General features: G+C 67.9%; 55 protein-coding genes and 4 tRNA genes (1 of these 59 running past the window's edge). 25 read left to right on the forward strand and 34 right to left on the reverse strand.

Translation table 11 applies throughout. From position 1 onward, the window contains the following. From AB4083_RS12225 to AB4083_RS12290, 14 genes are all read right to left on the reverse strand, one after another. A partial coding sequence (locus tag AB4083_RS12225; RefSeq protein ID WP_236585397.1) for a GTP-binding protein occupies positions 1-173 on the reverse strand: 173 nt, incomplete at its 3' end. 67 nt (positions 174-240) lie between these two features. Then, positions 241-316, reverse strand: a tRNA-Thr gene (locus AB4083_RS12230). A 44-nt stretch (positions 317-360) separates the two neighbouring features. Continuing rightward, a tRNA-Gly gene (locus AB4083_RS12235) sits at positions 361-434 on the reverse strand. Between the two features lie 17 nt (positions 435-451). Then, positions 452-537, reverse strand: a tRNA-Tyr gene (locus AB4083_RS12240). A 105-nt stretch (positions 538-642) separates the two neighbouring features. Beyond that, positions 643-1,131, reverse strand: a complete 489-nt coding sequence (locus AB4083_RS12245) for an acyl-CoA thioesterase (RefSeq protein ID WP_441608088.1) — start codon at positions 1,129-1,131, stop codon at positions 643-645. A gap of 29 nt (positions 1,132-1,160) precedes the next feature. Further along, on the reverse strand, positions 1,161-1,670 hold the full coding sequence (locus AB4083_RS12250; RefSeq protein WP_441608089.1) for a GNAT family N-acetyltransferase: 510 nt from the start codon (positions 1,668-1,670) through the stop codon (positions 1,161-1,163). Between the two features lie 105 nt (positions 1,671-1,775). Next, positions 1,776-2,867, reverse strand: coding sequence for a redox-regulated ATPase YchF (ychF, locus tag AB4083_RS12255; RefSeq protein ID WP_441608090.1), 1,092 nt, complete (start codon positions 2,865-2,867; stop codon positions 1,776-1,778). Between the two features lie 70 nt (positions 2,868-2,937). Beyond that, positions 2,938-3,519: an aminoacyl-tRNA hydrolase gene (gene pth / locus AB4083_RS12260; protein WP_441608091.1), complete on the reverse strand. Its 582-nt coding sequence runs from the start codon at positions 3,517-3,519 to the stop codon at positions 2,938-2,940. Positions 3,520-3,579: 60 nt separating this feature from the next. Then, positions 3,580-4,233, reverse strand: coding sequence for a 50S ribosomal protein L25/general stress protein Ctc (locus tag AB4083_RS12265; RefSeq protein ID WP_441608092.1), 654 nt, complete (start codon positions 4,231-4,233; stop codon positions 3,580-3,582). 87 nt (positions 4,234-4,320) lie between these two features. Further along, positions 4,321-5,259, reverse strand: a complete 939-nt coding sequence (locus tag AB4083_RS12270) for a ribose-phosphate diphosphokinase (RefSeq protein WP_441608400.1) — start codon at positions 5,257-5,259, stop codon at positions 4,321-4,323. A gap of 83 nt (positions 5,260-5,342) precedes the next feature. After that, positions 5,343-5,419, reverse strand: a tRNA-Gln gene (locus AB4083_RS12275). A gap of 58 nt (positions 5,420-5,477) precedes the next feature. Then, positions 5,478-6,860, reverse strand: a complete 1,383-nt coding sequence (gene ispE / locus AB4083_RS12280; protein WP_441608093.1) for a 4-(cytidine 5'-diphospho)-2-C-methyl-D-erythritol kinase — start codon at positions 6,858-6,860, stop codon at positions 5,478-5,480. Between the two features lie 60 nt (positions 6,861-6,920). Further along, positions 6,921-7,529, reverse strand: a complete 609-nt coding sequence (lolB, locus tag AB4083_RS12285) for a lipoprotein insertase outer membrane protein LolB (RefSeq protein ID WP_441608094.1) — start codon at positions 7,527-7,529, stop codon at positions 6,921-6,923. Continuing rightward, a complete protein-coding gene (locus AB4083_RS12290; protein ID WP_441608095.1) occupies positions 7,526-9,265 on the reverse strand; it encodes a tetratricopeptide repeat protein in 1,740 nt (579 codons plus the stop codon). The genes lolB and AB4083_RS12290 overlap by 4 nt, the downstream gene beginning before the upstream one ends. Before the next feature lie 121 nt (positions 9,266-9,386). Between AB4083_RS12290 and hemA the strand changes: the two genes are divergently transcribed. From hemA to ppk2, 10 genes are all read left to right on the forward strand, one after another. Continuing rightward, positions 9,387-10,664, forward strand: a complete 1,278-nt coding sequence (hemA, locus tag AB4083_RS12295; protein ID WP_441608096.1) for a glutamyl-tRNA reductase — start codon at positions 9,387-9,389, stop codon at positions 10,662-10,664. 71 nt (positions 10,665-10,735) lie between these two features. Beyond that, positions 10,736-11,809 (forward strand): peptide chain release factor 1, encoded by a 1,074-nt coding sequence (gene prfA, locus AB4083_RS12300; RefSeq protein WP_441608097.1) that lies wholly within the window; start codon positions 10,736-10,738, stop codon positions 11,807-11,809. A gap of 155 nt (positions 11,810-11,964) precedes the next feature. Further along, positions 11,965-12,864 (forward strand): sugar transferase, encoded by a 900-nt coding sequence (locus tag AB4083_RS12305; RefSeq protein WP_441608098.1) that lies wholly within the window; start codon positions 11,965-11,967, stop codon positions 12,862-12,864. Beyond that, positions 12,797-14,284 (forward strand): polysaccharide biosynthesis tyrosine autokinase, encoded by a 1,488-nt coding sequence (locus AB4083_RS12310; RefSeq protein WP_441608099.1) that lies wholly within the window; start codon positions 12,797-12,799, stop codon positions 14,282-14,284. Before AB4083_RS12305 ends, AB4083_RS12310 begins: the two co-directional genes overlap by 68 nt. Further along, a complete protein-coding gene (locus AB4083_RS12315) occupies positions 14,281-14,715 on the forward strand; it encodes an adenylyltransferase/cytidyltransferase family protein (RefSeq protein WP_441608100.1) in 435 nt (144 codons plus the stop codon). Before AB4083_RS12310 ends, AB4083_RS12315 begins: the two co-directional genes overlap by 4 nt. A 6-nt stretch (positions 14,716-14,721) precedes the next feature. After that, complete coding sequence (locus AB4083_RS12320; protein ID WP_441608101.1) at positions 14,722-18,351, forward strand: CDP-glycerol glycerophosphotransferase family protein; 3,630 nt, start codon at positions 14,722-14,724, stop codon at positions 18,349-18,351. Continuing rightward, entirely contained in the window at positions 18,341-19,411 is a 1,071-nt protein-coding gene (locus AB4083_RS12325; RefSeq protein WP_441608102.1) for a hypothetical protein, read from the forward strand. The genes AB4083_RS12320 and AB4083_RS12325 overlap by 11 nt, the downstream gene beginning before the upstream one ends. Then, entirely contained in the window at positions 19,408-20,415 is a 1,008-nt protein-coding gene (locus AB4083_RS12330) for a cellulase family glycosylhydrolase (RefSeq protein ID WP_441608103.1), read from the forward strand. The genes AB4083_RS12325 and AB4083_RS12330 overlap by 4 nt, the downstream gene beginning before the upstream one ends. Positions 20,416-20,535: 120 nt before the next feature. Further along, positions 20,536-22,653, forward strand: coding sequence for an O-linked N-acetylglucosamine transferase, SPINDLY family protein (locus AB4083_RS12335; protein ID WP_441608104.1), 2,118 nt, complete (start codon positions 20,536-20,538; stop codon positions 22,651-22,653). A 71-nt stretch (positions 22,654-22,724) separates the two neighbouring features. Next, entirely contained in the window at positions 22,725-23,525 is an 801-nt protein-coding gene (ppk2, locus tag AB4083_RS12340) for a polyphosphate kinase 2 (RefSeq protein WP_441608105.1), read from the forward strand. Between the two features lie 13 nt (positions 23,526-23,538). Here the strand turns inward: ppk2 and AB4083_RS12345 are convergent, their stop codons facing one another. Genes AB4083_RS12345 through AB4083_RS12355 form a run of 3 tightly spaced genes read right to left on the reverse strand, consistent with a single transcriptional unit; the run spans position 23,539 to position 25,557 of the window. Next, positions 23,539-23,805, reverse strand: a complete 267-nt coding sequence (locus AB4083_RS12345) for an acylphosphatase (protein ID WP_441608106.1) — start codon at positions 23,803-23,805, stop codon at positions 23,539-23,541. A 4-nt stretch (positions 23,806-23,809) separates the two neighbouring features. After that, the gene (locus AB4083_RS12350) at positions 23,810-24,298 is read right to left on the reverse strand and encodes a TlpA family protein disulfide reductase (RefSeq protein ID WP_441608107.1); all 489 of its coding nucleotides are present in this window, start codon (positions 24,296-24,298) and stop codon (positions 23,810-23,812) included. After that, entirely contained in the window at positions 24,295-25,557 is a 1,263-nt protein-coding gene (locus tag AB4083_RS12355) for a YihY family inner membrane protein (protein ID WP_441608108.1), read from the reverse strand. Before AB4083_RS12355 ends, AB4083_RS12350 begins: the two co-directional genes overlap by 4 nt. Positions 25,558-25,672: 115 nt before the next feature. Here AB4083_RS12355 and wrbA point away from each other — a divergent pair, with 115 nt between their 5' ends. The 4 genes from wrbA to AB4083_RS12375 all read left to right on the forward strand — a co-directional run bounded on the left by wrbA (position 25,673) and on the right by AB4083_RS12375 (position 28,893). Next, positions 25,673-26,278, forward strand: coding sequence for an NAD(P)H:quinone oxidoreductase (gene wrbA / locus AB4083_RS12360; protein ID WP_441608109.1), 606 nt, complete (start codon positions 25,673-25,675; stop codon positions 26,276-26,278). Next, on the forward strand, positions 26,275-26,625 hold the full coding sequence (locus AB4083_RS12365) for a DUF2069 domain-containing protein (protein WP_441608110.1): 351 nt from the start codon (positions 26,275-26,277) through the stop codon (positions 26,623-26,625). Before wrbA ends, AB4083_RS12365 begins: the two co-directional genes overlap by 4 nt. 69 nt (positions 26,626-26,694) lie before the next feature. Then, the gene (locus tag AB4083_RS12370; RefSeq protein WP_441608111.1) at positions 26,695-28,335 is read left to right on the forward strand and encodes an acyl-CoA dehydrogenase family protein; all 1,641 of its coding nucleotides are present in this window, start codon (positions 26,695-26,697) and stop codon (positions 28,333-28,335) included. Positions 28,336-28,401: 66 nt separating this feature from the next. Then, on the forward strand, positions 28,402-28,893 hold the full coding sequence (locus AB4083_RS12375; protein ID WP_441608112.1) for an asparaginase domain-containing protein: 492 nt from the start codon (positions 28,402-28,404) through the stop codon (positions 28,891-28,893). A 220-nt stretch (positions 28,894-29,113) separates the two neighbouring features. Here AB4083_RS12375 and AB4083_RS12380 read toward each other — a convergent pair whose 3' ends face one another. Further along, entirely contained in the window at positions 29,114-31,744 is a 2,631-nt protein-coding gene (locus AB4083_RS12380; protein ID WP_441608113.1) for a protease pro-enzyme activation domain-containing protein, read from the reverse strand. Positions 31,745-32,399: 655 nt separating this feature from the next. Next, a complete protein-coding gene (sufT, locus tag AB4083_RS12385; protein WP_441608114.1) occupies positions 32,400-32,954 on the reverse strand; it encodes a putative Fe-S cluster assembly protein SufT in 555 nt (184 codons plus the stop codon). Positions 32,955-33,150: 196 nt separating this feature from the next. On the opposite strand from sufT, the gene AB4083_RS12390 reads away from it, so the two are divergent. Next, a complete protein-coding gene (locus AB4083_RS12390) occupies positions 33,151-33,582 on the forward strand; it encodes a hypothetical protein (RefSeq protein ID WP_441608115.1) in 432 nt (143 codons plus the stop codon). Positions 33,583-33,603: 21 nt separating this feature from the next. Here AB4083_RS12390 and AB4083_RS12395 read toward each other — a convergent pair whose 3' ends face one another. Together AB4083_RS12395 and AB4083_RS12400 are read right to left on the reverse strand one after the other, a co-directional pair. Next, positions 33,604-35,031: an NAD(P)(+) transhydrogenase (Re/Si-specific) subunit beta gene (locus AB4083_RS12395; protein ID WP_441608116.1), complete on the reverse strand. Its 1,428-nt coding sequence runs from the start codon at positions 35,029-35,031 to the stop codon at positions 33,604-33,606. Beyond that, positions 35,031-35,336, reverse strand: a complete 306-nt coding sequence (locus tag AB4083_RS12400; protein WP_441608117.1) for an NAD(P) transhydrogenase subunit alpha — start codon at positions 35,334-35,336, stop codon at positions 35,031-35,033. The genes AB4083_RS12395 and AB4083_RS12400 overlap by 1 nt, the downstream gene beginning before the upstream one ends. Positions 35,337-35,429: 93 nt before the next feature. Between AB4083_RS12400 and AB4083_RS12405 the strand changes: the two genes are divergently transcribed. From AB4083_RS12405 to AB4083_RS12415, 3 genes are read left to right on the forward strand one after another with little or no spacing between them, the layout of a single operon-like run. Further along, positions 35,430-36,062 (forward strand): RNA polymerase sigma factor, encoded by a 633-nt coding sequence (locus tag AB4083_RS12405; RefSeq protein ID WP_441608118.1) that lies wholly within the window; start codon positions 35,430-35,432, stop codon positions 36,060-36,062. After that, positions 36,059-36,433: a hypothetical protein gene (locus AB4083_RS12410; RefSeq protein WP_441608119.1), complete on the forward strand. Its 375-nt coding sequence runs from the start codon at positions 36,059-36,061 to the stop codon at positions 36,431-36,433. The genes AB4083_RS12405 and AB4083_RS12410 overlap by 4 nt, the downstream gene beginning before the upstream one ends. Before the next feature lie 3 nt (positions 36,434-36,436). After that, positions 36,437-36,964: a DUF3106 domain-containing protein gene (locus AB4083_RS12415; protein WP_441608120.1), complete on the forward strand. Its 528-nt coding sequence runs from the start codon at positions 36,437-36,439 to the stop codon at positions 36,962-36,964. A 44-nt stretch (positions 36,965-37,008) separates the two neighbouring features. On the opposite strand, the gene AB4083_RS12420 is transcribed toward AB4083_RS12415, so the two are convergent. Further along, on the reverse strand, positions 37,009-38,109 hold the full coding sequence (locus AB4083_RS12420) for an NAD(P) transhydrogenase subunit alpha (protein WP_441608121.1): 1,101 nt from the start codon (positions 38,107-38,109) through the stop codon (positions 37,009-37,011). Positions 38,110-38,275: 166 nt separating this feature from the next. Between AB4083_RS12420 and cdd the strand changes: the two genes are divergently transcribed. The 3 genes from cdd (at position 38,276) to AB4083_RS12435 (ending at position 40,210) form a co-directional block, all read left to right on the forward strand. Continuing rightward, positions 38,276-38,689 carry a cytidine deaminase gene (cdd, locus tag AB4083_RS12425; protein ID WP_441608122.1) on the forward strand — a complete coding sequence of 138 codons (414 nt, stop codon included), beginning with the start codon at positions 38,276-38,278 and terminating at the stop codon, positions 38,687-38,689. A 67-nt stretch (positions 38,690-38,756) separates the two neighbouring features. Continuing rightward, the gene (locus AB4083_RS12430; protein ID WP_441608123.1) at positions 38,757-39,326 is read left to right on the forward strand and encodes a nitroreductase family protein; all 570 of its coding nucleotides are present in this window, start codon (positions 38,757-38,759) and stop codon (positions 39,324-39,326) included. Next, on the forward strand, positions 39,323-40,210 hold the full coding sequence (locus tag AB4083_RS12435; protein ID WP_441608124.1) for a 5'-3' exonuclease: 888 nt from the start codon (positions 39,323-39,325) through the stop codon (positions 40,208-40,210). Before AB4083_RS12430 ends, AB4083_RS12435 begins: the two co-directional genes overlap by 4 nt. Before the next feature lie 89 nt (positions 40,211-40,299). Here the strand turns inward: AB4083_RS12435 and AB4083_RS12440 are convergent, their stop codons facing one another. Beyond that, entirely contained in the window at positions 40,300-40,896 is a 597-nt protein-coding gene (locus AB4083_RS12440) for an ankyrin repeat domain-containing protein (protein WP_441608125.1), read from the reverse strand. 92 nt (positions 40,897-40,988) lie between these two features. Further along, complete coding sequence (locus AB4083_RS12445; RefSeq protein WP_441608402.1) at positions 40,989-42,497, reverse strand: catalase; 1,509 nt, start codon at positions 42,495-42,497, stop codon at positions 40,989-40,991. Between the two features lie 180 nt (positions 42,498-42,677). On the opposite strand from AB4083_RS12445, the gene AB4083_RS12450 reads away from it, so the two are divergent. The 4 genes from AB4083_RS12450 (at position 42,678) to AB4083_RS12465 (ending at position 45,721) form a co-directional block, all read left to right on the forward strand. Then, positions 42,678-43,502 carry an AraC family ligand binding domain-containing protein gene (locus AB4083_RS12450; RefSeq protein WP_441608126.1) on the forward strand — a complete coding sequence of 275 codons (825 nt, stop codon included), beginning with the start codon at positions 42,678-42,680 and terminating at the stop codon, positions 43,500-43,502. Between the two features lie 46 nt (positions 43,503-43,548). Beyond that, positions 43,549-44,520 carry a DMT family transporter gene (locus AB4083_RS12455; protein ID WP_441608127.1) on the forward strand — a complete coding sequence of 324 codons (972 nt, stop codon included), beginning with the start codon at positions 43,549-43,551 and terminating at the stop codon, positions 44,518-44,520. A gap of 52 nt (positions 44,521-44,572) precedes the next feature. Then, positions 44,573-45,139 (forward strand): NUDIX hydrolase, encoded by a 567-nt coding sequence (locus tag AB4083_RS12460; RefSeq protein WP_441608128.1) that lies wholly within the window; start codon positions 44,573-44,575, stop codon positions 45,137-45,139. 222 nt (positions 45,140-45,361) lie between these two features. Beyond that, the gene (locus AB4083_RS12465) at positions 45,362-45,721 is read left to right on the forward strand and encodes a hypothetical protein (RefSeq protein ID WP_441608129.1); all 360 of its coding nucleotides are present in this window, start codon (positions 45,362-45,364) and stop codon (positions 45,719-45,721) included. Between the two features lie 142 nt (positions 45,722-45,863). On the opposite strand, the gene AB4083_RS12470 is transcribed toward AB4083_RS12465, so the two are convergent. From AB4083_RS12470 to AB4083_RS12515, 10 genes are all read right to left on the reverse strand, one after another. Beyond that, the gene (locus AB4083_RS12470) at positions 45,864-46,166 is read right to left on the reverse strand and encodes an STAS domain-containing protein (protein WP_441608130.1); all 303 of its coding nucleotides are present in this window, start codon (positions 46,164-46,166) and stop codon (positions 45,864-45,866) included. A gap of 31 nt (positions 46,167-46,197) precedes the next feature. Then, positions 46,198-47,379 (reverse strand): methyl-accepting chemotaxis protein, encoded by a 1,182-nt coding sequence (locus tag AB4083_RS12475; protein ID WP_441608131.1) that lies wholly within the window; start codon positions 47,377-47,379, stop codon positions 46,198-46,200. A 13-nt stretch (positions 47,380-47,392) separates the two neighbouring features. Next, positions 47,393-48,493, reverse strand: a complete 1,101-nt coding sequence (locus AB4083_RS12480) for a protein-glutamate methylesterase/protein-glutamine glutaminase (RefSeq protein WP_441608132.1) — start codon at positions 48,491-48,493, stop codon at positions 47,393-47,395. 171 nt (positions 48,494-48,664) lie between these two features. Further along, positions 48,665-49,303: a chemoreceptor glutamine deamidase CheD gene (cheD, locus tag AB4083_RS12485; protein ID WP_441608133.1), complete on the reverse strand. Its 639-nt coding sequence runs from the start codon at positions 49,301-49,303 to the stop codon at positions 48,665-48,667. Then, the gene (locus AB4083_RS12490) at positions 49,300-50,175 is read right to left on the reverse strand and encodes a CheR family methyltransferase (protein ID WP_441608134.1); all 876 of its coding nucleotides are present in this window, start codon (positions 50,173-50,175) and stop codon (positions 49,300-49,302) included. Before AB4083_RS12490 ends, cheD begins: the two co-directional genes overlap by 4 nt. Positions 50,176-50,416: 241 nt before the next feature. Then, positions 50,417-52,141 (reverse strand): methyl-accepting chemotaxis protein, encoded by a 1,725-nt coding sequence (locus AB4083_RS12495; protein WP_441608135.1) that lies wholly within the window; start codon positions 52,139-52,141, stop codon positions 50,417-50,419. Positions 52,142-52,150: 9 nt separating this feature from the next. Then, positions 52,151-52,663 carry a chemotaxis protein CheW gene (locus tag AB4083_RS12500; protein WP_441608136.1) on the reverse strand — a complete coding sequence of 171 codons (513 nt, stop codon included), beginning with the start codon at positions 52,661-52,663 and terminating at the stop codon, positions 52,151-52,153. A 228-nt stretch (positions 52,664-52,891) separates the two neighbouring features. Next, positions 52,892-54,868 (reverse strand): chemotaxis protein CheA, encoded by a 1,977-nt coding sequence (locus tag AB4083_RS12505; protein ID WP_441608137.1) that lies wholly within the window; start codon positions 54,866-54,868, stop codon positions 52,892-52,894. 10 nt (positions 54,869-54,878) lie between these two features. Next, on the reverse strand, positions 54,879-55,241 hold the full coding sequence (locus AB4083_RS12510) for a response regulator (RefSeq protein WP_441608138.1): 363 nt from the start codon (positions 55,239-55,241) through the stop codon (positions 54,879-54,881). An 11-nt stretch (positions 55,242-55,252) separates the two neighbouring features. Next, positions 55,253-55,280, reverse strand: the end of a protein-coding gene (locus AB4083_RS12515) for an STAS domain-containing protein (protein WP_441608139.1). Its footprint extends 281 nt past the window's final position; only the last 28 of its 309 coding nucleotides appear in the window; the start codon falls outside the window, past its right edge; it ends in the stop codon at positions 55,253-55,255.

Genomic DNA, 55,280 nt, shown 5'->3' on the forward strand with positions numbered 1-55,280 from the left:
GCCTTCTCTTCCGGCGCCGCGTCGATCGCGTCATAAGCCTTGAATTCGCCGCCAAAACGCTCAGCGCCCACCTTCGTCAGCGCCGCCGTCAGCGTCGTCTTGCCGTGGTCCACGTGACCGATCGTGCCGACGTTGACGTGCGGCTTGGTGCGTTCGAACTTACCCTTTGCCATGCGCGCTAAACCCCGATGGAGTCAGATAACGAAAAAGTGGAGAGTGATACCGCGAAGACCAACTAAGTGGTGCTCATGACTGGAATCGAACCAGCGACCTCTTCCTTACCAAGGAAGTGCTCTACCGACTGAGCTACATGAGCACGAAAACTGCCAGAACAAGTTCTATCCAAGGGAGCAGGATCAATGGAGCGGGAGACGGGAATCGAACCCGCACCATCAGCTTGGAAGGCTGAGGTTCTACCGTTGAACTACTCCCGCCCTACGCGGAACTCGTCTGGTGGAGGGAGGTGGATTCGAACCACCGAAGGCGTAAGCCAGCAGATTTACAGTCTGCCCCCGTTGGCCGCTTGGGTATCCCTCCAACAAAGAACGGCTATTGTGTGGATCGAGCCGGGTTCTGTCAACACCCGATCACGCAAAAAATACCGGTGGAACACCTGCGGACGATCGTTTGCGCATGCTGCGCTCAGACGTCTGAAAGCGCCTTCGCATCGATCAGCTGCTCCATCTCCTTGGACAGATCCATCAGCCGTTTCGCCTGCGCCTGCAGCTGCCGCTCGGCATCGTCGCGCGGCTCCCATGCCGGCACCGGCGTGGGCTTGCCATCGGGGCTGTCGAGCGCCACGAACACCATCACGCAGCTGGTCGCCAGGCGGTGCTCGTCCTTGCGCAGATCGCGCGCCAGCACATCCACCGCCATGTGCATGCTGGAGCGCCCGGTGTGGATCAGGCGCGCACGCACGGTCACCAGGTCGCCGATCAGGATCGGCGCCACGAACTGGATGCCGCTCACCGACGCGGTGACGCAATACGCCCCGCTCCAGGCCACCGCACAGGCGTAGCCGGCCTGGTCGATCCATTTCATCGCCATGCCGCCGTGCACCTTGCCGCCGAAATTCACGTCGGTCGGCTGGGCGAGAAAACGGAAACTGACTTCGTGCTGCGTGCCCGACATGGAGGCTCCGGCTGGTGGAAAGGCGCCTATTATGCCGCCGGCTTGCGCGCGCCGGCGCGGCGCAAGGACAGCGCCATCGGCGTGCTGACCACGCCCTTGGGCGAGCGCCCCTCCGGCCCCGTCGGCACGAAGCCCAGGCGCAGGTACACCGGCACCGCGCAGCGCGAGGCATTCAGGGTGAAGCGGCGGGTGCCCGCGCGCCGCACGGCGTCGTGCATGGTCCGCCGCCACAGCTTTCCGGCGATGCCGCGCCCCTGGTAGCGGGTGCCGACGAAGAGCTGTACCAGGTGACTGTCGTCGCGCATCCCCGCCACGCCGACCAGCACCGGCCCCAGGAAGGCCAGGTGGAAGCGCTGCCCCGCCAGCATCCGCTCGCGGAAGCCGCGGGCGCCGAAACGCGCCAGCATCGCCTCGCCCACCCGCCTGGGCTGGTCCGGCAGCACCCAGCGGCGCGCCACCCGGCGCACCAGCAGGCCGATCGCCCGGGCATCCTCGGGACGCCCCAGACGCAGGCGCAATGAATGAACTTCGCCGGACATCGCAATCCCCCACCGCTACCCGCACAGTCTGCCAGCGCAGGCGCCAGAACGAAAAAGCGGCGGACACCGCGAGGTGCCGCCGCCTTTAGCTTCGGGCGATGCAGGTCAGACGTTGAACAGGAAGTGCAGCACGTCGCCGTCCTTCACCACGTAGTCCTTGCCTTCCTTGCGCAGGCGGCCGGCCGAAGCGGCGCCGGTCTCGCCCTTGAACTGGATGAAATCGTCGTACGACACCGTCTCGGCACGGATGAAGCCGCGCTCGAAATCGGTGTGGATCACGCCGGCCGCCTGCGGCGCGGTGAAGCCGCGCTTGATCGTCCAGGCGCGCACTTCCTTTACGCCGGCGGTGAAATAGGTCTGCAGCTTGAGCAGGGTGTAGCCAGCGCGGATCACCCGGTTAAGGCCCGGCTCTTCCAGGCCCAGATCCTTCAGGAATTCGTCGCGGTCGGCGTCTTCGAGCTGCGACAGTTCTTCCTCGATCGCCGCGCACACCGGCACCACTTCGGCGCCTTCTTCCACGGCGCGCGCACGCACGACGTCCAGATGCGGGTTGTTCTCGAAGCCGTCCTCGCGCACGTTGGCGATGTACATCAGCGGCTTGAGCGTGAGCAGGAACAGGTCGCGCACCAGCGCCTTCTCGTCCTCGTCCAGGCCCAGGCTGCGCGCGCTCTTGCCTTCGTTGAGGCCAGTGGCGAGCTTCTGCAGCACCGGCTTCCTGGCCATGGCTTCCTTGTCGTTGGCCTTGGCCGCGCGCTCGGCGCGGTTCAGCGCCTTCTCGACGGAATCCAGGTCGGCCAGCGCCAGCTCGGTGTCGATCGTTTCGATGTCAGCGATCGGGTCGACCTTGCCGGCCACGTGAATGATGTCGGTGTGCTCGAAGCAGCGCACCACGTGTGCGATCGCATCCACCTCGCGGATATGCGCCAGGAACTTGTTGCCCAGGCCCTCGCCCTTCGAGGCGCCGGCGACCAGGCCCGCGATGTCGACGAATTCGACCGCGGTGGGGATCACCTTCTGCGGATTGACGATGTCCGACAGCGCCTGCAGGCGCGCATCCGGCACCGGCACCACGCCGACGTTCGGCTCGATCGTGCAGAACGGGAAGTTGGCGGCGGCGATGCCGGCCTTGGTCAGCGCGTTGAACAGGGTGGACTTGCCGACGTTAGGCAGGCCGACGATGCCGCATTTGATGCCCATGGAGAGATCCGCGAATTGGAGATGGGGAAAACGGTGAATTGTAAGGCCAGGGCAGGCGCCCTGCCCGGCCTCAACCGGCCGGGGTGTGCAACTGCTGCATCGCCTTGTCGAACTGTCCGTCCACGGCCAGCGGCAGCACGTTCAGCGCGCGCGCGATGCCGTCGAGGATGGCGTCCTCGTCCTTGACGGAGGGACGGCCCAGCACCCACGGCGTGACCTGGTCCCGGTGGCCCGGATGGCCGATGCCCACGCGCAGGCGATGGAACTTGGCGTGGCCGAGGTGGGCGATGATGTCGCGCAGGCCATTCTGGCCGCCGTGGCCGCCGTCGAACTTCAGGCGCACGGTGCCGGCGTCCAGGTCCAGCTCGTCATGAGCGACCAGGCATTGCGCCGGCTCGATCTTGTAATAGCGCAGCGCCGCCGATACGGCGAGGCCGCTCTTGTTCATGAAGGTGGCCGGCTTGAGCAGCCATACCGGCTCGCCGCCGAGGCGCAGCTTGCAGGTCTCGCCGTGCAGCTTGCCGTCGAAGCCCCAGCGCTCGCCCTGCCCCGCCGCGAGGGCGTCAACAAACCAGAACCCGGCGTTATGCCGGGTTCGGAGATATTCGGCACCGGGATTACCCAGCCCGACGATGAGGCGCAAACCCGCCATGGATAGCCGGCAAGCACGCGGCGTTCGCCCGCGCCGGAACGGCGCGGGCGAACGTGCGACTTACTTCTTGGCGTCCTTGCTGGCGTCGGCCGGAGCGGCGGCTTCGCCTTCGGCCGGGGCCGCTTCGACTTCTTCCTTCACCGTGTTCGCGGTGACCACGGCGATGTCGTGATCGGCGCCCAGGTGCAGGGCCGGGATCTCCACGCCCTTCGGCAGCGACAGCTGCGACAGGTGGATGATCTCGCCCGGCTTCAGGTCGGCCAGGTCGAGTTCGATGAACTCCGGCAGATCCTTCGGCAGGCAGGACACTTCCACTTCGGTCAGGTTGTGCGAGATCACCACGCCGGAGGTCTTGCCGGCCTGGGACTTTTCCTGGTTCAGGAAGTGCAGCGGCACATTCACGCGAACGGCTTCGTTCTCGTTGATGCGCAGGAAGTCCATGTGCAGCATCTGCTGCTTGAACGGGTGCTTCTGCCAGTCACGCACCAGCACCTTCTGCACCTTGCCGTCGACGTTCAGGTCGAGCACCGAGGAGAAGAACCACTCGTTCTTGGCGGCGAGCAGGATGGTGTTGTGGAAGATCTGGATGCTTTCCGGGGGCTGGCCCGCACCGTAGACGACGGCCGGCACGAACTCCGCGCGACGCAGGCGGCGGCTCGCACCTTTCCCCTCGTCCTTGCGGCTTTCGGCCTTGATTTCATGAATCTTTGCCATGTTGGCATTTCCTACTTCAGGTTGTGATCCGCCTCGCGGCGGCTGGGGTGACTCCCTCGCGACCAAGGGAGCCGGAAACTGGGGGTATCAATCCACGTAAAGCGAGCTGACCGATTCGCCGAACGCGATGCGGCGGATCGTCTCCGCCAGCAGCTCGGCCACCGACAACTGGCGGATCTTGGCGCAGGCCTGGGCGTCCGCGCGCAGCGGCAAGGTGTTGGTCACCACCAGCTGGTCGAGCTGGGAGTTCTCTACATTGCTGATCGCCGCGCCGGACAGCACCGGATGCACGCAGTACGCCACCACTTTGCGGGCGCCGCGCTCCTTCAGGGCAGCAGCGGCCGCGCACAGGGTGCCGGCGGTGTCGACGATGTCGTCGACCAGCACGCAGGTCTTGCCGTCGACGTCGCCGATGATGTTCATGACCGTGGCCACGTTCGCCTTCGGGCGGCGCTTGTCGATGATCGCCAGGTCGGCGTCGTCCAGGCGCTTGGCCAGGGCACGGGCGCGCACCACGCCGCCGACGTCCGGGCTGACCACGATCAGGTTGTCCATCGAGTGGTTGCGCCAGATGTCCGCCAGCAGCAGCGGCGAGGCATAGACGTTGTCCACCGGGATGTCGAAGAAGCCCTGGATCTGGTCCGCGTGCAGGTCCACCGTGAGCACGCGGTCCACGCCGACGGTGCCGATGATCTTGGCCACCATCTTGGCCGTGATCGGCACGCGCGCCGAGCGCGGGCGGCGATCCTGGCGGGCGTAGCCGAAGTACGGCATCACCGCGGTCACGCTGGCCGCCGAGGCGCGCTTGAGCGCGTCCACCAGGGCCATCAGCTCGAACAGGTTCTCCGCGCTGGGCGCGCCCGTCGGCTGGATCACGAACACTTCCTGCCGGCGCACGTTCTCTTCGATCTCGATCTGCGTCTCGCCGTCGCTGAAGCGGCCGACCAGCGCCTTGCCGAGCGGCACGCCGAGCCGCACGGCGACATCTTCGGCCAGGCTGCGGTGGGCGTTGCCGGTGAAGAGCATCGGGGTGGACGTGTCCACGGTCATTGCGGTGCGCCTTTGGCCATCTCGACTTCAATGGCAGGTTTTGAATGGCTGGTCTTAAATGGCTGGGGCGGCAGGATTCGAACCTGCGCATGCGGGAATCAAAATCCCGTGCCTTAACCAGCTTGGCGACGCCCCAGTGAATTTTTTTTGGCCCCGCCCCGCCTTGCGGCGGAACGGGGCCCGATCTCTCTGGCTCAGGCGGCGCCGCGATGGCGCGCCAGTGCCTCCAGCAACGGGGAGCGCTCCACGCCGACGGCCACATGGGCCGAGCATGAAGCCGGGCATTTCTGGGCGACGAATTCCGCCCGCTCCTGCGACTTCGTCTCGATGAACACGCAACCGCCGCTGCCGGAAAGCCTTGCCCAGCCGAATTTGTTCAGCCAGCCCAGCGCCGCAGCCACCCGGGGATGGCGCGCGCGTACGACCGGCTCGAAGGCGTTCTCGGCTGTTTCGCCCGAAGCAAAGGATGAAATTGTGGCTGGCTGAGCATTTCGTGTCAATTCAGACGCTTGAAAAAGCTCGGCAGTGGGCACGTATTCGCCCGGATCGACCACCACATACCAGCGCTGCGGCAGCGTGATCGGCTGCAGCCGGTCGCCCACGCCCTCGGCCCAGGCTGAACGTCCGCGCACGAAGACCGGCACGTCGGCGCCGAGCTGGCGCCCCAGTCCGGCCAACTCGTCCTCGCTCAGGCCCGTGCCCCAGAGATGGTTGAGCGCGACCAGCACCGTCGCCGCGTCCGAACTGCCGCCACCCAGCCCGCCGCCGATGGGAATGCGCTTCTCCACCTCGATATCCACGCCGGCACCGGCCGGCGCATGCGGCTGCAACAAGCGGCCGGCGCGGACCACCAGGTCCTGCTCTTCCGGCACGCCGGGGACCTCGGTGAGGCGCCGCACCACGCCGTCGCGACGGGGGCGCAGGCGGATCTCGTCGCCCCAATCCAGCAGCCGGAACACCGTCTGCAGCTCGTGGTATCCGTCGGGACGCCGCCCGGTGATGCGCAGGAACAGGTTCAGCTTGGCCGGCGCCGGCCACACGGTCCAATCCTCCGGCCCTGGCACCTCGAAGCTGCGGCTCATGAACACGCGCAGGTCGTCCGGGAAGCCGTTCTCCAGGTCGCGCTCACGCGCGAAGGCGAATGCCGGATCGCGCTTGTCGACCTCGACAAAGCCATGCTTGGCGTAGAACGGCGCGTTCCACGGCACGTCGGCCAGGGTGCCCAGGGTGATCCGCCGATAGCCGGCGGCACGGGCCCAGGCACAGGCATGCTCCAGCAGCGCCGCGCCGATGCCCCGGCCGCCCCAGTCCGGCAGCACGTCGATCTCGGCCAGGCCGATGCCGGCCTCGTCCTCGGTGTCCAGCCAGACGAAGCCCACCGGCGCGCCACTCTCGTTGCTCAGCGCCACCCACACCAGGCCGCGCTCGATCGCCAGCAGCAGCAGCTCGGGCGGCATGGTCACGGGTGCGTAGAAGCGCCAGGCGCGATGGCCGCGGAACAGTTCCATGGCCTCGCGTTCGATGGCGCACAGCGCCTCCATCTGCTCCGGCAGCGCGCGCTTGATGCTATAGCTCATGACGATTCCGGCAGACGGCGCCCGGGCCGCGGGGGCGCCAAGCCTAACCGCGCAGCGGTCTTACTGGAACGTCCAGGATTCGATCGACAGCCGCACCCGGTACGGCGGCTTCTCGGCGAACACCTTCCTGGGCAGCGCCGGCTGCCGGGTGGCGTCCCATTCGCGGTAGTCGACGCTCCAGCCGTCCTGCTGCAGCAGCGACGGCAGGCGATCGGTGCCGAAGCTGAGCTCGGCCGGGCCGCCGTCGGCGCGCAGGCCAAGCACCCAGGCGCGCAGCTCGCGCAGCGGCACGTCCCAGCCCAGCGCCTTGAGCATCAGCGATTCGGCGTCCGGCCCGCGCAGCGGGCCACCATCCACGCCTTCCAGCAGCGCGCCGTCGGGGCCGCCGCTCAGGCGGAAGCTCTTGCCGACGATCGGCGAGCGCACGGTGAACTCGTAGTGCTCGCCGTCCTGCGACCAGTTCAAAGTGCCGCTGCCGCCGTCCTTGCCGTCGGAGATGCCCAGCTTGCCCTGCAGCACCCAGTGGTCGGTGCCGGCCAGGCTGCGCTCGCGTGCCTCCTGCTCGTTGAGCAGGGCGGCGTCACCCTTCACCCGCACGGCGGGCGCCGGCACGCAGGCGGCCAGCAGCAGCGGCAGCGCCGCCGCCGTGATGCGCAGAAAAGCCCTCATGGATTCAGTCGCTTGAGCGTGTCGTTGAGCGTGCTGCTCTTGGGGTCGATGCGGTGCACTTCGTCGAATACGCGCCGCGCATCGGCCTGCCGCCCCTGCTTCCACAGCACCTCGCCCAGGTGCACACCGACGTCGGCGTCCTTGCGCGCCTGCCAGGCGGTGCGCAGGGTCTGCTCGGCCTGCTCCAGGTGGCCCAGGCGGTACTGCAGCCAGCCCCAGGAATCGGCGATGGCCGGATCGTTCGGCTTGGCGCTGCGCGCGACCTGGATCAGCTGTTCGGCCTCGGACAGGTCGCGGTTGGCGTCGGCCAGCGTGTAGCCCAGCGCATTGGTGGCGTCGATATCGTCCGGCTTGAGCTGCAGCAGACGGCGGAAATCGGCCACCGCCTTGTCGGTGTCGCCCGTCTCGGCATAGGCCAGGCCGCGGCCGTAGAGCAGCTCCGGGTCGTCCGGCACCACCTGCAGCGCACGGCTGAAGGCGGCCTCGGCCTGGGCGAATTTCTGGTCGGCCATGTACAGGCTGGCGTCCGCCTCGTAGGCGCGGCGCAACTGGGCCGGCTGGTCGAGGTAGTCGGTCTGCATCTGGGTCAGCAGCTGGTGGGATTCCGCCGCGCGGCCCAGCTTGTGCAGCAGGATCGCGCTGCGCAGGTCGGCCTCGAAGGCGTGGTCGTCCTCGTCCGGCACCTGGTTGTACCAGTCGAGCGCGTCCTCGTTCTTGTCCAGCATTTCGGCCAGGGTGCCGAGCAGGAAGAAGTTGTTGCCGTCGCTCGGATCGCGCGGCGCGCGCTGCAGCTGGGCGTAGAGGCGGGCGATCGCCTTGCTGTCGTTGGCGCGCGCGGCCATGGTCGCGCGCAGCGTGTAGGTGTCGGCATTCTGCGGGCCGTTGTCGAGCACCTTGGCCGCCCCGGCGTAGTCGCCCGCCTGGCCCAGCAAGGTGGCGTAGGCCAGGCGCAGGCCGACGTTCTTCGGCTCGCGGCCCAGCGCCTTCTGGAACATGGCCTGCGCGCCGGCGCGGTCGCCGTTGCGGTACTTGAGCTGGGCCGCCCAGGCGTAGGTTTCAGCGGTGTTGAAGCGCTTGATCGCGGCGTCGGCCAATTGCTGCGCATAGGCATGCCGGCCCAGCTTGTCGCCCAGCTCGCTCATCGCCAGCCACGCCTGCGAGTCGGGCGGCAGCCGCTGCGGGGTCGCCAGCGCCTCCAGCAGGCGCGCGGACACCGCGGTGTCGCGGCTGCCCAGGATCACGCGGCCGAACTGGCGCCAGGCATCCGGATCGCCGCTGGAGATCAGCGTGTCCAGCTGCTTGCGGGCCTCTTCGGTGTCGCCCCGGTCCAGCGCCAGCTGGGCGCGCACCGTGGCCAGGTCGGACGGCTTGGCGCCCAGCTGCTGCCAGCGCTCCAGGGCGCGGCCGGCCAGCACCGGGTCGTGGGTGGCGGTGGCCAGCTCGGTCGCCTGCTGGGCCACGCGCGGGTCGTTGCTCAGGCCCATCGCCTTGCCGTAGGCCTCGGTCGCCGCCTTGAGGTCGGTGCGGACGATCGCCATTTCGCCGGCCAGCAACTGGGCCGTGAGGTCATGGTCGGCATCCGGGGTGACCACCGCCAGGTGATCCAGCGGCTGCCGGGACGCCGGCTTCGCGGCCTGCTGGCCGGGTACCGTGGCGCAGCCGGCCAGCATGGCCAGTCCGATCACGCCGATCGCAAAATGCCGCAGTTGCTTGAACTTGGCCGACCTGCTCAGCACACTATTCTCCGTTGATCCGTCATAACACCCCCACTCAAGAGCGCTGCCGCCGCTGGGGAACGGCCGGTACCACGGCTTAGTTTACGCCGCGGATGCCTGCCGCTCCCAAACGATCCTCACCATGCCGCTGATCGCCCTCGGGCTCAATCACCTCACCGCGCCGGTCCAGTTGCGCGAGCAAGTAGCGTTCGACGAGTCGAACGCCGGCCCCGCATTGCTGGAGCTGACCCGTGAGCCCGGCGTGGAAGAGGCGATGATCCTCTCCACCTGCAACCGCACCGAGCTGTACGTCAGCGTCGCCGCCGGCGCCGAAGCCGTGCCGGAGGCATGGCTCAGCCGGCACCATCAGCTGACTCCGGGCAAGCTCGACGAGTTCCTCTACCGCCACGACGAAGACGACGCCGTCCGCCATATGTTCCGCGTGGCCACCGGCCTGGACTCGATGGTGCTGGGCGAACCGCAGATCCTCGGCCAGGTGAAGGACGCCTACCAGGCCGCGCGCGAGGCGCAGACCCTGCGCGCGCCGATGGACCGCCTGCTGCAGCACACCTTCGCGGTGGCCAAGCGCGTGCGCACCGACACCCGCATCGGCGCGCACACCGTGTCGGTGGCGTTCACCGCGGTGCGCCTGGCCGAGCAGGTGTTCACCGACCTCAAGCAGGCCTGCGTGCTGCTGATCGGCGCCGGCGACACCATCGAGCTGGCCGCGCGCCACCTGGCCGACAAGCACGTGCGCCGCCTGATCGTGGCCAACCGCACGCTGGAGAACGCGCAGGAACTGGCCAGCCGCCACGGCGGCTATGCCATCGGCCTGCACGACCTGCCGCAACATCTTGCCGAAGCCGACATCGTGATTTCCTCCACCGCCGCACGCCAGCCGATCGTCACGCGGCCGATGGTGCAGAAGGCCATCGGCGTGCGCCGCCGCAAGCCGATGTTCATGGTGGACATCGCCGTGCCGCGCGATATCGAGCCGGCGGTGGGCGAACTGGAAGACGTGTTCCTCTACGGCATCGACGACCTGCGCCAGGTGATCGACGACAACCGCCGCTCGCGCGAGGCCGCCGCCCGCGAGGCGGACGCCATCATCGACCTGCAGGTCGAGCGCTACATGGCCTGGCGCCGCGCGCTCACCCTGCGCAATCCGGCGGTGGACATGCGCCAGCACGCCGAAGTCCATCGCGACGAAGTGCTGGAGAAGGCGCGCGCCATGCTCGCCCGCGGCAAGTCGCCGGACGAGGCGCTGGCCTTCCTCGCCAACACGCTCACCAACAAGCTGCTGCACCACCCCAGCGCCCGCCTGCGCGAAGCCGCGCTGGCCGGCGACATGGACCTGCTGCATGCGGCCGGACGCCTGTACGGGCTGGATGAGAAGAACGAGCCGGACGCCGAAAGCTAGCGGGCCTGTCTTGCTGTGCTCCCGCTGATGGCCCGCATGGCCGCGTCCCTCCCCTTCTCATTGCCCCGCCCATGACGCCTTCGATCCGCCGCAAACTCGAATCCCTCGCCGAACGCCACGAAGAAGTAGCCCTGCTGCTGGCCCAGCCCGAGGTGCTCGCCGACGGCGGCCGCTTCCGCGATCTGTCGCGCGAATACGCGCAGCTCGAACCGGTGGTCGGCGCGCTGCGCGAGCACGACCACGCCCAGCGCGAACTCGACGCATCGCGCGCCATGCTGGCCGATCCGGACCTGCGCGAACTGGCCGCCGACGATGTGGCGCGCCTCGAAGCGCAATTGACCGCACTGGACGGCACGCTGCAGATCCTGCTGCTGCCGCAGGACCCGCGCGACGAGGCCAACCTGTTCCTGGAAGTGCGCGCCGGCGCGGGCGGCGACGAGGCGGCGATCTTCGCCGGTGACGTATTCCGCATGTATGCGCGCTACGCCGAGCGCCTGGGCTGGCGCGTGGAGATCCTCAGCGAGCATGCCGGCGAGCACGGCGGCTACAAGGAGATCGTCGCGCGGGTGGAAGGCCAGGGTGCGTTCTCGCGACTGAAGTTCGAATCCGGCGTGCATTGCGTGAAGCGCGTGCCGGCCACCGAAGCGCAGGGCCGCGTGCATACCTCCACCGCCACCGTGGCGGTGCTGCCCGAGCTGGACGACATCGAGGAAATCCAGATCGCGCCGGCGGACCTCAAGGTCGATACCTTCCGCGCGTCCGGCGCCGGCGGCCAGCACGTCAACAAGACCGACTCGGCGATCCGCATCACCCATCTGCCCAGCGGTATCGTGGTCGAGTGCCAGGACGAACGCAGCCAGCACAAGAACCGCGCCCGCGCCATGAGCCTGTTGAAGGCGCGGCTGCTCGACGAGGCGCAGTCCAAGCAGACCGCCGAACAGGCGCAGTCGCGGCGCCTGCAGGTGGGCAGCGGCGACCGCAGCCAGCGCATCCGCACTTATCGCTACAAGGACAACCTGGTCACCGACCACCGCATCGGCCTGGATCTGTACCGCCTGCCCGAGATCATGCAGGGCGACCTGGACGAACTGATTTCCACGCTGCTGCGCGAGCACCAGGCGGACCAGCTCAAGACGTTGGCTTGAGAGCGCTGATCGGCGCACGAAGCATTCGCCCTGGAATAATCGAGTAAAGCAATCACACCGGAATATTCCGGTTAATGGCGCGCGATTCGCAAGCAATCCTGTCGAGCTAAGAGGACTCCGGTGTCCTCAGCTTGCGCGCTACAGGATCGCCCGTCGTGCTTCCATCAACCCTTTTCTGGATGCTGGCTGTTGCCAGCGAATCGATCACGTGGCCCCCCGCGGCATATGCCACGGCGCCATCTTACGCAAAAGAACTCGTGCTGCTCCTGGGCGCATCCTCGCTGGCCGTGGCCGGGACCACGCTGCCACACAGGCTCAAGCGCTCGCGTTCGCGTTCCCAGCCGGTGCGGCGTGTCGTCATCGCAGGGGATCCCGCACGCCTGTCGCGCTGGTCGGACCAGCATCAACAGCTGCTCAAGATCTATCGACTGACGGCGGTGATCGGCATCGGTGCAGGCCGCGAACACTGCCATGAGCTGCGCGATGTTCCGCTCATTCCTGACCTCAAGACTTTGCAGGAACTGGCGGCGTCCCGGCAGTTCGACGAACTGTGGCTCGCCCTGCCCATCGCCGCCAATGAAGCTGTGCGCGATTACATCAAGGCAATGCAGCACTACTTCGTCAATGTGCGCCTGCTGATCGATGCGCAGGATATCCCGCTGTTCAATCCCAACGGCACCACGCTGGGCGACTGCGCCTTCATCGATCTGGTGGCGTCGCCGAAGCGTAGTGCGATGCGCCGGCTCAAACCGGTCTTCGACCGAGTTTTCGCGTTTACCGTATTGACCCTGCTGCTGCCGCTGATGGCCTTGCTTGCCTTGGCAGTCAAGATTTCCTCGCCCGGCCCTGCACTGTTCAAGCAGCGGCGCCTTGGCCTGGATGGCCGCGAGTTCACGATCCTGAAATTCCGTTCCATGCGATCCCACGCCGGCACGAACGGGCATCCAGGAGCGCATCGGCATCGTATCCAAAGCCAAGGACGCCGGCGTGATCTCAGTGACGCTGGACGATACGGATCCAGCCCGTACCGCGCAGTACCTGAATGCCCTCGGTGATGCATACGTGCGCCTCAACAGCGCGCAGAAGGCGGAGCAGGCACAGAAGTCACTGGACTTCCTCCAGCAGCAGCTGCCCGCACTCAAGCAGGAACTGGAAACTTCCGAAGACGCCCTGTTGAGCTTCCGCAACAAGAACACCGTAATCGACCTGGACGAAAGCGCGAAACTGCAACTCGGTCAGGCGGTGGCGCTGCAAACGCGCATCAGCCTGCTGCAGCAGGAGCGCCGCGCCAGGCTGCAGGATCTGCAGCCTGGCCACGAAGCCATCCAGGCCATCGACAGCCAGATCAACGGTCTCGCGCGCGAGTTGCAGGCCATCGAGAAGCAACTGAAGACGCTGCCGGATAGCGAGCAGGCCCTGGTGCGCCTGACCCGCGAGGTGCGGGTCGGCACCGAACTCTATACAGCCATGCTCAACAGCACGCAGCAGTTGCGTCTGTTAAAGGCGGGGAAGATCGGCAACATACACGTCGTCGACTCCGCGGATGTGGAAGAACGGCCGGTCCGGCCGCGCCGTCTTCTGGTCGCACTGGGATCCTTGCTGCTGGGCCTGGTGGCGGGCATCGCGGCCGCGCTGGCGCGCGCGCTGTGGCGCGGCCCGGTCACCGACCCGCGCGAACTAGAACGCCGCACCGGCATCCCGGTCGTGTCCCTGGTGCCGCTGCGCAAGCAGCCCAGGCGCCGGCTGGGTTTTCGGGCCAGGAGTAGATGGCTTGAGCGACCACTCGCTGTCACGCATGCACAGGACCCGGTCATCGAAAGCCTCCGCGGCCTGTCCATCGAGCTGCAACTCAAGTTGCTGGAGGCGCGCAACAACATCGTGGTCTTGACGGGCGCCACGGCAGGTGTCGGCAAATCCTTCGTTTCTTCGAACCTCGCCATCCTGCTTGCTCGTGCGGGCAAGCGTGTCCTGTTGTTGGACGGCGACCTGCGCCGAGGCACGCTGGCCGGCATGTTCGACCTCGATCGGCGGATCGGTTTCACCCAGCTGCTGCGCGGCGACCTGGTGCTTCCCACGGCAATGATCCGGCAAAGCGGCATCGACGGCCTGGACGTGATCGGCGCGGGCGCAACCGCGGCCAATCCGACCGAACTGCTCCACCGCCCTCGTCTGCGGCAATGGCTCACTGCCACCGCCGACAGCTACGACATCGTGCTGATCGACACCGCGCCGGTCCTTCCCATCGCCGACACCGTACTGCTGGGGCGCGAGGCCGGTCTTGTCTACGCCGTGGCGCGCTACGGCGTGACGAACGATGCCGAACTCGACGAAATGCAGGCGCGCCTGGACCGCGCCGGTGCGTCCCTGCAAGGTATCGTCCTCAACGGAGTCCAGCCCGATCTGCGCAATTCGACCTACGGCGGCTACCGCTACGGCTATGACAATCAGCCTGCCGCCGGGAACTCGACGCCATGATACCCGCGCGCATTGAACCGTGCCGTGACGCCACCGGCTATCGACGCGTCATTACCTTCGGCACGTTCGACGTGTTGCATGTCGGGCATCTTCACCTGCTGAAACGAGCCCGCCAGCTCGGCGCGACGCTGATCGTCGGTGTTTCCTCGGATGCGTTGAGCTTCTGCAAGAAAGGACGCCGCCCGATCTACGACCAGCAAGACAGGATGCGGATCGTCGCCAGCCTGCGCTGCGTCGATGGCGTATTCATCGAAGAAGCGCTCGAACGCAAACGCGACTATATCCGCGAGCATCGCGCCGACCTGATGGTCATGGGCGACGACTGGCTCGATCGCTTCAACGATTGCGCCGATCTGTGCGACGTGCGGTACCTGAAGCGCACGCCCTCGATTTCCACCACGGAAATCATCGAAATCATCCGACACGGGTGACCTGTCATGAAACCCCGTTTCTTCCAGTGCCGCCACGGCGCCCAGGCCGTGATCGGCGCAGTGGATCAGGCTGTCCTGGCCACCACCCATTTCGTGCTCGGCGTCATCATCGCAAGGCTGGGCGGGAGCATCGCGCTCGGCGACTTCGCGTTCGCCTATTCTCTGATCGTGCTGCTCAGCATGTTGCACTCGGCGCTGATCGCCGAAGTAGTCAGCATCGACGCGATTGTGTTGCCGGACGCGGGGCGCTATGGCGCACTTCCGATTCTGCTGATCACCGCCCTGCTGGCCGCTGGCGCCCTGTTGCTGCTCGGATTGGCGCAATGCTTCGTTCCGGTCATCGGCGCGACATGGTCGCCTTCTTTTGTGCTGGCCCTGGCGGCGAGCATGGGCTACTGGTCGATCAAGCCTTTCTACTATCGCCAGTCGCGCCCATGGCCAGTACTGGGAGCGACGCTGACCTACGCCGGCGGCACCCTGACAAGCGTGGCCATCGGCTACGCGCTGTGCGGCAAGGCCTGGCAACCGATGTGGTCGCTGGGCTTCGGCGCAAGCGTGGCGTCGCTGCCCTTGTGGCTGACCGTGAGGCCTCCCGATCGCCACTTCGCGCGAGCCTTTCGGGAAAGCCTCCGCGCCATCGCCCGCTACGCTGCCTGGGCGCTGCCCGCCGCCGCGCTGATCTGGATCGTGGCCAATGGCTATCTCTTCGTCATGCCCTTGTGGGGCGATGCCGCGCAGAACGGCGGCTTGCGCGCGGTGCTCAATCTCGTGGCACCGATGAACACGCTGCTGGCCGGCGCCTGTACCGCGTGGCTGCCGATGCTCGCGGCGACCTATCGCAACGGCGAGAGCGAAGCGCAGCGACGGCGCATCCATCTGCTGGCCTTCCTGTTTTTCGGTGCGTCAGCACTGGGCAGCCTGCTCATAGCGGGGCTGAGCGACGGCTTGATCCGGCTGGTGTACGGCGACAGCTACGCCGGATTCGTCGCGGCACTGCGCGTCGCCACGCTGCTGCCGCCCATATGGGTGGCCATCGCGGTGTATCGCGTGGCGATGCGCGCCCAGGCCGACCCGCGCCGCCTGCTTTTCGTTTATGGCCAGGCGCTGATGCCCGTGGGTCTCGTCCTCATGTTCGTGCTCGGCCGGCAAGGCGCGGCGGCTTCGGCGTGGGGCATGGTGGCGACACATGTACTGGTGCTGGTCGGCTTCATCCGCGCCTTCGGACGACGGCAGGCCACCGACAAGTTCACCTATGCGCGCGCCAACGCAACGAAGCTGCTGAGGTTGCCTGTCTATGCGATCGCCAGCTCGCTTGCGCGGCTCATGCCGCGGGATTCACGCTTGTGGGTCTTCGGCCGCAAGACCGGCGTGGGCGAAGAGCCGCTGCGGCTGCTGCTGGAGGCGCGCAGACAATATCCAGCTGTGCGACTGGTGTGGCTGGCGCAGGATCGCCGGCAATACGCGGAGGCGGAGGCGCTTGGCCTGGAGGTCCATTTCGCCAGCTCATGGAAAGCACGCTGGCTGACCTTGCGCGCCGGTGTCGGCGTCGTCACCCACGGGCTAGGCGACCTGTGCCGGCCGTTCGTGCCCGGCACCTATCTGGTGCAGCTATGGCACGGCTCTCCGCTGAAGCGGATCGGCTTGGATGCTGAACGTGTGCACAGCCTAGGCGACGGCCATTCCAGCATCGAGCGCTGGAGTGAACGCCTGCTGCGTGCTGCCTTCAGGCGATCGGCCGGCTTCATACGCCTGATGCCTTCGCCCTCGCCCGTGGTCAGCCGCCGTCTGCGCTCCGCCTGGGGCTTCGACGGCGACGGCCCCATCCGCCTGACCGGCGATCCGCGCTGCGATGTGCTGCTGGAGGAACCGGAAGCCATCCGGCGGACAACGGCACGACACTGGCTGATGCGGGCTTTGCGCGCCATAGAGCCGCCGCCTTCCCGCCTGATCCTGTTCGCACCGACCTGGCGCGATGGCGACGCCGACCCCACCCCACCCGATACGGAGGAATTGCGGCGACTGGAGCACGCATTGGCTGCGCACGATGCCTGGATGGTGGTGCGCACGCATCCGTGGGGCATTCGGTCGTCATGGGCTCCGGCCTCAAGCGAACCGCCCAGCCGGATCCGTTTCCTCGATGCGGAGGCGCTGCACGACGTGAACCAGGTACTGGGCGCGTTCGACATCCTGGTCACCGACTACTCCGCCATCGCCATGGACTATTGCCTGCTCGAACGGCCCGTCCTGTTCTTCGCGCCGGATCTGGCGACGTACCAGCAGACGCGCGGGCTCTATGAGGACTACGCCGATTTCACCGGCCATGGCTGGCACGAAAACTGGAACAACCTGAGCACCGCGTTGAATACGCTGCTTAAAGGCGACGAAGCCGCCCATGCTGCGGCGCGATGCTCGGTGATGCGCTTGAAGCGGCGCTATCACGCTCACGCCGATACCGGCAGCACGATGCGTGTGCTTAGTGAGATCGCTAGCTCCATCGGCCTGCCTGCCAGCGCCACCGGTCCCATCGACGTGCTGCATGTCAGCGCCTGCCTCGGCGGTGTGGAGACCTATCTGCGGCTGCTGGCTCAATACAACGATGCCCGACGGACGCGGCTCGGCTTCGTACTGCCCCAACCGTGCGACCTGAGCCAGATCGCCGGAACCGCGGGCATGCCGGTCGATCAGCTCCCCATGACACGGAATATCGCTCCAGTCGGCGATCTGCGCGTCTTGCTGGACTTGCGCCGCATCGTGCGCAACCGCCGGCCGGAGGTGGTGCATCTGCATAGCTCGAAGGCCGGCCTGCTCGGCCGCCTCGCTTGCCTGGGGCTGCCCTGCCGGGTCGTCTATACCCCGCATGCGTACTACTACCTCGGCAAGACCGGCCCGAGACGCTGGCTCTACCTGATGGCGGAACGCTGGCTGGCCCGGCTGTCGGGCAGCGAACTGCTGGGCACGTCCCCCTCGGAACATCGTCGCGCCGTGAACGATGTCGGTTGCGCGCCGGGACGCGTCAATCACGTACTCAACGCGGTGGACGTCCGGGCGCTCGCCGCTAGCCGCAAAACGCGTACGGGCCGCCGGGATGTCCTCATGGTCAGCCGCATCAGCGATCAGAAAAACATCCCCATGTATCTCGAGGTCGTGCGCCTGCTGCGCCGGGACCGCGTCGCCAGCTGCCATCTGATCGGCGCCGGGCATTACGCTGGCGACCGTATCCGCCTGGCCGCCATGCTCGGCGAGGCCGGCCTGGACCCGGCGGATCTCGAAGTCACCGGCTGGCTGCCGCGCGAGGCGCTGGTGGAGCGGATCGCCGACGCCGCCGTGGTCGTGCTTACCTCGACCTACGAGAGCTTCGGCTACGTCCTGGCGGAGGCCTGCTGCCTGGGCATTCCCGTGGTAGGCACCGATGTCGATGGGATCCGCGACATCATCGAACACGGCGGCAATGGTTTTCTGGTGCCGCTCGGCGATGCGGCTGCGATGGCTTCGCACATTCGCCATCTGCTGGACACGCCGGCGGCCTGGAATGCCGTATCGCGCAGGGCGCTGGAAACCGGAGTCCGCCGTTTCGACATCGAGCAGGCCATGCCGCGCTTCGCGGACTTCTACGCGAGGATCGCCCGTGGCGGCTGATGAACTGAATCGCCTGGTCGCACGCCTGAATCTGCTGCTGTTCTGCTTCCTGGCGAGCGCAGCGCTGTCGGCTCTGCTCCCTCTGGTGTGGCACGACAAGCTCTTTATCGATGGGCTGACTATCATCCGCTCCCAGCCCCGACTGGAATGGTTCGGCAACTCGTATGGAGCGGCAGCCTATCTGCTGCATCCGTTGCTGCGAATGCTGGCAGCGCTGGGCGTGCGCCTCGACGACTACGGCCTGGGCTATACGGACGACCTGGTGCTGGCCAACATGGTCTTCGGCGTCATGTTCCTGGCAGGCATCGCCAGCTTCGCCCTGCGCTGGCGTCTGCGCGCGGACGCCGGAAACATGGCGCTGTTCTTCGTCTTCGTCACGCTGCTCTCGCCGTTCTTCTTCTGCATCTCCAAGGAGCTGATACCGTTCGCCATCATGTGCGCCGCGGTGGGGTTGTACCGCTGCGGCATGCTTGGCGTACGCGGCTGCGCGCTGGCCTATGCCGCTGCGATGGCGCTGTGCGGGCTGTACTTTCGCGTCTATTACCTCGCCTATGCCGCGATTTTCCTCTACAACTTCGCGTTGTGGCGTCATCGTGGCCTGTGGATCGCCGGCTGCCTGGCCATGGCGCTGCTGCTTATCCTGTTCCATCAACGGCTTCCGCTCGACCTGCTCACGCAAGGACGCGCCGGCTATCTGGAAGGCGTCTCGGCCAGCCGCATCGAGTACTACTTCGATGACGGCCAAGCACTGGGCTTTGTCGCCAACCGTACCCTGACCTTCGGCATGCTCCTGCTGCCGCTCAACCTGCTGCTCGTATCGCCCGCCTATGCCCCCTTCATCGCGCTGCAGATCCTGCTGACCGCGCGACTGTGGCGCGTCTGGCGACATCCGTGCTCTTCCATGCAGGCGCTAGCGGCCAGCGCCGTACTCAGCTTCAGCATGGTCGCGGCGCTGTTCGAGCCGGATTTCGGCTCTTACTTCAGGCACAAAGTCGGCATCCTGCTGTTCATGCTCATGCTGGTGGTTCGGTTCGAGTGGCACCGGGACAAGGCCGCATGAAACGGCTGGGCGCCATCGGCCGGTGGCTGCTGTGGAGCGCTTTGTCCTGTGTCCATGCGGCTGAGCCGATGGAGATCGGCGTCGGCACGCACCGCTGGCATCTAGGCCTCGCTCCGGAAGAGGTCGATCGGATGTTGACGGAAGCCCGCGTCACCTCGTGGCGCGACGGCATCAACTGGGCCGCGGTAGAGCGGCGGCGCGGCGTCTACACCATCCCCTTGCAGTTCGAAGCGCTCATGCATGCCGCCGACGCTGCTCCAGCGCGCGGCTTGCGGCCAATGGTGATCGTCGGCTACGGCAATCCGCTTTACCAAGCCGGCGGCCTGGTCACCACGCACGAGGCACGGGAAGGATTCGCGGCCTATGCGCGCTGGCTGGCAACCAGGCTGAAAGGCAAGGTGCGCTACTACGAGATCTGGAACGAATGGAACATCGGCACCGGCTCCACCGCGACCCCCCGCGCCATCGGCAGCGTGGATGACTACGCCAGACTGCTCCGTGTCGCCGCCGACGCCATCCGCGCCGTGGATCCCCAGGCCAGGATCATCGCCGGCGGCGCGACCAACAACGACACGGCATGGTTCGATGCGTTCGGCCGCAGCGGCGCCCTCGATATCGTCGACGGCGTCAGCATCCATCCCTACAACTATGGCCGCCCGCTGTTCGCTCATACGCCGGAAGCCGCCATGGCCTGGGTGCAGGACATCCAGACACGCTTGAGCAAGCGGCGGGGACGCGCGGTGACCATGTACGTCACGGAGATCGGCTGGCCATCGCTCACCGGCGGCTACACGCCGGATCAGGTCGCCGACTACCTCGAACGCTTCATGCGATTAGCGCGGCGCGATCCGCACGTCGCCGGCGTCTGGTGGTACGACCTGGTCAACGATGGCGATTCGCCGGACGATCCGGAGCACCACTTCGGCCTGTTCGACCGACAGCATCGCCCGCTTCCGGCCCTGCGCGCCCTCCGGGCCTGCTGCGGCAGGCGTGGCACACCGTGATCAAAGCTTCCGCAGGGATTCGAGCAAGACAGGAGGCGCCCCAAGGCCTGCACTGAGCCTGCTTACACTGTCACACACCCCGTGGTTGGCAGTGCCCGCAGCGTGGGTTAGCGTGCGCGGATGAAGCAGGCTTCACGATCCGAACTCCTCGCCCTCCATCACCAGCTGGCCCGTCTGCTCGACCGCGCTGATGCGGCCGGCGCGGAAGCGCTCGCCGCGCGTGCGCGCACCGAATCGCCACAGGACATAGAGCTCGCCCGCCTGCACGGCCTGGCCCTGCTCCAGCTCGGCCGGCTGGCCGAAGCGCGGGCCGCACTGGAAGTGGCCGCCGAACTGGCGCCCGACAGCGTCGAAGTGCAGTGCAACCTGGCCGGCCTGCAACTGGAAGAAGGCGATGCGGACGGCGCCATCGCACGCCTGCGCACCGCGCTGCGCCAGCAACCCGGGCACCCTGCGATCCTGCTGGCGCTGGGCAATGCGCTGATGGCCGCTGGGCGCTATGCGCAGGCTCGCGAGTCGTATGCGATGGCCACGCACGGCGCGCCCCAGCATGCCGGCCTGCGCCTCAATCTCGCCGCGGCGGAGCTGGAACTGGGCAATCTGGAACAAGCGGTGCAGCACACCGACGAAGGCCTGCAGCTGGCACCCGACTACGACGGCGCCTACGCCATGCGCGCCCGCGTGCTGCATGCCATGGGCCGCGTCGACGAGGCCGCCGAGGCCTGGCTGCAGGCGGAACGCCGCGCGCCGGAGCAGCCGCTGTATCCCTTCCATGCCGGCCTGCTGCTGGATGATGCCGGCAAGCTGCCGGCCGCCGCCGAAGCGTTCGAGCGCGCGCTGCGCCTGGACGCCGCCTCCGGCGCCGCGCTGGCCATGCTGGTGTTCGCCAAGCGCCGCCTGTGCGATTGGCGCGGCCTGGAAGAACTGAGCGAACGCCTGCACCGCGCGGTCGCCGAAGGGCGCGACGGCGTCATGCCGTTCGCCTTCCTCGCCGAAGACGGCAGCGTCGCCGAGCAGCGCCGCTGCGCCGCCACTTTCTCCGCGGGCGTGGAGAAGGCCGCCGCGCCGTGGCGCAGCGTGCTCGCCTTCGCGCCCACCCAGCGCACCGCCATCGACCCGCTGCGCGTGGGCTTCGTCTCCAACGGTTTCGGCGAGCGGCCGATCGGCCAGCTGCTGACCGGCGTGCTGGAGCAGCTGGGCGACGAACGCCTGCAGGTCCACGTGTTCTGCCTGGTGCCGGACGACGGCGGCCCGATCCGGCAGCGGCTGGCCGCCAGCACCACCGTGCACGACGTCGCCGGGCTCGCGCCGATGGACGTGGCGCGCCGCGTCCACGCCGCCGGCATCGAGGTGCTGTTCGATCTGCGCAGCTACGGCGGCGGCGCCAACAGCGATCTGTTCGAATTCCGTCCCGCCCCGGTGCAGGTCAACTGGCTGGCCTATCCGGCCACCGCCGGCGCGGACTGGACCGACTACCTGCTGGCCGACGCCGTGGCCCTGCCCGCGCCGCTGCGCGAAGGCTTCAGCGAAAAGATCGTGCGGCTATCGCGCTGCGCGCTGCCGTTCGACAACAGCACGCCGATCGACAGCACGCCGATCGACCACCCACCCTCGCGCGCCGACTGCGGCCTGCCCGCGGCCGGCACCGTGTTCGCCAGCTTCAACGGCCACCACAAGCTCAACCCGGCCAGCTTCGCGCGCTTCATGCTGATCCTGCAGCAGGTGCCGGACAGCGTGCTGTGGCTGCTGTCCGGCAACGATGGCAGCGATCAGCGCCTGCTCCAGGCCGCCGAGTTGATGGAGGTGGACCCCGCGCGCCTGGTCTTCATGCCGCGCCTGCCGCATGCCCAGTATCTGGCACGGCTGGCCCACGCCGACCTGTTCCTGGACACCCTGCCCTGCAACGCGCAGTCCACCGCGGCCGATGCGCTGTGGGCCGGCTGTCCGGTGCTGAGCTGGATCGGCCGCACCCTCGCCGGCCGCCAGGGCGCCAGCCTGCTGTTCCACGCCGGCCTGCCCGAACTGGTGGCGGACGACGAGGATTCGTTCGTCTCCATGGCCGTGCACCTGGGCAAGGACCGCGCCGCGCTGGACACCCTGCGCCACCATCTGCACGAAACGCGCGCACGCAATCCGGTATTCGATACGGCGGGCTTCGCCAACGACCTGCGCCGCGCGATCCACGCGATGGGCGCGCGGCATCGCATCGGGCGGCCGCCGATCGATCTGGACCTTTGACCTGCCCGTCATTCCGGCGCAGGCCGGAATCCAGTAGCGTCAGCGCCTGACGCGAGCGACAGGAGAGCGACATGGGCAAGGCGGACAAGGGCGGCAAGTCAGGCAAGCGCTATGCGAAGACCATGGATGACCTGCAGATCGAGCTGACCGGCCTGCAGCGCTGGCTCAAGCGCACCGGCCATCGCGTGGTGGTGCTGTTCGAAGGGCGCGACGCGGCCGGCAAGGGCGGCACCATCAAGGCCATCACCCAGTCGATGGATACGCGCGGCTACCGCATCGCCGCGCTGGGCAAACCGACCGAGACCGAAGCCGCGCAGTGGTATTTCCAGCGCTACGTCGCCCACCTGCCTGCGGCCGGCGAACTCGTGCTGTTCGATCGCAGCTGGTACAACCGCGCGGTGGTGGAGCCGGCGATGGGGTTCTGCACCGAGCAGCAGCGCGAAGACTTCCTGCACGCCGTGCCGCACTTCGAGAAGCTGCTCGCCGACGACGGCATCATCCTGATCAAGTACTGGCTGGCTGTGGACCAGAAGAAGCAGGAAGAACGCTTCGCCGATCGCGCCGACGATCCGCTCAAGCGCTGGAAGCTGTCACCGGTGGACCTGGCTTCGCGCGAGAAGTACGCCGAGATCGGCCGCCTGCGCGACCAGATGATCGAGCGCACCAACCGTCCCTACGCGCCCTGGTTCGTGGTCGATTTCAACGAGCAGAAGCACGGCCGCGCCAACCTGATCCGCCATCTGCTGGAACACATTCCGCGCAAGGAAACCGCTATTCCGGAAGTGAAACTGCCCAAGCTCAAGGGCAAGCCGCGGCGCGAACACGTTACCGACAAGGCGCAGTGGGTGCCCGATACTTTTTGCGACGAATGAAGCGCACGGGCGCTCAGCCCGTGCGGAAATCTTCCGGCTCTTCGCCGCTCCATTCGCTGCGCACCAGCTCATCCACGCGCGCCGGCGGCGGCCCCTTGCGCAGCCATTGCTCCAGCGCGTCGATGGCGACGAGGTTGCCGCAGGCCAGCACCTCGACCCCGCCATCGCGCAGGTTCCTCGCATAGCCGGTGAGCCCGCGCGCCAAAGCCTGCTCGCGGGTGCAGGCGCGAAAGCACACGCCCTGCACCCTGCCGCTGACCCGGAACAAGGCGGCGGCCATCGTCTTACTTGCCCGGCTTGGGCAAACCGATCGCTTCGCCCAGCGAAGCCTCGGTGACCGGGCCGACGAAGCGCTTGGCTACCTTGCCGTCCGGCGCGATCAGCCAGGTGGTGGGCAGGCCGCGCGGCTCGTCGAAATCCTTCGGCGGCTGGTCCAGGGTGACCTGGGCGATCGGGTAGCTCACCGGATGCTTGGTCAGGAAGGCCTGGATATCGGCCTTGTCGGTGTCCTCGTAGGCGAGGCCGATCGCGGCCACCTTGTCCTGGTGCGCCGCGACGAAGCGCGAGATGTCCGGCATCTCCTTGATGCACGGCACGCACCAGGTGGCCCAGTAGTTGACGATCACGTACTTGCCACGCTGCTGCGCCAGGTCGTAGGGCTTGCCGTCGAGCGTGTTGATCTTCAGCGTGGGCTGCGCCGGCATGGCGGCCTGCGCGGCAGGCGTACCAGCAAACAGGGCGGCAGCAAGCACAAGAGTGGTGAAACGGTTCATGCGACCACGTCCTTCGAAGTTTCTTGCGTAGCGGGGAAAACCTGATCGAGCTTGGCGTCCAGCTGCTCCCGCAGCATCTTGGCGGTGGAGCACAGCAACTGCAGCAACTCGTCCGGCAGCTTGATGCCGAGCGATTGCGCCTCGCCGGCCGGGTCCAGCGGCAGACGATACCCCGCAAACTGGTAGACGCGCAGCAGGTCGGTGGCGTCGAGGCTGCGGCTGAGCAGCCAGCCGCCGGCTTCGCTGCGCTGGATCAGGTCGGCGCGCTGCAGATCTTCGAAGAAGGCGGCGATCGAACCGCTGCGCAGGTACGGCTCTTCCAGCCGCACGATCGCCGGATCCACGCTATAGCCCTTGCGCTGCGCGTCGATGAAGTGGCGCAGCACCACCATCAGGCCGAGGAATTCCGAGCCCTCCGGCAGGCATTCGGACGGCACCTGGTATTCGTAGGCCGAGATCGAGGCGGCGATCGAGGCGCCGAGGATCACGATGATCCAGGACAGGTAGATCCACAGCAGGAAGATCGGCAGCGCCGCCAGCGCCGCGCCGTAGATCTGCTGGTAGGTCTGTGCGTGGTGTACGAACAGCGCGAAGCCCCAGCGCGCCAGCTCGAACAGCACCGCGCCGAGCAGCGCGCCGATCGCCGCATGGCGCAATGAAACGCGCCGGTTCGGCACCACCACGTAGAGCAGCCACAGCGTGATGAAGGTGACCACGAACGGCAGCGCGCTCAGCAGGTAGGTGCCGAAGTTGAAGCTGGCCGCGCTCTTGATCAGCGGCAGCGCGGTCACGTACGAACTGGCGGCCAGCCCGCCGACCACCAGGATCGGCCCCAGGGTCAGCGCGGCCCAGTACAGCAGCAGGCGCGAACCCCAGGCGCGCGGACGGTGCACGCGCCAGATGCGGTTGAGGCGGTCCTCGATGCTGACCATCATCGACACCGCGCTGAACAGCATCACGATCACGCTGATGCCGGTGAGCTTGCTGGCGTTGTCGGCAAAGGCCAGCAGTGCGCTCTTCACCGTCTCGGCCGCGGCCGGTACCAGGTTGAAGACGAAATTGATCAGCGTATTGCGCCATTCGGCAAACACCGGAAACGCCGAGAACATCGCCAGCACCGCCACCACCAGGGGCACCAGCGACACCAGCGTGGTGTACGAGAGCGCGCCCGCGGTCTCGAAGCACTTGTCGTCGATAAAGCGCTGCCACAGGAAGCGGCTGAAGCTGGTGGTGCGGTCGCGGTCGATGCGCCAGGCCATGCGGGTCCTCGTCGGCTGCATGAGCGGAATGGAACGGTACACTAACCGATCGAAAGCTGACGCCCCAACCCGCAAGCCCTAATCCGCAAGCACAGTCGCATATGAGAGCAGGCGCATGAGCCGAGACATCCTGGTCCTCTACTACAGCCGCACCGGCCATACCGCACGGCTGGCACGGCTGCTCGCGCGCGGCGTGGAGGAAGTCCCCGGCATGCAGGCGCGCCTGCGCCAGGTGCCGCCGGTGGCGCCGGTGACCGAAACCGCGCAGCCGCCGGAACCGGAAGAAGGTGCGCCCTACGCCACCCGCCAGGACCTGCTCGACTGCGCCGGCCTTGCGCTGGGCAGCCCCACGCGCTTTGGCAACATGGCCGCGCCGCTGAAGTACTTCCTCGACAACACCGGCGCGGAGTGGGCCAGCGGCGCACTCGCCGGCAAGCCCGCCGCGGTATTCACCTCCACCAGCACCATGCACGGCGGGCAGGAATCGACCCTGCTCAGCATGGCTTTGCCGCTGCTGCACCATGGCATGTTGCTGGTCGGCGTGCCGTATACGGAGCCCGCGCTCACCGCCACGCACAGCGGCGGCACGCCGTACGGCGCCAGCCATGTGTCCGGTCCGCAGGGCGACAACGCGATCAGCGAGCACGAGCGCGAACTGGCGCGCGCGCTGGGGCGTCGGCTCGCCGACGTGGCGCGCCGGCTGGCGGACAGCGGCACGTGAGCGCGGCGATTCCCCGCGCGTATCGCATCGGCCTCGCCGCCTGGGCCGCGCTGGTGCTGCTGCAGTTCGCCTGGCACGGCTGGCTGTTTCCGGCGCAGCTGATACCGGTGTGGCTGGTGCTGCTGATCACCGTGCTGCCGCTGCTGCTGCCGCTGTTCGCGCTGCGCCGCGACGTGCGCCGCGCGCTGCTGTGGGTCGGCATCCTGGCGCTGTTCTATTTCTGCCACGGCATCGCCGAGGGCTGGAGCTCGTCCAGCGAGCGCTGGCTGGCGCTGGTGGAGATCGTGCTGACCTTGCTGCTGATCGGCGCCCTGGGCGCCGGCGTGCAGCGCAAACCCGCACGCTGACCGGCTCCACGGAGGCCGAACACCCAGCGGCCTATACTCCCGGGGCGTTCTCAGCCCAGGGAGGGCCGCATGGGATTCCTGCAAGAAGCGCCGCAGCTGGCGCATCCGTACCGCGACGACCGCCTGCTGGTCGACCTGCTCGACCGCGTGCTGCCGGCGGATCGCCGCGCCGCCATCGAATCCGACCTCGACGCCCTGGGCGACTACGCGCGCCTGGCCTGGCGCCGCGTCTGCAGCAGCACGCGGCGCAAGCCGGTGCTTACCCAGTGGGATGCCTGGGGCCGCCGCGTCGACCGCATCGAACTGACCCCCGCCTGGCAGGAAGGTCCGCTGCTGACCACCCGCCACGCGGTGCTCGCCGCGGGGCACGAAGCGCATCCGGAAGCACGCGTGGAGGAATTCGCGCGGGTCTATCTCTATCACCTCGCCAGCGAGTTCTATACCTGCCCGCTGGCCATGACCGACGGCGCCGCCACCGCGCTGAAGGCCTCCGGCAATGCGGCGCTGATCGAGCGCGCGCTGCCGCATTTCCTCAGCCGCGATCCGGCGCAGTTCTGGCTCAGCGGCCAGTGGATGACCGAGAACGCCGGCGGTTCCGACGTCGGCAACACCGAGACCGTCGCGCGCCGCGACGCCGACGGCCAATGGCGTTTGCACGGGCGCAAGTGGTTCAGCTCCGCCGTGGTCGGCGAAGCCGCGCTGGCATTGGCCCGCCCCGAAGGCGCCGGCGTCGGCCCGGGGGCGCTGGCGCTGTTCTACGTGGAGACGATGGACGACGGCCAGCGCAAGCCCGAGCTGGTCATCGACCGCCTGAAGGACAAGCTCGGCACCCACGAACTGCCCACCGCCGAGATCCATCTGGACGGCCTGCCTGCCTGGCCGGTGGGCGAGCTCGAACACGGCGTGCGCCAGGTGGCGCCGATGCTCAACGTCACGCGCAGCTGGAACGCGATCTGCGCCGTCGCCAGCATGGCGCGCGCCCTGCAGCTGGCACGCGACTACGCGCGCCGCCGCCAGGCTTTCGGGCGCACGCTGGCCGAGCAGCCGCTGCACGCGCAGACACTGGCCGGCATGCAGGCGGAATTCGAAGCCGCCTTCGCGCTCAGCTTCGAAGTGGCGCATCTGCTCGGCCGCGCCGAACACCACGCCGCCACGCCGCAGGAAGCCGCGCTGCTGCGCCTGCTCACCCCGCTGGCCAAGCTGTGGACCGGCAAGCTGGCGATCCGCATCTGTTCCGAGGCGCTGGAATGCTTCGGCGGCGCCGGCTATATCGAGGACACCGGCCTGCCCCAGCTGCTGCGCGATGCGCAGGTCTATGCGATCTGGGAAGGCACCACCAATGTCCTTTCGCTGGACGCGCTGCGCGCCCTGGCCGGCAAGGCGCCGGGCGCCCTGCGCGAATGCATCGTGCAGTGGCTGGCCGACAGCGACGACATGCACGCGGCCAGCGCCATCCAGCACACCCTGGATGCGGCGATGCGCTGGCTGGATACGCACGGCGGGCAACGCGACGCGCTGGAAGCCGGCGCGCGCGGCCTGGCCTTCACCCTGGCCCGCTGCGCGGCCGCGGCGCTGCTGGCGCGGCAGGCGGCCTGGGCCAAGCGCCAGCGCGGCGACCTGCGCCCGGGCGCGGCGCTGCGGCGCTTCGTCGGGCATGGGCTGGACCGGCTGGATACGTTGGATGCGGCGGATACGGCGCTGCTGGCGTAGGTTGGGGTTCGCCTGCGGCTCACCCCAACCTACACTAGTGCCTTTCCTCCACCACGGCCCTTCCCCATGCAGCACCTGACCATCGTCACCACCGGCGGCACCATCGACAAGATCTACTTCGACGACAAGTCGGACTACAAGATCGGCGCGCCGCAGATCGGCGAGATCCTCGGCCAGCTCGGGGTCGCCTTCCAGTTCGACGTGATCCCGATCCTGCGCAAGGACAGCCTGCACATGGGTGCCGAAGACCGCGCGCTGGTGCGCGCCGCCATCGAGGCGCAGCCGCATCGCCACGTGCTGGTGACCCACGGCACCGACACGATGGTGGAGACCGCGCGCGAACTGGCCAGCCTCAAGGGCAAGGTGATCGTGCTGACCGGCGCGCTCAATCCGGCGCGCTTCCAGGGTTCGGACGCGGTGTTCAATATCGGCTGCGCGGTGGGCGCGGTGCAGACGCTGCCGGACGGCGTGTACATCGCCATGAACGGGCGCATCTGGGACCCGACCAAGGTGCGCAAGAATCGCGACGCCAACCGCTTCGAGGAATCGGCGGGCTGAAGAAAAACGTTGGCGCAGGTTGGGGGGAGCCGAAGGCGACTGCGAAGGCAGGATGCCGTAGCGAACATCCGCGTAGCGGATGGCCCAAAGGGCTGGCTGCTGATGCAGCCAGTAACCCCAACATCGCGACCATCGTACGTCTGTTGGGGTTCGCCTCCGGCTCACCCCAACCTACATGGAAAGCAACGGGCCCGGTCGATGACCGGGCCCGTTTCATTTCTCACTGCACGTTGACGTTGACGTCGTCCAGCACGAACGAGGTCTGCAGCGAGCTGTCTTCGGTGCCCGTGAACTTGAGGGTCACGGTCTGGCCGATGTAGCTGTTGAGGCTGAGCGTCTTCAGCGCATAACCCGAAGCCTTGTTGAGGTTCGAGTACGTGGCCAGCGTCGCCAGCACGGTGCCGCTGCTGTTGAGCACCTGCACGTTGAGCTTGTCGTACGCGGTCGAGGTGGTGGTCTCGGCCGTGTCGACGTGCAGGTAGAACGTCAGCGAGGCCGAGGTCTTGCCGCTGGGGATCGTCACGCTCTGCGAGACGGTGTCGGTATGGCTGCTGCCATAGCCGTCCAGCCAGGTGAACCAGGTGCCGCCATGCGCGGTTTCGCCGCTGCAGCTGCTGTTGCTGCACAGCGCGCCGGAGCTGATCGACCACGGCGTGGCCGTGCCGGTCTCAAAGCCCGGGTTGACGATCAGCTGGCTGGAACCGCCGCCGCCGCCGGACACGGTCACCGACGAGTTCTTCGAGCTGGTATGCCCGTTGACGCTGTCGGTCACCGTCTCGGTGACGGTGTAGGTGCCGGCCGCCGCATAGGTGTGGCTGGGGCTGGTCGCGGTGGAGGTGCCGCCGTCGCCGAAGGTCCACGAGTGCGCCGAAATGGTGCCGCCGCTATCGGTGGAGCTGTCGGTGAAGTTGGCGACCAGGCCGCTGGTGGTGAAGCTGAAGTTGGCCGTGGGCGTGCCGCCGGTGGTACCGCCGCCGGAGACCCAGTTCGCCGCCGCGAAGGCATTGACCTTGGAGATGTCCAGGCTGCCGAAGCCGGTGGTGTAGTCCCAGCCCGCCGCGGCGTTGTAGCCGTGGCCGCTGTAGCCGTTGTTGCCCGAGGTCACGTCGTGCAGCAGCTCGGGGTGGTTCGGGAAGTCGCCGTAGAACTTCGAGGTCGGGAACGGCAGCGCATTGTTGTTGTTCGACTGCAGGCGCGCCCACACGCCGACGAAGATCGGCGAAGCCAGGCTGGTGCCGCCGATGGCGTACACGCTGCCCTGGTAGACGATCTGCGCGCCGCTGGACTGCGCCGCGTCGAACGCCACGTCGGGCAGTACGCGCTTGGTCACCGAGGAACCCAGGGCGGTGGTCTGCCAGGTCGGTGCCGTCTCGAACGAGCTGACGCCGCCGCCGGTGGCCCACAGGCGCTTGCGCGTGTCGGTCGAGCTGACCGCGGCCAGGCCTTCGTTCCACACCGTCTCGCCAGCCCAGGTGGTGCCGTTGGTCGACAGCGTGGTGCCGCCCACCGCGACCACGTACGGCGACGCCGCTGGCTCGCTCACCGAGTAGGCGGTGAGGTCGGCCGTGACGGTGCCGGAGGCATTGGTCAGCACGCCGCCCTGCGACTCGTACACACCTTCGTCGCCGGAGGAGATCGAGAAGGTCTGGCCCTGCGCGACGGCCTGCTGGAACACGTTGTCGTCGGCCTGCTGGGTGCCGGCGTTGTGCGCGGCGGTCTCGTCTTCGCCCAGCGACACGTTGACCACCTTGGCCACGTTGTCGGTCACGGCCTTGTTGTAGGCCGCGGTGATGCCGGCGTCGGTCAGCGAGGCGTTGTTGGTGCCGTTGGCCGCCGTGTAGAAGATCAGCTTCTGCACGCCGCCGGTGGTGCCGACGATGGTCTGGCTGTCCAGGTTCCACTCGCCGTCGCCGTCGGTGTCGTCCCACAGCGCGGCGGTGCCCACTTTCACCGTCTGCGTGGTGGTGGTCGGCAGGCCGGCGTTGGTGGTGAAGGTGTTGAGGTCGTTGATGGTGGTGGTGGTGGCACCCCAGGTGACGATGCCGACCGTGGTGTTGGTCGCCGCCGGGACGGTGCCGACGTCATAGATCGCCGGGAAGTCCTTCGGGTTGTGGCTGGCGACGGTGGCGCTGGTCGCGTTCGGGTGGATCTCGGCCGGGGTCAGCTCCTTCAGCACGTGGTGCATGGTGTGCTTGACGCTGACGTCCTGCAGGCCCAGCACCGCGTCGACGGTATCGGCGAGCGAGGACGGCACCTGCACTTCGCCGTCGTTGGCCACGCGCTGGCGGCCGCGGAACTGGAAGGTCTTCATGGTGGTGCGGAATGCGGCCTGCACGTGGCCGGCATTGCCGTCGGCCTCGACCAGCAGGTTGTTCGGCGACACGGTGACGTTGCTGAAACCGGCAGCGCGCAGATGCGCCACCACCGCCTGGACCTGCTGCTCGGTCGGCGCATAGGCCGCCTTGAACTGGTCCGGCGTCAGGTACTTGCCGTAGTGCGCGCTGCCCGGCGTGGCCAGCTCATGCAGGAACTGCTGCAGCTGGTCGGCGTTGCGCAGCTTCAGGCTGACGGCGACGTGCAGCGGCTTGCTCTGCTCCAGCGGGGTGACCAGCGCGTTGTCCACGGTGGGATTGCCGCGCATGCGGATGGTCCACTGCGGGGCGGTGCTGGCGGTGGACAGCGCGGCAACGGCGGCGCCGGCCTTTTCGATCGCCGGATGGGTCTTGGTGGTGACCCAGCTGTCGGCGGCCTGGGCCGAACCAGCCAGCATCGCCATCGAGACGGCGGCCGGCAGCAAAGCTTTGCGGTACAGCTTGTTGGTGATGCCCCACGAGTATTTCTGACTGCTCATTCCGTGACTCCCCAGACTTATTTCAGGCACGAACGGACCCGATGCGGCCGTACGGCCCCATGATGGAAATGCCGCTCTTGGGTGCGGCGCCTTTGGTTATGTGTTTGCCCAGCGGTCCTGTGTACGTCCGGCCGTCTGTCCCCTGGTCGTTCCTGACCCAGCCGTGCCTGACTCTTTGCGTTGCAGTTGAGCGCCTCACCAGCCCCGGGGAAACGCTCATGCATCACCCGTCAACCTCCCCGCCGACGGATTCATTGACGCTAAGGGGCGACGCACGATTTCGTCAATGCGCGTGGAAACCGCTGGAAATGAGTGGTTTTCGACACTTTCGCGTCAGCAACTTTTTACGAAGCGCGGTGCCGGGGGGACGCTTGCTCGAGCGCGTTTCACGCGCACGCGTGATGGCGACCAGTCATGCCTGCACGCTATGACGACATGGCCGCCTCGATTTCTTGCGTTTGAAACGAAGCGGGCGCGAGCATGACTTCCGCCATGGATAAACGAACGCTGAATAATGGTTGCAGCCGCGACTATCCGGTGTTTTCCAAAGGCAGGAAATCAGCACCCGGAACGTGTCGCGAACCACAAAAAAAGCGCCGCAAGGGGCGCTTTTTTCCTAGGTGTTTTTCCTAGCGCAATGCATCAAAGCCAAGGCTCAAAGCATGCCGGTTTCCAGCTTGGCGATCTCCGACATCATCGAATGATTCCACGGCGGGTCGAACACCAGGTCCACGTCGGCTTCCTGCACCGTGGGGATCAACTCCAGCTTGGTGCGCGCGTCGTCGATCAGGATGTCGCCCATGCCGCAGCCGGGGGCGGTCAGGGTCATCTTCACGTAGACCTTGCGGCCGCCCTCGACGGCATCGAGGCTGACGTCGTAGACCAGGCCCAGCTCGACCACGTTCACCGGGATCTCCGGGTCGAACACGGTGCGCAGTTGCTGCCACACCAGTTTCTCCACGTCGGCGTCGGTGGCGTCGTCGGGCAGTTCGATCGGCGGCGGCGGCTCCTTGCCCAGCGCGTCCGCGTCCTTGCCGGCGACGCGGAACAGGTTGCCCTCCACGTACACGGTGAAGCTGCCGCCCAGCGCCTGGGTGATGTAGCCGATCTGCCCGGCCGGCAGGGTGACCGTTTCTCCCTGCGGCACCATCACGGCGTCGCAATCGCGCTCCAGGGTGAAAGGTTCGCTGCTAAGACTGAAACCGCTCATGCCGATCCTGAAAAACCATTCCGAAAATGTCGAAAGCCCAGGCTCGAGGCCGGGCCAAGCTGCCTATTATGCCGTCCGCTGACCCAGATCAGGCCGGCGGGGGCCGATCTCAAGATGCGGCCGCGCTATGATCCGGCGCTTTCACCCTCAGGGAAGAGCCGCACGTGCCAGCCCCGCTTACCGGTCACCGCCCCTCATGAGCGCACGCGCGCTGTTTTCCGCTGTGTTCGCCCTGGTCAGCGCGGTGATGCTGGGCCTGGCCTTCGGCGCCGTATGGATGCTGCCCACCCTGTTCTTCTCGCACGTGATGCCGTGGCTGGCCCTGCTGATCGGCTGGCTGCTGGGCAGCCTGATCCGCGGCTGGGTGCGCCCCGAGCCGCGCGGCGCCGCCGTGCTGGCCGCCCTGGCCACCCTGCTGGCCTGTGGCTACGTCTGCCTGCTTACCGCCGCCGCGCGGGTGGCCGGGCTGATGGGGCTGGGCCTGGTCGACGCGATCAGGACAGCCGGTTTCGGACTGCTGATGGACCTGGTGCGGCTGAACCTGGCCGCGACCGACCTGGTCTGGTTCGCGCTCGGCGTCGCGCTGTCGGCCTGGGTGGCCTGGCGCACGGTGCCGAAGCGGGCCTGAGCCCAGGCCGGCAAACCGGACTCAGGTGTCCAGCGTCTTCAGCTCCGCCACTAACTGGCCCGCCGCGGCCTGGCCGTCGCCATACAGCATGCGGGCGTTGTCGGCGTAGAACAGCGCGTTCTCGATGCCCGCAAAGCCGGTGCCCTTGCCGCGCTTGACCACGATCACCTGCCGCGCGTTGGACACGTCCAGGATCGGCATGCCGTAGATCGGCGAGGCCGGGTCGGTCTTGGCCAGCGGGTTGACCACGTCGTTGGCGCCGATCACCAGGGCCACATCGGTGGCCGGGAATTCCGGGTTGATGTCGTCCATGTCGGCGATCAGGTCGTACGGCACGCCGGCCTCGGCCAGCAGCACGTTCATATGCCCGGGCATGCGGCCCGCCACCGGATGGATGGCGAACTTCACCTTCACCCCGCGCGCGATCAGCAGCTGCGCGAACTCCCACACCTTGTGCTGCGCCTGCGCCACGGCCATGCCGTAGCCGGGCACGATCACCACGCGCTCGGCGTAGGCCATCATCACCGCCGCATCGGCGGCCTCGATGGGCTTCTGCGCGCCGTCGATCGCCTGCGCCGGGCCGCCGGCCGCGCCGAAGCTGCCGAACAGCACGTTGCCCAGCGAGCGGTTCATCGCCCTGGCCATCAGCTGGGTGAGCAAGGTGCCCGCCGCGCCGACCACGGTGCCGGCGATGATCATCGCCTCGTTCTGCAGCACGAAGCCTTCGAACGCCACCGCCAGGCCGGTAAAGGCGTTGTAGAGCGAGATCACCACCGGCATGTCGGCGCCGCCGATCGGCAAGGTCATCATCAGGCCGAACAACAGGGCCAGCACGAAGAACGCCGCGATCAGCCCGAAATTCAATTGCCCGCAGGCCAGCGCCACGCCGAGCGCCACCGCGGCAGCCAGCATCAGCATGTTCACCGTGCGCTGGCCGGGGAACACGAAGCGACGGTCCAGCCAGCCCTGCAGCTTGGCGAAAGCGATCAGCGAACCGGAAAAACTCACCGCGCCGATCAGCGCGCCCAGCACTGCCAGCACCAACTGCGCCGGATCCGGCGCGGCGCCGTCGGCGCTGAAGCGGCCGCCATCCAGCAGGGCGATGCTGCGGCTGGCGTAGCCGATCAGCTCGACCGCGCCGATCGCCGCTGCCGCGCCGCCGCCCATGCCGTTGTACAGCGCCACCATCTGCGGCATCGCCGTCATCGCCACGCGCCGGCCCGACCACCACGCGGCCGACACGCCCAGCAGCACTGCCACCAGGATCAGCGTGCGGTTGTGCAAGTCCGGCAGGGCGAAGGTGGCCAGCACCGCCACCAGCATGCCCACGCCCGCCCACACGATGCCGCCGCGCGCGGTGCGCGGCGAACTCATGCGCTTGAGGCCCAGGATGAACAGCAGCGCGGCCAGGAAATAACAGGCCTTGATCAGGGTCGGCAGCCAGGCCATCACTTGCTCTCCTTGCCGCCGGCGGACTTGCTGGTCTTGAACATCTCCAGCATGCGCTCGGTCACCACGTAGCCGCCCGCGGCGTTGCCGGCGCCCAGCAGCACGCCGAGAAAGCCGATCGCAAGTTCAAACGATGTCTGCGCATGCCCTAGCGCGACCATGGCGCCAACCAGCACAATGCCGTGCACGAAATTTGAACCGGACATCAGCGGGGTGTGCAGGATCACCGGCACTCTCGCGATGATCTCGTAGCCGGTGAATGCGGCCAGCATGAAGATGTAAAGCGCCAGGAACCCGTCGATCATGACCCCTCCCTGCCAGCCTGCGGTTGTCAGCGCATCATACGGTCGCGGGTCAACCCGTGCGAGCGTGCCGCGTTGAGGCGGGGAGTCGAACCGATGGAGTCTGCAGATGTCCGACCCGACGAACCGGACGACAGCGCCGTGAACAGCGCCGTCTCCACGCTCGAAGCGGAACTGCTGGCGAATGACGTCCAGGCGGTCCCGACCTCGCTGGACGCCTTCCTGGCCCAGGTCGAACGCCGCGCGTTCCGCCTGGCCGAGATGAGCCTGGGCCACCGCGAGGACGCCATGGACGCAGTGCAGGACGCGATGCTGCGCCTGGTCCGCAACTATCGCGACAAGCCCGCGCAGGAATGGACCCCGCTGTTCTGGGGCATCCTGCGCCGCCGCATCGTCGACCTGCAGCGCCGGCGCAAGGTGCGCTCGATCGTGGTCGGCTGGCTCGGCGGCGGCCGCGACGACGACGGCGACGAACTGCCCGCCTGGGAACCGGCTGATAACGGCCCCGGTCCGCTGGACCGGCTGCAGGATGCGCAGTCCTATACGGACATGGCCGCCGCGGTGCACAAGCTGCCGCGGCGCCAACGCGAAGCTTTCATGCTGCGCGTGCTGGAAGGATTGGACGTGGCGGAGACGGCCCAGGCCATGGGCTGCTCCGAAGGAAGCGTGAAAACCCATCTGTCGCGTGCCATGCACAACCTGCGCGACCAATTGGAGGACTGGCGATGAATGCGCCCGACAACCTGGAACGCCGCGCCCGCGCGCTCTACCGCGAGGCAAGCCGGCAGATCGATCCGGCCACCGCTGGCAAGCTGCGTGCCGCCCGCCGCGAGGCGCTGGCCGCCGCGGCGGCGCCGGTGCACGCGCGTTTTGCCCGCATGCTGGTGCCGGCCGGCGCCTTCGCCGCGATCGCGGTGGCCGCGCTGATGGTGTTCTCGCCGAACGAGACCGTGCAGGTGCAGGCGCCGGGTGCCGCGCAGACGGTCGAAGCCGATGGCGACCTGCCGCCGGACCTGAGCAATACCGACCCGTCGCTGATGCAGAATCTGGACTTCTACGATTGGCTGGCCACCAACGACGCCAGCCAGGCGAGCCGCTGATCCATGCGTCCAGGCCGTCTCGCTTCGCTGCTGTTCCTTGTCGCACTGCTGCTCGGCAGCCTGGCCGCGCCCGCCTGGGCGCAGCAGGGTCCGCCTCCGCCGCCTGCCCCGCGTTCGTGGGACAGCCTGTCGCCCTCCGAGCGCGAGATGCTCGGCCCGCTGCGCAATGAGTGGAGCAGCACCCCGCCGGAACGCCAGGCGCGCATGCTCGACCGCGTGCACCAGTGGAGCACCCTGCCGCCGGACAAGCGCCAGGAAATCCGCCAGCGCATCGAGCAATGGCAGCAGATGACGCCGCAGCAGCGCGACCAGGCGCGCGAGAACATGCGCAAGTTCGAACAGCTCAGCCCCGGCCAGCGCGCCCAGGTGCACGACGCCTTCAAGCGCTACCAGCAGCTGCCGCAGGAACAGCGCCAGCAGCTGATGCACCAGTTCCGCCAGGAACACGGCATCCCGCAGCACCGCCCGCCACCGCCGGGCATGCCGCGGCCGATGGGCGGCTTCGGGCCGCCGCGCGGGCCCAAGCACTGAGGAAACCGCGCAGGTTGATGTCGGGGTTATCACCCCAACCTGCGTCAGGCGTTGAAGCGCACCTCGCCCGCCTGCGTCACGCAGCTCTTCGCCACCAGCTCGTCGCCGAAGTCCGGCGCCAACGCACCGTCCTTCAGCAGCAGCTCGACGAAGTTGTACACGTTGCGCGCGTACATCTCCGACGCATGCAGCGGCGCACCTGCCGGCAGGTTGAGCGGGCCCAGCACCACCACGCCGCCCTGCTCCACGCGTTCGCCGGGACGGGTCAGTTCGCAATTGCCGCCGCCTTCGGCAGCGAGGTCGACGATCAGCGCGCCGGGCTTCATGCCCTGCACCATCGCGGCCGTGAGGATCTTCGGCGCCGGACGGCCGGGCACCGCCGCGGTGGTGACGATCACGTCGATCACTTTCAAATGCTCGGCCAGTGCCTGCTGCTGTGCGGCGCGTTCCTCCGCCGAGAGTTCGCGCGCATAACCGCCGCTGCCGGCGGCGCTCACGCCGAGGTCGAGGAACTTCGCACCCAGCGATTCCACCTGTTCGCGCGTTTCGGGGCGCACGTCATAGCCTTCGATCTGCGCACCCAGGCGGCGCGCGGTGGCGATCGCCTGCAGGCCGGCCACGCCGGCGCCGATCACCAGCACGCGCGAGGGACGGATGGTGCCGGCCGCGGTGGTGAGCATCGGAAAGAATTTCGGCGCCGCTTCGGCCGCGATCAGCATGGCGCGGTAACCGGCCACCGCCGCCTGCGAACTCAGCACGTCCATCGCCTGCGCACGCGTGGTGCGCGGCAACAGCTCCAGCGCGAACGAGGTCAGCTTGCGCGCACTCAAGGCGGCCACGCGCGAGGCCGCGCCATACGGCCGCAACTGGCCGACCACCAGCGTGCCTTCGCGCAGGCCGCTCCACAGCGCATCGTCCGGCGGCAGCACGCAGGCCAGCAGGTCGGCCTGGGCCAGCACGCTGGCGGCATCGGCGAACTCGACGTCCGCATAGCTGGTATCGGGGAACCCGGCCGTCGCGCCGGCATCGCGCTCCAGCAGGACGCGCACGCCCTTGCCGCGCAGCTTCTTCGCCACTTCGGGCGTGATCGCCACGCGGCGTTCGCCGGCAGCGGTCTCTCGCAATGCGGCCACGGTGATCGGCATCGTGCATCCCCGGCGGAAAGGTCTGGGCATCTTACGCGAGCGGCCTCGCAGGTGGCGCGGACCCGGGCGCTTGCCCCTCGGCCGCCGGATGGCGCAGACTGGCCCACCGCCGGCCCACCGGCGCCCGTGCGCCGGCTTGCCGCGGGGGTCCCATCCGGAGATCCCGATGTCCGTGCAACCCGTGACCGATGCCCTGGTCGAACTCGCCCGCAGCGCGCGCGAGCAAGCCTACGCTCCCTATTCGCGCTTCCTGGTTGGCGCCGCGCTGCTCACGCGCGATGGCCGCCATTTTCTCGGCTGCAATGTCGAAAACGCTGCCTACGGCCTGTGCAACTGCGCCGAGCGCACCGCGCTGTTCACCGCGATCGCCGCCGGCTGCAAGCCGGGTGATTTCGTCCGCCTCGCCGTGATCGGCGACACCGAAGGCCCGATCAGCCCCTGCGGCGCCTGCCGCCAGGTGATGTCCGAGCTGTGCGACGAAGCCATGCCCGTGCTGCTGGCCAACCTGCACGGCAAGCTGCAGGAAACCACGGTGAAGGCGCTGCTGCCCGGCTCGTTCCGGCTACCGCTGACCGCGTAGCGAACGCGAGTCGCCTCCTGGACCAGCGGCGGTTAGCATGGACGCTTTGCTTTTGCAGGATTCCCGCATGTCCTCCCCGCTCCAGCCGCTGCTGCACCGCCATTCCGTGCCATCCGCCCAGCTGGGCGAACCGGCGCCCGACGCGGCCACCCTGCGCGCCTTGCTGGAGGCAGCGATCCGCGTGCCGGACCACGGCAAGCTGGTGCCGTTCCGCCTGATCCTGCTGCGCGGCGAAGACAAGCTGCGCTTCGGCGAACGCCTGGCCGCACTGGCCGAGGCGCACGATCCGAACCTGCCCGACTCCAAGCGCGAGAAGGAACGCCGCCGCTACACCTACGCGCCGCTGGTGATCGTGGTGGTCGCGCGCCTGGATGCCGGCAGCAAGGTGCCCGAGATCGAGCAGCGCCTCAGCGCCGGCTGCGTCGCCTACAACTTGCTGCTGGGCGCCGCGCAGCTCGGCCTCGGCGCGCAATGGCTGACCGGCTGGGCCGCCTACGACGAACAGGTGGCCCGCATGCTCGGCCTGGCCGCGCACGAACACGTCACCGGCTTCGTGCATCTGGGCACGTCGCAACTGGAGGTGCCGGATCGCGACCGCCCCGCGCTCGACGATGTACTCAGCGCGTGGCAGGCATGAGCACCCCCACCGCCCATCTGGTCGACGGCAGCCTGTACGTGTTCCGCGCCTGGCATTCCATGCCGGACGAATTCACCGACACCGAAGGCAACCCGGTCAACGCCGTGCACGGCTTCACCCGCTTCCTGTGCGAGCTGCTGGAACGCACCAGGCCGGAGCACATCGCGGTGGCGTTCGACGCCTCGCTCACCACCTCGTTCCGCAACGCGATCTATCCGGCCTACAAGGCCAACCGCGAACTGCCGCCGCCGGACCTGGAACGCCAGTTCGTGCTGTGCCGCGAGATCTCCCTGGCACTGGGCCTGGTCACCCTGATCGACCACAGCTACGAAGCCGACGACCTGATCGGCAGCTCGCTGTGGAGCCTGCGCGCACACGGCTTGCGCAGCGTGATCGTCTCGGCCGACAAGGACTTCGGCCAGCTGCTCGGCGAACACGACGAGCAATGGGACTACGCGCGCAACCTGCGCTGGGGCCCGGCCGGGGTACACGAGCGGCTGGGCGTGCATCCGCACCAGGTGGCCGACTACCTCGCGCTGTGCGGCGATGCGGTCGACAACATCCCCGGCGTGCCGGGCGTCGGCGCCAAGACCGCCGCCGCCCTGCTCGCGCACTTCGGCAGCCTCGATGCGCTGCTGGAACGCGTGGACGAAGTGCCGTTCCTGCGCATCCGCGGCGCGGCCAGCTGCGCGCAGAAGCTGCGCGAGCACAAGGACGCCGCACTGCTGTATCGGCGCCTTACCCGCATCGCACTGGATGCGCCGGTGTCGATGGCGGCGGATGCGCTGGCGTGGAACGGCGGCAACGCGGCCCTGCTGGATGAGCTGGGCGAACGCCTGCGCTTCGGCCCGCTGACCCGGCAACGCCTCAAAGCGCTCGCGTAGGTTGGGGTGAGCCGCAGGCGAACCCCAACGATGCGGGGCGCGCGATGGTGGCGATGTTGGGGTTCGCCTGCGGCTCACCCCAACCTACGTCAGTGCGCGGCGCGTTCGATCGATCGCGCGACATCATCCGCACCTTGCTCGTGCGCAATCGAAGCCGCCGTGCGGCCCTGCGCATCCTTCATCGCGAAATTCGCACCACGCTCGCGCAACAACTCGAGCAGCCGCGCATTGCCCGACAGCGCCGCATACATCGCCGCCGTCTGCCCATCGCTGTTGCGGTCGTCCGCCTTGGCGCAGGACTGATCCAGCAGCAGCTTGGCCACCGTCAGCTCGCCCTTGAACGCCGCGCCCATCGTCGCGGTGCTGCCGCGGTTGTCGCGCGCGCAGGCGTCGGCGCCGAGCGCGATCAGTTCACGCACGGCCGTTTCCTGGCCGTGATATGCAGCGAGGATCAAGGCCGTATAACCCTGCGGCGTGCGCACGTCGACCGGGAAGCCCGACTTCACGTACTCGCGCAGCAGCACCACGTCGCCCTGGCGCGCCGCTTCGAAGAAATAGGTTTTCAGTTCCGCTTCGGCTTCCGCGCGGCGCGCGGCCTCCGGCGTGACGGCCAGCGCAGCGGGTGGCGGCGCCGATGAGCCGCAGGCGGCAAGCAGCAGGCACGAAGCCAGCATCAGGCGCTTCATCGCGCATCTCCTGGGAAGTGACAAAAGGTGCCGCGCGGCCCGGGAGCTGAGAGCGGTACTCCCGGGCCGGCGGCCACTGCAAGCGAGAGTGCTTACAGTGCTCGCGCGAGGCGTTCGATCTGTTCGGGCCTGGCGCCGACGGCCTTGCTGATGCGGCTGCCGTAGTCAGCGTCGGCCTTGTAGAAATAGCTGAGCATGGTGTCGCGCACGCGGGTGTCCTTCACTTGTCCGAGATCACCCGCGAGGTTGGCGATGAGGTTGGTCTTCTGCTGCGGCGACAAGCTGCGATACAGCTCGCCGGCCTGCTCGAAGTTCATCGTGCGGGCGATCCGCTGCTGCTGCGTGGTGCCGGCCAAGGGCAATTGGCTGGCCTTGTAGCGCGCATCGTCGGCATAGGCACCGGCCGTTTCGCTCGGCTGGTAGTTGACGTCCGAATCGGTGGCGCCGGCATTCATCGTGCCGTCCTGGTGATACGCATGCACCGGTACGCGCGGACGGTTGATCGGCAACTGCTGGTTGTTCACGCCCAGGCGGTAGGTCTGCGTGTCGGCATACGAGAACAAGCGGCCTTGCAGCAGGCGGTCCTCCGAGGCCTCGATGCCCGGCACCATGCGCACCGGCGCGAACGCGGCCTGCTCGGTTTCCTGGAAGAAGTTGGCGGGCACGCGGTCCAGCGTCATGGTGCCGAGCTTCGTCTCGGGCACGTTCGGCCAGACCTTGGTGGCGTCCTGCGGATCGAAGGCGAAACTGGCCAATTGCTCCGGCTTCAACACCTGCACATACAGATCCCATGCGGGGTAGTTCTTCGCCGCGATGGCGTCGTACAGGTCGTGCGTCAGGTTATTGAAGTCCTTGCCCTGCACCGCCTCGGCTTCCTTCCCGGTCAGGTTCTTGATGCCCTGCCGGCTCTTCCAGTGGAACTTGACGTAATGCACTTCGCCCTGCGCATTGACGAACTTGAAGGCGTGCACGCCGAAGCCGTCCATGCTGCGGTACGAGGCCGGCGTGCCGTTGTCGGTGTACACCCAGGTCAGCATGTGGGTGGCTTCGGGCACGTGCGAGAAGAAATCGAAGTAGCGGTTCGGGTCCTGCCGGTTGGTCACCGGCGAGGGCTTGAGCGAATGCACCATGTCCGGGAACTTGATCGCATCGCGGATAAAGAACACCGGCAGGTTGTTACCCACCAGATCCCAGTTGCCCTGCTCGGTATAGAACTTGGTGGCGAAGCCGCGCGGATCGCGCAGCGTTTCCGGCGAGCCGGAGGGATGGATCACCGTCGAGAAGCGCACGAACACCGGCGTGGTCTTGCCGGCGGCGGCGAACAGCCCAGCCGAAGTCAGTGCGCTGAAATCGCCGGCGGAAACGAACTGCCCATGCACGCCGGTGCCGCGCGCATGCACCACGCGCTCGGGAATGCGCTCGCGGCCGAAGTGCTGCAGCTTCTCGATGAGTTGCGCGTCCTGCAGCAGCGCGGGACCGGCCGGACCGGCGGTCTGCGAGTTCTGGTTGTCGCCGACCGGGGCGCCGTTCTCGCGGGTCAGCGCGTTCTGGGCGTGGCTGTTGGCCACCAGCAAAGCAAGGCCCAGCAGCGACGCGCCCACGGGGCGTGCGTAGCGGTGAAGATGCATGTGTTCTTATCCTTGGGGTTGGCAGCGCTCTCCCACTGCCGGCTCTCGCGACTGAGAGTACGCAAGCTTCAACGATATGCCCATTCGATATTTCCTAACGAATCGATAGAGCGTATATATCTAAATCCCGCTGACCCCAGGCCCTGGATCCACGTGCAAGGCGTCCCTCACGCATTCGAGCACCTCCGCGATGCCGCGGAGTTCCGCTGCCCCGCGCATCGGGCGGGGATCGAGCTGTATCGCGCGCATATCGTGCGGCACGCGTTCGAGCCGCACGTGCACGACGGCTACGGCCTGGGCGCGATCGAATCCGGCGTGGAACGCTTCCGCTATCGCGGCGCCGAACATCTGGCGCCACCGGATTCGCTGGTGATGATGAATCCCGACGAGCTGCACACCGGCCGCGCCGAAACCGAGGGCGGCTGGCACTACCGCATGCTCTACGTCGAGCAATCCGCGGTGGACCGGATCACCGGCGAAGCGGGCTGGTGGTTCGACGACGCGGTGCGTGCCGATGCGGCCGGCGCGCGGCGCATCACCATGCTGCTCGATGCCTTGTGGCAGGCACGCGAGCCCTTGGCCTTCGACAGCCTGATGCTGCAGCTGCTGCAGGAGTTCCGCCGCCATGCACGCACGCCGCAACCGAAGCGTGCGGAAGCGCTGTCGCGCTTCGAACCCGTGCTCGACTACCTGCGCGAACACCTGGCCGAACGCCTCACCCTGGAGGAACTGGCCACCGTCGCCGGCCTCAGCCCGTTCCATTTCCTGCGCCAGTTCCAGGCCCGCCACCACGCCACGCCGCAGCAGATGCTGATGGCCTTGCGCCTGTCCGCGGCCAAGCGCCGCCTCAGCGCCGGCGAAGCGCCGGCCCAGGTCGCCGCCGCCACCGGCCTGGCCGACCAGGCCCACCTCACCCGCGCCTTCGCGCGCCGCTACGGCGTCACGCCGGCGCGCTACCAGCGCCAGCTGCAGCGGTAGCAATCTCGTACAAGACCGCCGCCCGCGCCGGCGGCAAGCTGTGCCCATGTGGACTGGAACCCTCTACGCACTCGTCGCCGGCCTGATGTGGGGCCTGGTCTTCGTCGGCCCGCTGCTGGTGCCGGAATACCCGGCCGCGCTGCAATCGGTCGGGCGCTATCTCGCCTTCGGCCTGATCGCGCTGCCGCTGGCCTGGCTGGACCGCGCCGCGCTGCGCCAGCTTTCCCGCGCCGACTGGGTCGAAGCGCTCAAGCTCGCCGCGGTGGGCAACCTGCTCTATTACCTGTGCCTGGCCAGCGCGATCCAGCGCGCGGGCGCACCCTTGCCGACCATGATCATCGGCAGCTTGCCGGTGGTGATCGCGGTCAGCGCCAACCTGCGCAATGCGCGCCGCGACGGCCGCCTGCCATGGGCGCGGCTGGCGCCATCGCTGCTGCTGATCGGCGCCGGCATCGCCTGCGTCAACCGGGCCGAGCTGGCGGCCATGCAAGCGCAGTCCGGCGCGGACCTGAGCCGCTATGCCAGCGGCGCCCTGCTCGCCTTCGGCGCCGTCGCCTGCTGGACCTGGTATCCGCTGCGCAACGCCGACTGGCTGCGCCACCACCCCGGCCGCAGCCCGCGCACCTGGGCCACCGCGCAGGGCCTGGCCACGTTGCCGCTGGCGCTCAGCGGCTATGCGCTGCTGTGGCTGGTGATGGGCGTGAGCGGCAGTGCTTTCCCGCTGCCGTTCGGGCCGCGGCCGCTGGTGTTCATCGCGCTGATGGCGGCGATCGGCCTGTTCGCGTCCTGGCTGGGCACGCTGTGCTGGAACGAAGCCAGCCAGCGCCTGCCCACCGCGCTGGCCGGCCAGCTGATCGTGTTCGAGACGCTGGCGGCGCTGAGCTATGCGTTCGTGCTGCGCGGCACCCCGCCCGGCGCGCAGACCCTGCTGGGCATCGGCCTGCTGGTGGCGGGCGTGGCGTGGGCCACGCAGGTCAAGCCGGTGCCGGTGGAACGCCTGGAGACCGAGCGGTTGTAGCCGTCATGCGGGGGCGGCACCATGCGGGATTCCCTTGCACACCAGGCTCCCCATGCACGCGACCGATCGCCTTCCCCACGACGCCCAGGCCCCGGTGGAAACGCTGTACGAGGGCCGCTGGCTGAGCCTGCGCAAGCGCGGCCGCTGGGAATACGCCGAGCGCAACAACCCCGCCGGCGCGGTGATCATCCTGGCGGTGACACCGGAGGACAAGGTGCTGTTCGTCGAGCAGTACCGCGTGGCCATCCTCAAGCACACCATCGAGATGCCCGCCGGCCTGATCGGCGACGAAGCCGGCCACCACGACGAAAGCGCGCTGATCGCCGCCCAGCGCGAGCTGGAAGAAGAAACCGGCTACCGCTGCGCCCAGGTGGAATTCGTGCACGAGGGCCCGTCCTCCTCTGGCATGAGCACCGAGATGATCGCCTTCGTGCGCGCCTGGGACCTCAAGAAGGTCGGCCCCGGCGGCGGCGACGAGAGCGAGAACATCGTGGTCCACGAAGTGCCCCGCCGCGAAGCCGGCGCCTGGCTGTTCGCGCGTGCGGCCGAGGGCTATTCGGTCGATCCGAAGCTGTTTGCGGGGCTGTGGTTCATCGAACACGGCCGCCCGGAAGCTTGAGATTGAAGCCCCTCTCCTTCCGGGAGAGGGGTTGGGGTGAGGGTACGGGCGAAGCGCAAGAGTGATGTGCACTGCTCCGGCCGTACCCTCATCCGGCTGCCGCCACCTTCTCCCGGAGGGAGAAGGGCACACCTTCAGGCGCTGCCCTAAAGTTTCTATCGGCCCGGCCGATCTCTAGGACGTCGTTCCTTACCAACGATTTCCCATCGATCGGACCTGCCCATGAAAACCCTGCTCGTCGTCGCCCTGCTGCTGGCCCCCGTCGCTTCGCACGCGGCCTGCGCCGCCACCGATTTCGCGATCTCCGACTTCAAGATGAAGCCCTCCGGTTCGGGCGCCGGCATGCGCCTCAGCCTGGCCGGCCAGCTGACCAATCACTGCACCTCGCCCGCCGCGGCCCAGATCCGCATCGAAGCGAAGGACTCCGGCGGCAAGATCCTGCAGAGCAAGCAGGGCTGGCCGGCAGGTACCGCCAATATCGGCCCGGGCCAGTCGGTGAGCTTCGACCTTGGCCGGCTGTTCCGCTACGAGTCGGATATGCAGGACTACACCGTCAGCGTCTCCGAAGTGAAGACCTGGTAACGCGGACCCAAGTACCCACCGAAACCTTTGCTTTTCTTTGAGGCCCCGCAAGGGGCCTTCTTTTTGCGCGTACGCAAGACCCGCCAAAAAAAGAGGCGGTCCCCGGCAGAGACCGCCCCGCTTGCCCAACGCACTTACCCGTTCAGTGCAAGACGAACAACTTGTCGAACCCCGCCACCCGCAGCGTCCCGCGCAGCTCGCTGCCGGCGTTGACGATGCGGATCTCCGAGCGCTCGCCGCCGGCGTGTTCGCGCAGCAGCAGCAGCATGCCCAGCGCGGAGCTGTCCATGCGGTTCACCTCGCCCAGATCGATCACATAGCTGCGCGCGGCACGGCTGCCCAGGCAGGCGTCGTGGAAATCGCGGTGCACGGTGAAGTCGAAGCGCTCGCCCAGTTGCAGGGTGAGGCAGTCTTGCTCGGTGTCGTGATGGATGGTCAGGCTCATGGCCATGTTTCCCTGATAAGTCTGCTTAAGCTCAGAACAGTTCGATTTCGCCCGCGTCCATCGAGTTCTGCAGCGCCGGGCCGCGCGAACGCAGGCGGGCCTTCTCGCGCTGCATCGACAGGCGCGCGCGCACGCGCTGCGCGTGCTCGGCCAGCGCGCTGGCTTCCACGTCGGTGCAGGCCAGCTCCTCGATATCGCGGGTGCATTCGGCGGTCACTTCCTGCAGTTCGACCAGGCGCGTGCGGGTCTGGTTGATCAGCTGGCTGAGGATGTCCTCGAACTGCAGCGAGCGGATGGTGGTGGACACGTCGCTGCCCAGGCCGCGGTTGATCTCGACCACCTGGTCGGCGACCTGGCTGGTGCGCGCATCGCTCTCGGTGACGTGGGCCAGCATGGCGTCGATGCCGCCCTTGGTGGACAGCGCCATGTTGAGGTCCTGCGAGGCCATCGCGCCGACCAGGCCGCGCAGTTGCTCCATCGCGATCCGCGCGCGCTCCACGTGGCTGCCGATCTGCTCGTTGAACTGGTTGGAATTGCTGGCCAGGTTGCGGATCTCGCCGGCCACCACCGCGAAGCCGCGGCCGGCTTCGCCCGCGCGCGCCGCTTCGATCGAAGCGTTCAGCGCCAGCAGGTTGGTTTCCTCGGCGATGGTGTTGACGTTCTTCAGCAGGCCGAACACCGCGTCCATTTCCTTGGCCATGCCGTCGATGCGGTAGACGATGCGCAGGCTGTCGCGCGAGAGCTGCACGATCAGGCCGACGAAGTGCTCCAGCAGGTCGCTGGTGCGCGCGGCGAAGTCCTGCACGGACACGCCGTCCTTCTGCCCGTCGATGATCTGCTTGAGCAGCGACTGCTGCTGGCCGGTCTTGTGCGACAGGCCGTCGAAGCCGCCGCCCAGTTCCGACACCGCATCGCGCAGCAGGTCCAGCGCCTGGTGCAGCTCGCGCGCCGCGTGGCCGAGCTCGTCGACCAGGGCCTCGCGCACGTCTTCCAGCGCTTCGCGCACGGGAGTGTTGTCGATCTTCGGCGGCGCCACCGACACCACCCGCGCCGGCGTGCGGCGCTGCTCGACGATCCAGGCCGCGGCGGTGGCGACGATCGCCAGCGGCGCCAGCCAGGCGGGCTGCCACAGCAGGCACAGCAGCAGCGCCACGGCGCTGACGCTCAGGCCCAGCGGCAGGCGGGGAAAGGACGGGGCGGGAATGGCAGACATGACAGCGTCCAGATCAGCGGGTGGCGGCGCGCACGGCGCTCGCCACGGGTTGGCGCGCCAGTTCCAGCAGGCGCGCGGCGATATGTTCCAGCGGTTGCATCTCGGCCGCCGCGCCCAGCTTCCAGGCGGCGCCGGGCATGCCCCACACCACCGAGCTGGCTTCGTCCTGCACCACCGTGGCGGCGCCGGCTTCCTTCAGTTCCAGCAGGCCGCGCGCGCCGTCGTCGCCCATGCCGGTGAGCAGCGCAGCGATGGTGGTGCGGCCGACGGTGGCGGCCATCGAGCGGAACAGCACGTCCACGCTCGGCTTGTGCCGGTTCACCGGCGGGCCGTCGTGCAGGCGGCAGACGTGGCGCGCGCCGTCCCACATCACCAGCAGGTGCTGGCTGCCCGGCGCGATGTACGCGTGGCCGGGCTGGATCGGCTGGCCGTCGCGCGCCTCGCACACGCGCATCGCCGAGCAGTGGTCCATGCGCGCGGCGAACGGGCCGCTGAAGGCGGCGGGGATGTGCTGGGTGATCACGATCGGCGGCGCGTCCGGCGGCATCGCCTCGAGCACCACGCGGATCGCTTCGGTGCCGCCGGTCGAGGCGCCGATCGCGATGATCGGGCTGCCGCCACGGCTGTCCGCGGTCTGCGCGCGCGGCAGCACCGCGTCGGCGGACAGGCGCGGCACCACTTCCAGCCTGCGCACCGCGGTGCGCACGCGCGGGCGCGCCAGCGCGGCCAGCTTCACCTTGGCGCAGATGTCCTGCGCGCCTTCGGCGAAGGTGCTGGCCAGGTCGCTGCTGGGCTTGGTGAAGAAATCCACCGCGCCCAGTTCCAGCGCGCGCAGGGTCACTTCCGCGCCCTGCTGGGTCAGCGAGGACACCATCACCACCGGCATCGGCCGCAGGCGCATCAGGTTTTCGAGGAAGGTGAGGCCATCCATGCGCGGCATTTCCACATCCAGCGTGAGCACGTCCGGCTCCAGCTGCTTGATCTTTTCGCGCGCGATGAACGGATCGGCTGCGGTGCCCACCACTTCGATCAGCGGATCGCAGGAGAGCATGGTCGTCAGCAGCTTCCGCACCAGGGCGGAATCGTCGATCACCAGGACTCGGACTCGGGACATGCAGGCTTCTCTTCAGTGATGCGAGGGTGGCGGGTCTTGCGGATGAGGGATGAGCAGTGAGGGCGCCGTGGCGGACCGCGCAGACAGCCCCTGTTCCTGGCCGTCTCCGGCGAAACCTGCGGCTGCGCGGAGCGCCGGTCGCGCGCCCTCACTGCTCATCCCTGGCGATCTTCAGAACAGCTCCACCTCTCCCTTTATCGGATCGTTGGCCAAACGCTTGAGGTACTTCCGCTCGCCGTCCACCAGCACGGTGGCGTGGTGGCCGCGCAGCTGGCGCACGCGGGCCTTGCCACTGCACGGGAAGAACTGCACCTGGCGCGGGTAGACATCGCCCACGTCCTCGGCCACCAGGTCCAGCCGTTCGGCGGCCAGGTAGCGGCGCACGAAGGCGATATTGCGTTCGCCGATGTCGGTCATCTGGGTCAGCACGCGGCCGCCGCCGAAGATCTTCACTTCCAGGTCTTCGCGCCGGCCGCCGGCCTTGAGGATGGCGTTGATCAGCTGCTCCATCGCGTCGTTGCCGTAGCGCGCGGCGCGGCCCACCGTGGACGACCAGGCGTCGCGCTCGCCCAGCGGCTCCGGCAGCATGAAATGGTTCATGCCGCCGATGCCGCGGCGGCGGTCGCGGATGCACGCGGACACGCAGGAACCGAGCACGGTGGCGATCAGCTCCTCCTGCCGGCTGACGTAGAACTCGCCCGGCAGCACCTTGGCGGTCATGCTGGCCTGGGCCGGGTCCCAATAGCGGCGCACGTGTTCGAAGCCGGGCAGCACTTCGTCGGTCTGCGCGGGGCGCGTCTGGGCGTTCATGCCGGCTTCTTCCGGTAGACGGTGCGGCCGACCAGGGCGAAGTCGTCGTTCAAGCCATGCATGGATTCGGAGTGGCCGAGGAACAGATAGCCCTCGGCCACCAGCTTGCCGGCGTAGCGCCGGAACAGGCGCTCCTTGGTCGGCTTGTCGAAATAGATCACCACATTGCGGCAGAAGATCGCGTCGAACACGCCGCTCATCGGCCACTCGTGCAGCAGGTTCAGCGGCTGGATCGCCACCAGCTCGCGCAGGCGCGGATGCACGCAGGCGAGGCCCGCATAGCTGCCCTCGCCGCGCAGGAACCAGCGCTGGCGCCGCTCCGCGCTGACGCCGCCGAGCTTGTCCAGCGCATACACGCCTTCGCGCGCGCCGGCCAGCGCCTGCGGCGACAGATCGGTGGCGAGGATCTTCGCGTCCACGCCGCCGCCGTGCTGCTCCAGCGCCTCCGCCAGCACCATCGCAAGGGCGTAGGGCTCTTCGCCGGTGGAACAACCGGCCGACCAGATGCGCAGCCGTTCGCCGCTGCGCCGTTTCTCGGCCAGCCACTTGGGCAGCAGGGTCTGCTCGAGCAGATCGTAGTGGTGCGACTCGCGGAAGAACGACGTGACATTGGTGCTGATCGCGCTGGCCAGGTCGCCCATTTCGGCGTCCGGGTCGCGGCGCAGCAGCTCGCAGTAGTCGCCGAATTCCTTCAGGCCCAGCGCGCGCAGGCGGCGCAGCAGGCGGCCCTGCACGAGCTGACGTTTCTGCTCGCTCAATGCGATGCCGCAGTGGGTGAGCACGAACTCGCGCAGGAAATCGAAATCGCGATTGCCCAGCACGGGGCCGCCCAGGGCGGGCGCGGCGATGTCGCCGGAAAGATGCGCGGCCATGGCTCAGCGCTCCTTCCCTGTGTTGAAAAGCTTCCCCCTGCCACCTGTCACGACGCACCTCTTATCGTTGTGTTGCCACTGACTTCCCTTACTTCCTCAATCCCCAAACCGGAGTCCTTCTCCCTCCGGGAGAAGGTGGCGGCAGCCGGATGAGGGTTCGGGCGGAGCGCAACGTTCCACTTCGCCCGAACCCTCACCCCAACCCCTCTCCCGGCGGGAGAGGGGCTAAAGCCACGCTCGCTCAGAACTCCTTCCACACCCCGGCGTCCGCCGTCTCCACCGGACGCTGCATGCGCACCGGCGCCGGCGCGGAGCTGCGCACCGCAGCGAATACCGCCTCCGCTTCCGCACTGGCCATCGCCGCGGCCTTGCGTGCCGGGGCAGCCACCGCCGCCGCTTCGTCGCCCAGGCGGAAGAAACCCACCTGGCGCGCCAGCTCGCCGGCCTGTTCCTGCATGGCCCGCGCAGCTGCCGCGGCCTCTTCCACCAAGGCGGCGTTCTGCTGGGTCATCTCGTCCATCTGGGTGACGGCGTTGTTGACCTGGTCGATGCCGGCCGACTGCTCCTGGCTGGCCGCGGCGATCTCGGCCACGATGTCGGTGACCTTCTTCACGCTGTCCACGATCTCGGCCAGCGCCTTGCCCGACTGGTCCACCAGCGAGGTGCCGGTGCGCACTTTCTCCGCGCTGTCGGCGATCAGGCCCTTGATCTCCTTCGCCGCACCCGCGCTGCGCTGCGCCAGATTGCGCACTTCCGTCGCCACCACCGCGAAGCCGCGGCCTTGTTCGCCGGCGCGCGCCGCTTCCACCGCGGCGTTCAATGCCAGCAGGTTGGTCTGGAAGGCGATCTCGTCGATCAGGCTGACGATGTCGGAAATCTTGCGGCTGGAATCGTTGATCTCGCGCATCGCGCCGACCGCCTGGGTCACCACTTCGCCGCCGCGCTCGGCCTGCTCGCGGGCGCCGCGGGCCAGCTGGTTGGCGTGGCTGGCGTTCTCGGCGTTCTGCTTAACGGTAGAGGTCATTTCTTCCATCGAGGAAGCGGTTTCCTCCAGGCTCGAAGCCTGTTCCTGCGTGCGCTGGCTGAGGTCGTCGTTGCCGCGGGCGATCTGCTGCGCGGCGGTGCTGACCGCGCCGGAACCGTGGCGGACTTCGCCGACGATCGCGGCGAGACGCTCGTCCATGCTGCGGAACGCGCCGAGCAGTTGTCCCAGCTCATCGTTGCGGCCGGCCTCGATATCGTGGCCCAGCTTGCCTTCGGCGATCTCGTTGGCGATGCGCACCGCGCGGGTCAGCGTGCCGATGATCGAGCGGATCAGCATCATCGCGGCGACGAAGGCGATCAGCAGGCCGGCGATCAGCGCGATCAGGCTGGCGGCGCGGACCCACTGATAGCGGGCCACCTGCCCGTCATAGATCGCCTTCGCCTCGACGCGCTGCGCCTCGATCAGCTTGGCCAGCGCGTCCTGGCGTTCCATCATCAGCGGGCGCACCTGCATTTCGAGCACGTCCGACGCGGCCGGATCCTTCTGGGTCAGCGCGTCGAGCATGTCCTTCTTGGCCTGCGTGTAGTCCGCATCGGTGGAGCGCCACTTCTTGTACAGCTCGTCCAGTTGGGGCGAACGGGACAGTTCGGCGTACTGCTTCTTCAGCGCGGCCAGCTCGTCCTGGTATTTCTGAAACTCGCCCAGCTTCTGCTTGAGCGGGTCGGGCTTGTCCAGCAGCGTGGTGGCTTCGCCCATCACGATGAAGGACATCAGCGAACGCGTGTTGATGCGGCTGACCAGTTCGGTCGGCGCCATCTCGTCGTCGTACATCTGGCGCATGCCCTCGTTCTGCAGGTGCATGGCGCCGAGGCCGACGGCAGCGCCGCCGATCAGCATGAGACCGAGCAGGCCGAGCACACCGCGCAGGCGGTTGCGGACAGTCATTGCGGGAAGCTTGAACTTGATAGCGGGGATCTTCATTGGAGTTCCTTAGGCCACGGCCTTCTCGTCGATAGCCGCGGGCAAGGCGGCCTCCAGCATCTGCGCGTCCTGCGGCTGCAGCAGTTTGTCCACGTCCAGCAGCAGCACCATGCGCTGGGCCACGGAGGTGAGTCCCTTGAGGTATTCGGTATCCACGCTGGTGCCCATGTCGGGCACCGGGCGCACGGCGCCGGCGTTGACGTCCAGCACGTCCGACACGGCGTCGACCACCACGCCGAACAGGCGGCCGGCGACGGTGACGATCACGGTGACCGTGGTGTGGGTGTATTCCTCGCTCGGCAGGCCGAAGCGCAGGCGCAGGTCCAGCACCGGCACGATGGCGCCGCGCAGGTTGAGCACGCCCAGCACGTAGTGCGGGGCCTGCGGGATGCGGGTGACCGGGGTCCAGCCGCGGATTTCGCGTACGGCGAGGATGTCCAGGCCGTATTCCTCGGGGCCCAGGCCGACGATCAGGTATTGCGTGGGTGTCGCGTCGGCGGCACCGGTCGATGGCTGGCTCATGTGAGTCTCGTTTGCGGGGGAATTCCCCGCCCCTGTATGGGCGTTATCGGCAGGTGAACGTGGGGCTTGAGAGTTTTCCTACGAGGCGATATTTCCGGTGCGATACGCCCCCCCTGCGCACGGCGTAGGTTGGGGTGAGCCACAGGCGAACCCCAACGTTGCGGTGCATGGAAGGTGACGATGTTGGGGTTCGCCTGTGGCTCACCCCAACCTACGTCCCACGCGGAATCAGGCGGCGCGGCGGCGTGTCATCTGGCGGGACAGGCCGGTGACGTCGACGATCAGGGCGACGGAGCCATCGGCCAGGATGGTGGCGCCGGAGATGCCGACGACACGGCGATAGTTCGCCTCCAGTGACTTCACCACCGCCTGCTGCTGGCCGATCAGTTCGTCGACGAACAGGCCCACGCGTGAGCTGTCGCCTTCGACCACCACGACCAGGCCCTGCTCGATCGGACGGCGGCCGCCGTCGCAGCCGAACGCGTCCTGCAGGCGCAGTACCGGGAGCCATGCGTCGCGGAACTGGAACAGTTCGCCGCCGCCGGTCACGGTGCGCAGTTGTTCGCTGCGCAGTTGCACGGTCTCCACGATCGACGCCAGCGGCACGATGTAATGTTCGCCGCCGACCATCGCGGTGAGGCCGTCGATGATCGCCAGCGTCAGCGGCAAGGTGATGGTGAATACCGAGCCTTGCCCGGCCACGCTGCGGATCTGGATGCTGCCGCCGAGGTCCACCACGTTGCGGCGGACCACGTCCATGCCGACGCCGCGGCCGGACAGGTCGGTGGTGACGGTGGCGGTGGAGAAGCCGGGCTGGAAGATCAGGTCGGCGACGGCCTCGTCGGTGAGGTCGTCGGCGCTGGCGAGCAGGCCGCGTTGCAGCGCCTTGGCCACGATCGCGTCGCGGTTCAGGCCGGCGCCGTCGTCGCTGATTTCCACCACGATGGAACCGTTGCGGTGCGAGGCTTCCAGGCGCAGCGTGCCGATGTCGCCCTTGCCGGCGGCGCGGCGGCGGTCGGGAGTTTCCAGGCCGTGGTCGATCGCGTTGCGCACCAGGTGCACCAGCGGGTCGCCGATTTTTTCCAGCACCGTCTTGTCCAGCTCGGTCTGCTCGCCGACCAGGTCCAGCCGGACCTGCTTGCCGAGCTTCTGGCCCAGGTCGCGGACCATGCGCGGGAAGCGGTTGAACACCGAGGCGATCGGCAGCATGCGGATGCCCATCACGCTCTCCTGCAGCGTGCGCGTGTGGCGCGCCAGTTGGGCCAGGCCCTGCTGCAGCATTTCCAGGCGCGAGGCGTCGAAGTCCTCGCGGAAGGTGTCGAGCATGGACTGGGTGATCACCAGCTCGCCCACCAGGTTGATCAGGCTGTCGATCTTGTCGATGCCCACGCGCACCGAGGATTCGGCAGCGGCAGCTTCGCGCGCGGCAGCTTTCGGTGTTGCAACTGCGGGCGCCGCGGCAGGCGTCGCCACCACCGCGGGCGCGCCGTGCACCTCGGTGCCGGGCAGCGCTTCGATCGCCAGATCGCATTCGTCCTCGACCCAGTCGAACACGCCCTGCACCGCGGCACGGGTCACCTCGCCGCGCAGTTCCAGGCGCCAGCCCAGATGGCATTCGGAGGGATCGAGCGCGGCCAGGCCCGGCAATCGGTCCAGTTCGGCCTCGGCGGTGAGTGCGCCCAGCTCGCCGAGTTCGCGCAGCAGGCGCAGCGCGTCGTTGCCGCCGGCCAGCATGCCCTTGTGCGGACGGAAGCCGATCGCCCAGCCGCTCGACGCATCGTCGCTGCGCCGCGCAGGCGCGGCCGCCGGCGCGAGGCTGCGGCCGACCACGGCGGCCAGTTCGTGCCGCAGCGCTTCGCTGGTCGCGTCGGCCAGCGGCTGGCCGGACTGGGCGCGGGCGAACATGCCGCGCAGGCAGTCGACCGAGCGCAGCAGCAGTTCCACGATGCCCGCATCGACCGCACGGCGGCCGTCGCGCAACTCGTCGAGCAGCGATTCGGCTTCGTGGGTGAAGGCCGCCATCTCCGGAAAACCGAACGTGGCGGCGCCGCCCTTGATCGAATGGGCCGCACGGAAGATGCCGTGGACCAGTTCCTTGTCGCCGCCGCCGTCCAGGGCCAGCAGCGCCGTCTCCATGGCATCGAGGCCTTCGTGGCTCTCGTCGAAGAAGGTCTGATGAAACTGCGCCAGGCTCACCGTGCTCATAGGGTTGCCCTTAGCCGAGCACGCGCTTGACCGTGGCCAGCAACTGCTCCGGGTCGAACGGCTTGACCAGCCAGCCGGTGGCGCCGGCCGCCTTGCCTTCCATCTTCTTGTCGGTGTGCGACTCAGTGGTCAGCATCAGGATCGGCACGCCCTTGTACTCCGGCATCGAGCGCAGCTCGCGCACCATGCTGATGCCGTCCATCACCGGCATGTTCACGTCGGCCAGCACCAGGTCGAAACGCGAACCCTTGGCCGCGTCCACCGCCAGCTGGCCGTTCTCCGCCTCGCTCACATCGTGGCCTGCGCCACGCAGGGTGAAGGCCACCATGCCGCGCATCGAAGCCGAATCGTCTACTGCCAGGATCTTTGCCATCGTCTACCTCGTCAGGCCGGCGTTGCTGCCGGCAGCTCC

The organism is Dyella sp. 2RAB6, assembly GCF_052115385.1.
In the GTDB taxonomy this organism is placed as follows: Bacteria; Pseudomonadota; Gammaproteobacteria; order Xanthomonadales; family Rhodanobacteraceae; genus Dyella_D.

What these genes read in the sequence shown, in the direction of transcription:
- prfA (WP_441608097.1), top strand. Translation starts at nt 10,736, where the DNA reads ATGACGCCTTCGATCCGCCGCAAACTCGAATCCCTCGCCGAACGCCAC.
- AB4083_RS12495 (WP_441608135.1), bottom strand. Translation starts at nt 52,141, where the DNA reads ATGAAGATCCCCGCTATCAAGTTCAAGCTTCCCGCAATGACTGTCCGC.
- cdd (WP_441608122.1), top strand. Translation starts at nt 38,276, where the DNA reads ATGTCCGTGCAACCCGTGACCGATGCCCTGGTCGAACTCGCCCGCAGC.
- AB4083_RS12395 (WP_441608116.1), bottom strand. Translation starts at nt 35,031, where the DNA reads ATGGCCTGGCTGCCGACCCTGATCAAGGCCTGTTATTTCCTGGCCGCG.
- AB4083_RS12245 (WP_441608088.1), bottom strand. Translation starts at nt 1,131, where the DNA reads ATGTCGGGCACGCAGCACGAAGTCAGTTTCCGTTTTCTCGCCCAGCCG.
- AB4083_RS12375 (WP_441608112.1), top strand. Translation starts at nt 28,402, where the DNA reads ATGCAGCACCTGACCATCGTCACCACCGGCGGCACCATCGACAAGATC.
- ispE (WP_441608093.1), bottom strand. Translation starts at nt 6,860, where the DNA reads ATGAGCTATAGCATCAAGCGCGCGCTGCCGGAGCAGATGGAGGCGCTG.
- AB4083_RS12465 (WP_441608129.1), top strand. Translation starts at nt 45,362, where the DNA reads ATGAAAACCCTGCTCGTCGTCGCCCTGCTGCTGGCCCCCGTCGCTTCG.
- AB4083_RS12265 (WP_441608092.1), bottom strand. Translation starts at nt 4,233, where the DNA reads ATGGCAAAGATTCATGAAATCAAGGCCGAAAGCCGCAAGGACGAGGGG.
- AB4083_RS12250 (WP_441608089.1), bottom strand. Translation starts at nt 1,670, where the DNA reads ATGTCCGGCGAAGTTCATTCATTGCGCCTGCGTCTGGGGCGTCCCGAG.
- AB4083_RS12330 (WP_441608103.1), top strand. Translation starts at nt 19,408, where the DNA reads ATGAAACGGCTGGGCGCCATCGGCCGGTGGCTGCTGTGGAGCGCTTTG.
- pth (WP_441608091.1), bottom strand. Translation starts at nt 3,519, where the DNA reads ATGGCGGGTTTGCGCCTCATCGTCGGGCTGGGTAATCCCGGTGCCGAA.
- AB4083_RS12435 (WP_441608124.1), top strand. Translation starts at nt 39,323, where the DNA reads ATGAGCACCCCCACCGCCCATCTGGTCGACGGCAGCCTGTACGTGTTC.
- AB4083_RS12315 (WP_441608100.1), top strand. Translation starts at nt 14,281, where the DNA reads ATGATACCCGCGCGCATTGAACCGTGCCGTGACGCCACCGGCTATCGA.
- AB4083_RS12350 (WP_441608107.1), bottom strand. Translation starts at nt 24,298, where the DNA reads ATGAACCGTTTCACCACTCTTGTGCTTGCTGCCGCCCTGTTTGCTGGT.
- AB4083_RS12410 (WP_441608119.1), top strand. Translation starts at nt 36,059, where the DNA reads ATGAATGCGCCCGACAACCTGGAACGCCGCGCCCGCGCGCTCTACCGC.
- AB4083_RS12380 (WP_441608113.1), bottom strand. Translation starts at nt 31,744, where the DNA reads ATGAGCAGTCAGAAATACTCGTGGGGCATCACCAACAAGCTGTACCGC.
- AB4083_RS12370 (WP_441608111.1), top strand. Translation starts at nt 26,695, where the DNA reads ATGGGATTCCTGCAAGAAGCGCCGCAGCTGGCGCATCCGTACCGCGAC.
- AB4083_RS12470 (WP_441608130.1), bottom strand. Translation starts at nt 46,166, where the DNA reads ATGAGCCTGACCATCCATCACGACACCGAGCAAGACTGCCTCACCCTG.
- AB4083_RS12270 (WP_441608400.1), bottom strand. Translation starts at nt 5,259, where the DNA reads ATGCTCTTCACCGGCAACGCCCACCGCAGCCTGGCCGAAGATGTCGCC.
- wrbA (WP_441608109.1), top strand. Translation starts at nt 25,673, where the DNA reads ATGAGCCGAGACATCCTGGTCCTCTACTACAGCCGCACCGGCCATACC.
- hemA (WP_441608096.1), top strand. Translation starts at nt 9,387, where the DNA reads ATGCCGCTGATCGCCCTCGGGCTCAATCACCTCACCGCGCCGGTCCAG.
- cheD (WP_441608133.1), bottom strand. Translation starts at nt 49,303, where the DNA reads ATGAACGCCCAGACGCGCCCCGCGCAGACCGACGAAGTGCTGCCCGGC.
- lolB (WP_441608094.1), bottom strand. Translation starts at nt 7,529, where the DNA reads ATGAGGGCTTTTCTGCGCATCACGGCGGCGGCGCTGCCGCTGCTGCTG.
- AB4083_RS12480 (WP_441608132.1), bottom strand. Translation starts at nt 48,493, where the DNA reads ATGTCCCGAGTCCGAGTCCTGGTGATCGACGATTCCGCCCTGGTGCGG.
- AB4083_RS12500 (WP_441608136.1), bottom strand. Translation starts at nt 52,663, where the DNA reads ATGAGCCAGCCATCGACCGGTGCCGCCGACGCGACACCCACGCAATAC.
- AB4083_RS12440 (WP_441608125.1), bottom strand. Translation starts at nt 40,896, where the DNA reads ATGAAGCGCCTGATGCTGGCTTCGTGCCTGCTGCTTGCCGCCTGCGGC.
- AB4083_RS12510 (WP_441608138.1), bottom strand. Translation starts at nt 55,241, where the DNA reads ATGGCAAAGATCCTGGCAGTAGACGATTCGGCTTCGATGCGCGGCATG.
- AB4083_RS12355 (WP_441608108.1), bottom strand. Translation starts at nt 25,557, where the DNA reads ATGGCCTGGCGCATCGACCGCGACCGCACCACCAGCTTCAGCCGCTTC.
- AB4083_RS12455 (WP_441608127.1), top strand. Translation starts at nt 43,549, where the DNA reads ATGTGGACTGGAACCCTCTACGCACTCGTCGCCGGCCTGATGTGGGGC.
- AB4083_RS12345 (WP_441608106.1), bottom strand. Translation starts at nt 23,805, where the DNA reads ATGGCCGCCGCCTTGTTCCGGGTCAGCGGCAGGGTGCAGGGCGTGTGC.
- AB4083_RS12405 (WP_441608118.1), top strand. Translation starts at nt 35,430, where the DNA reads ATGGAGTCTGCAGATGTCCGACCCGACGAACCGGACGACAGCGCCGTG.
- AB4083_RS12490 (WP_441608134.1), bottom strand. Translation starts at nt 50,175, where the DNA reads ATGGCCGCGCATCTTTCCGGCGACATCGCCGCGCCCGCCCTGGGCGGC.
- AB4083_RS12460 (WP_441608128.1), top strand. Translation starts at nt 44,573, where the DNA reads ATGCACGCGACCGATCGCCTTCCCCACGACGCCCAGGCCCCGGTGGAA.
- AB4083_RS12320 (WP_441608101.1), top strand. Translation starts at nt 14,722, where the DNA reads ATGAAACCCCGTTTCTTCCAGTGCCGCCACGGCGCCCAGGCCGTGATC.
- AB4083_RS12420 (WP_441608121.1), bottom strand. Translation starts at nt 38,109, where the DNA reads ATGCCGATCACCGTGGCCGCATTGCGAGAGACCGCTGCCGGCGAACGC.
- AB4083_RS12505 (WP_441608137.1), bottom strand. Translation starts at nt 54,868, where the DNA reads ATGAGCACGGTGAGCCTGGCGCAGTTTCATCAGACCTTCTTCGACGAG.
- ychF (WP_441608090.1), bottom strand. Translation starts at nt 2,867, where the DNA reads ATGGGCATCAAATGCGGCATCGTCGGCCTGCCTAACGTCGGCAAGTCC.
- AB4083_RS12430 (WP_441608123.1), top strand. Translation starts at nt 38,757, where the DNA reads ATGTCCTCCCCGCTCCAGCCGCTGCTGCACCGCCATTCCGTGCCATCC.
- AB4083_RS12335 (WP_441608104.1), top strand. Translation starts at nt 20,536, where the DNA reads ATGAAGCAGGCTTCACGATCCGAACTCCTCGCCCTCCATCACCAGCTG.
- sufT (WP_441608114.1), bottom strand. Translation starts at nt 32,954, where the DNA reads ATGAGCGGTTTCAGTCTTAGCAGCGAACCTTTCACCCTGGAGCGCGAT.
- AB4083_RS12400 (WP_441608117.1), bottom strand. Translation starts at nt 35,336, where the DNA reads ATGATCGACGGGTTCCTGGCGCTTTACATCTTCATGCTGGCCGCATTC.
- ppk2 (WP_441608105.1), top strand. Translation starts at nt 22,725, where the DNA reads ATGGGCAAGGCGGACAAGGGCGGCAAGTCAGGCAAGCGCTATGCGAAG.
- AB4083_RS12475 (WP_441608131.1), bottom strand. Translation starts at nt 47,379, where the DNA reads ATGTCTGCCATTCCCGCCCCGTCCTTTCCCCGCCTGCCGCTGGGCCTG.
- AB4083_RS12390 (WP_441608115.1), top strand. Translation starts at nt 33,151, where the DNA reads ATGAGCGCACGCGCGCTGTTTTCCGCTGTGTTCGCCCTGGTCAGCGCG.
- AB4083_RS12415 (WP_441608120.1), top strand. Translation starts at nt 36,437, where the DNA reads ATGCGTCCAGGCCGTCTCGCTTCGCTGCTGTTCCTTGTCGCACTGCTG.